The organism is Halomonas garicola (genome assembly GCF_031935715.1).
Lineage (GTDB): Bacteria > Pseudomonadota > Gammaproteobacteria > Pseudomonadales > Halomonadaceae > Vreelandella > Vreelandella garicola.
This window is the reverse complement of record NZ_JASSZF010000026.1, coordinates 1-44,859: the sequence shown is the minus strand read 5'-3', so window position 1 is coordinate 44,859 and position 44,859 is coordinate 1. Positions and strand designations below refer to the sequence as shown.

The following is a 44,859-nucleotide window of genomic DNA, read 5'->3' as shown; positions in this document are numbered from 1 at the left end:
ATAGAATCAACAGGGGTGGACACAGACAGCTCAATGCTGCCATCTATCGCGCGGCGATTGTGCGAATGCGAGGCCACGAGCCAACTAAGGTGTACGTTGCGCGAAGGACCGCAGAAGGCAAGACGAAACGTGACATTGTCAGGTGCCTCAAGCGTTACATCATTCGTGAGGTTTATCGTCTCCTACGGTATGGCCCCAAAGTAGCTGAATACGCGACTTGACAGATATAGGAGCATCAACGCGTCCTGCTTGCCGCTGACTCCGCCGGCCGGCGGGCAAACCAGGAAATTTGCCATGAAGAAACGCCCCTCTGATGACGCCAAGATCCGCGGCATCCACGAGCTTTATGCCGAAGACCCCGAAGCGGCCGACAAGCAGCTTTGGGATCGTGAGGTCGACCCCACCAGCCGCCGCGGCTTTTTGAAGCGTTCAAGCCTGCTGGCCATGGCCGCTGCGGTGGGCGGCTCGATCCCCTTTGCCGACCGCATGCCCGGCGGCCTGATTCCGGCAGCGCTGGCCCAGAGCGACGAGTCGTTCAACCTGGAAGGCAAGGACGGCCTGACCGTACTCAACGACCGGCCGATCAACGCCGAAACGCCGCCCCACCTGCTCGACGACGACGTTACCCCGGCCAAGCACATGTTCGTGCGCAACAACGGTATACCGCCGGCCGTTGAGGATATCGACGTCGACAGCTGGGAGCTCGAAATCGGCGGCGAGTCGTGCAAAAACCCGCAAAGCTTTACCATCGCCGAGCTCAAGGAGCGTTTCGAGCACCATACCTATCAGCTCACCGTCGAGTGCGGCGGCAACGGCCGCCACGAATACGTGCCCTCGGCCAGCGGCAACCAGTGGACCACCGGCGCAGTCGCCTGCCCGACCTTCACCGGGGTACGCCTGCGCGACGTGCTGGAAGCCTGCGGTATCGCCGACGACGCCGTTTACACCGGCTACTACGGCGCTGACGCCCACGCCAGCGGCGATCCGGATCGGGACCCCATTTCCCGGGGCGTGCCCATCGACAAGGCGCTGGAAGACGAGTCGCTGATTGCCTGGGCGATGAACGGCGAGGATATTCCCTACCTCAACGGCCACCCGCTGCGCGTGGTCTGCGGCGGCTGGCCGGGGTCGGTATCCGGCAAGTGGCTTGAGCGCATCGTGATTCGCAACCAGAAGCACGACGGCACCAAGATGGCCCCGCCTTCCTACAGCGTTCCCAAGCATCCGGTAGCGCCGGGAAGCGAAGTACCGGAGGAGGACTTCGTTACCATCCACTCGATGCCGGTGAAATCGCTGGTGACCTACCCCGAGTCCGGTACCGAGCAGTCGCGCGACGAGCCCATGACGGTGCGCGGCCACGCCTGGGCCGGCGATCTGAGCGTCAAGGAGGTGCATATCTCCATCGACTTCGGCGCCACTTGGCAGAAAGCCGACCTGAAAGATGCGCCCAACCGACTGGCCTGGCAGCGCTGGACCACCTCGGTGGAGTTCCCCGAGCAGGGCTATTTCGAAATCTGGGCAAGGGCCACCGACGAGGACGGACGCTCCCAGCCGATGGTCGTCCCCGGCTGGAACCCCAAGGGCTATCTCAACAACGCCTGCCATCGCATCGCGGTCCAGGTGGCCTAGGAGGCTTTTATGCGTGTCTTATCTTGTTGGGGCAAGGCGGCCCTGCTGGCCGGGCTGGCCAGCCTTCCGCTCGGCGCCCAGGCCCAGGAAACCGATGCCGACACCGGCCTGATCAAGGCCGAAGGCTGGGAGATGGTCAAGGGCAATTGCACCATTTGCCATTCGTCCCGGCTGGTCACCCAGAACAGCGGCTCGCGCGGCCACTGGGAGTCGCTTATTCGCTGGATGCAGGACACCCAGGGGCTGTGGGAATTCCAGCCTGACGTCGAAGCTACCATTCTCGACTATCTGGCCGACAACTACGGCCCCAAGGAAAGCGCCCGCCGCCTACCGCTGTCGCGCACCGACCGGCCCGATAACCCCTACCCCACGGTGTCCGACTCCGGATAGTAACCGCGGGCCTAGTGGTGAAAACGCTCGGCGGCCTCCCGGGCCAGCTGCTCAATGCTGGCCCAGTCTTCGGCGTCGATCAGCGCTTTGGGCGTAAGCCAGGAACCGCCTACGCACATGACGTTGTCCAGCGCCAGATAGTCGCCGGCGTTATCCACGCTGATGCCGCCGGTGGGGCAAAAGCGCGCCTCGGCAAGCGGCGCGCTGAACGCCCTGAGCGCAGCCACTCCGCCGCTGGTCTCGGCCGGAAAGAACTTGAAGCGGCGGTAGCCATACTGCCAGCCGGCCATCACCTCGGACACGCTGGCAATACCCGGCAGCATGGGCACCGGGCTTTCTATCCCGTAGCGGTAAAGCGCATCGGTGGTGCCCGGCGTCGCCACAAAGTCCGCCCCGACCTGCTCGGCCTGACGGTACTGGGCCGGGGTGAGCACCGTGCCCACGCCGACGCTCGCGCCGGGCAGCGCCTCGCGAATGCGCGTGACGGCGTCAAGCGCGCAGCCGCTTCGCAGCGCTACTTCCAGTACGTGCAAGCCGCCGGCGAACAGCGCCCGGGCCACGGGCACGGCGTCTTCCAGCCGTTCGACGGTGATCACCGGGAGCACTTCGGCTTTCAAGCAGATGCTGTCAAGCTCGGCAGTACGGGTTGAGGGCAGTTGTTTATCCATCATGGAACGTCTCCGGAATCGCGGCGGGGCTTCTTTACCGACAGCCCAGCGTTACCCTTAGATAGCGTTACCCTCAGCATAGCGTTACCTGTGACACCGTGCCGGCTCGTCTCATCCCGCCAGGATCGCGCGCACCTGATAGCCGCTGTATTTGCGCAGGTTGATCACCCCGGTATCGAGTATCAAGTACTGGCCCTTGATGCCCTCAAGCACGCCCTCCACCTGGGGCGTTTTGTCCAGATTGTGCGAGGCCACCTTGTGAGGAAACGCCCTGACCGGATAAGAAAACGTCTGCACCTCGGCATCCAGCCGGCGAATGGCGTCAGCGCCGTGGGTCTTGCGCAGCGCGTCAAGCCCCGAGGCAAACGAATCAAGCAGCCGGTCGCGCTCGGCGTAAAGGTCGAGGGTATCCACCTCGCCCTTGAGCATGGCGCGCCAGTTGGTGCGATCGGAGACTGCCTCCTTGAGCAGCACCTCGACAAACCCGGCCTGCTGGCGGCTGGCCACTTCCAGAATTGGCAGGCCCTGGATGGCGCCCTGATCCAGCCAGCGGGTGGGCAGCTGGGTCCTGCGGGTGATGCCCACCTTGAGCCCGGACGAATTGGCCAGATACACCACGTGGGGCGTAAAGCAGTGCGCCTCGCCCCACTCGGGCTCGCGGCAGGTGCCCTGAAAATAGTGGCACAGCTCGGGCTTGACGATGCACATGTCGCACCGCGCCAGGCGCTTGAAGCACGGGTAGCAGTGCCCCTGGCCGTAGCTTTTGCGGGTGTGGCGCCCGCAGTGAACGCAGTGGATAGCGCCCTGCCACTCAAGGCGCAGCGGCGTGCCGAGGCGCGCATTAAGCCCGGCTTCTCCGTCGCCCACACGCAGACGGTACGCCACTCGCCCCTGAGCGTCGGGGGCGGCGGCCATTTTGCCAAGCCCCCCGGCAAGCGCTTCGGCCGTGTCGTTAGCGGCCACGGGTGGCGTCCTCGCCAAGGCCAGCCATGGCCGGAGAGACGCCGCTGCCGTCGGTGCCGGCGCCGCAGGTGCGGCGGCTAAGATAGCCGACGCGCTGATCTTCAGGGACCTCGCTCTCCACTTCGTAGCGCATCACCGCTTCCAGGCAAAGCTCGGTCTGTTCGGCCGTCAGGCGCTTGCCGTCCGGCCATTTGCCCAGCGCCACCGCCTCCTTGAGGTTTGCGTAGATGGTCGGCGTCATCTGACGGATCATTGTTTCAAAGGTCATTTCACTCATGGCAGGCTCCGAACGGGTCATGGCTTCCGCCGGCGCTCGCCAAGACGGCGAACCCGACAGCGGCCTCAGGATATCATTGCCCCCGGCAGAAAACTTCCGGTGCCAGGTTCAAACCGAGGTTATCGCAGCTGGTTATGTCCAGAGGAGCCGGGGACAGGTCGAAGAGGGGTTCTACGCCATGGATGGCGCAGGTAGCGTCCAGGGAGGGATTCATAGCGCCCATCGTAGACCTGTGACCGGCTCAACTTGAGTGCTGCGATAGCCCTAAAGCTCAGCGCCGCGACGAGGCGAACCAGCCGGTGGCCAGCCCCACCAGCAGCCCGCCCAGGTGGGCTTCGTTAGCGACGTTGCCAAACCCTACCTGCCCGGCCATGGAGGTCATGGTGAAGACCATCCAGCCAAGCATGAAGACCACCAGCATGGATGGCACGAAAAAACCGCTGTTTGGCACCCGCCGCGACATGAGCCAAACGTGGCCCAGCAGCGCATAGACCACGCCGGACATACCGCCGAACAGCGCCGTGCCCGTGGCGTACTGGGCCAGATTGGCGCCGACGCCTGCCACCAGCACCAGCGCCAGCATCCAGCGGCTGCCCTGCAGCACTTCTACCTGACGGCCGAAAAACCACACCCACATCAGGTTGAAAATCAGGTGCATCCAGCCAAAGTGCAAAAAAGCAGGGGAAATCAGCCGCCACAGCTGGCCGCCGGCAAGCCCCTGACCCAGCGTGCCGTACACCAGGTCTTCGCCGGCGATACCGATCGGCACGATGGTCAGCTGGACAATCAGCCAGTCGCCCAAAAACCCGATCAGGGCAAAGACGACCAGGCACAGGCCGAGCGTTGCCGCCGTGACCGGAACGCGCCTGAGCAGCGGCATCAGGCCCGCCACGCGGCCCGGCTGGCGACGCTCGGGAGCTGCCGTCAGCGAGTCGCCGCGCTGCCAGCGACCGACCATCTCCTGCAGCGCATCGTGATGCGCCGGATCGGCCAGCCACAGAAGCTGTCCTTCGTCTTCCCGGGTAATGCGGTGGCCGATGCGGTGCTGCCAGAGGGCCTGGCGAAGCGGCCGGGTATCAGCATCGAGGGGCAATAGCATGACGGGCTGCATGAAACATCTCTTGTGGCATGTCTACGGATCATTTTGACACATCCGCCGGAGCGGCTCATGCCGCAGATCAGCAAAAGCGATCGCCCAGACGAAAAAATCCGGCGGTGGAGGCCGCCGGAGAAAGCAAGGGATCATTCAAGGGAACACCCAATCAGATGGCCACCGGCGGATAAAGTTCACCCGGTTTCAGGAAAATATGTAACTGAAAGTAAAGTCGGCGATCAGCCCGACAGCAGACTCTCTTCCCGGGGGACCCGCACCCATACGAAACGGTCGGCGTTGAGCGTCTGCTCGCCGCTCCAGCGGTACGCCACCAGGCGGCCGTACTTCACCGCGCTGTAGTCCAGGCAGGCAATATTGTGGGTCGGCAGCGACGGCACGCCTTCGCACCAGTAGTGGCCGATAAACAGCGGCGGCTGATCGCTGCCGTAGTAGCTCAGGCGGCGGCGCTCGCCGGGCTCCAGCAGCCGCGACTCCAGATCGCCGGGCAGATTATCCGGCTGAAATACCACGTCGCCCCACACCACGGGATCTTCGCTCCAGAAGTGGGCGCGAAAGCTTTGGCGGGTAAAGCCGTCGCCGGAGTGGATCTGGATGCCCCGGGGCAGCGGTATATTGGCGCCGCGCGTCAGCCGGTCGAGAATGGCGAAAGCGTCGGTGGAGGCATCGGTGGACTCTTCCAGAAAGGCGTCGTCCATGCAGGCATCCGGGTGGCGCTTTGTCAGCCGCTTGATCAGGGCATGGTCCCAGCAGGCGTGCACCACGCGGATGCCGTCGATTTCCAGGCACAGCGGGATGGTCTTGAACCAGGCCAGGGTATCTTCCCACTCGTTGGTGTAGTCGTAGTACTGCTCGAGAGTTTCGCGGATCAGGCGGTTGTTGCGCGGAGTATGCTCGCGCAGCCAGCGCTTGCCGCTCCCGGGCGGTGCCGGGTAGCTATACGCCAGGGCGTTATATTCGTGGTTGCCCATGACGATATGGGCTTCGCCCTCTTCGACCATCCGCCGGGCCACGGTCACCGCCAGGCGGATGCGCGGACCGCGGTCGATCAAATCGCCGAGAAAGATCACCTTGCGCCGGGGGTGGCGATACACGCCGCCGCGCCGCTCATAGCCGAGCTTTTCCAACAGCGTCACCAGGGTGGCACCGCAGCCGTGAACATCGCCGATCAAGTCATAGCCTTCCAGCCGCGGCTTGCCCTGCGGGGTCATGCCCATGTCTAATCTCCCAGCCGGTGGCTCCAGCCCAGTTTGCTGCGCAGCACTTCGTAAAAATTGTGGCCCAGCGGATGCGCCAGCTGTACCCGCTCGGGCTTGCGCCTGATGACCAGCACGTCGTCGGGCTTGGCCACGGCACGGGTCTGCCCGTCGCAGCTGACGTGGGGGTAGACCAGGTTGGTGTCGCCGATGTGAATGCGGATTTCGCTGGCGGCGTCAAGCACCACCGGCCGGCTCGACAGCGTGTGTGGAAACATCGGCACCAGGGTGACCGCTTCCAGGCGCGGATGCATGATCGGCCCGCCGCCGGCCAGCGCATAGGCCGTGGAGCCCGTGGGCGTGGCGACAATCAGCCCGTCGCTGCGCTGGCTGTAGACAAACTGGCCGTCCACGAACAGCTCAAACTCGATCATGCGCACGGCCTTGCCCGAGTGCACCACGATCTCGTTGAGCGCCTCGCCGTGACCCACCGCCACGCCGCTGCGGTAAAGCTCGGCTTCCAGCAGAAAGCGCTCTTCGCGCTCGAAGTGGCCGGCCAGCACCTCGCCCACCCGCTCTTCCAGCTCGGCGGGGGAGATATCGGTCAGAAACCCGAGCCGGCCGCGATTGACGCCCAGCAGCAGCGTGCCGGTTTCGCACAGCGTGCGCGCCGCCCCCAGCAGGCTGCCGTCACCGCCGATAACGATGACCAGGTCACACAGCTCGCCCAGCGCCCGGCGGCTGGTCTCTGGCATACCGTGGTCCGGTATCACCGTGGCCGTGCGGTCCTCGATCACCACGCGGTAGTCGCGCTCGCCAAGGTAGCGAATCAGGCGCTTTAAAGAGTCGACGACCTTGTCGCTGCCCAGCCGGCCAATCAGGCCGATGGTGGTAAAAGGCCGGGCGCCGCCGGGAGAGCCCGGGGCGCCGGTAGCAGTGGCTGTGTCAGTCATTGAGGCAACTCGTTAACATCGGCCTGCATTATGTCGACCCCGGCCTCGGCGGGCAAATCGTTCAGGCGCGGCCGGCGCCCTGCCCGGCCGGCCGGCGCCGATTGCGGTGATAATACCGCTGGTTCAGCCACAGCGAGGCGGCGATGATCGCCCCGCCCAGCGCCAGCCGGTCAAGCTCGGCCTCACGGTTCCACAGCAGCAGATTGACCACTAGCCCGGCCGGCACCAGGGCGTTGTTCATGATCGCCAGCACCCCGGCGTTGACCCTGACGGCCCCGCGGTTCCAGAGAAAGTAACCGCCGCCCGAAGCGGCAAGCCCCAGCCACAAAAGCACCAGCCACTGGGTCGAGGTTTGCGGCAGCGCCGAGGCATCCCCCAGCAGCCAGAAGGCCGGTAGCGCCACCGCCAGCGCGCCGAGAAAGAACCAGCCAAACACGCTGTGCCAGGCAAGCGACGCCGGCAGCGTGGCGGCCAGCCGCCGATAGCCCACCTGGCCCAGGGCAAAGCACAGGTTGGCGCCCTGAACCACGCCAAAGCCCAGCCAGAAGTCACCGCTTACGCCGTCATAGCGAATCACCGCCGCGCCGGCCACGGCCAGCAGCGCGGTCAGCAGATAAAGCGGCGTGAAGCGGCCGAAAAGCGCGTCGTCGAGCAGCGCGATATAAAGCGGCGTCAGCACGGTAAACAGCAGCACTTCGGGCACCGACAGCAGCAAAAACGACGAGTAGAAAAACAGATACATCACGCCCAGCTGCAGCGCCCCCACCGCCATCAGCGCCAGACGTTTTTTGCCCTGCAGCAGGCGGGGTCGCAAGAGCGGCAGGAACACCAGCGCGGCAAGCGAAACCCGCACCAGCACGGCAAAATAGCTGTCGACCTGGCCGGCCAGATAGGCACCGATCAACGAAAAGGAAAACGCCCACAGCCCGGTAACGCCGACAAGATAACCCAAGGTAAACCTCTTTTAATAAAAATATTTACCCCGAGTATAACGGCCCGAGCCCCACGTCCCAATGTTTTCAAGGGCGGCCCTCAGGGGCGGCGCAGCCAGGCAATGGCGTAGATAACGCCGGGGATCCACAGCAGCAGCGTCAGCGCCGCGCTGATCGCCACGCGCCGGCCGTTGCCGCCGCTAAGCCCCACGGCCAGCGGCGGCAGCAGCACCGCAAGGGCAGCATAGGCGGCGTTCAGCACGGCAGGCTCCCGGTCTTCGGGCACGTCGGGCATCTCAAGCTCGGCGGGCTGCTCGGGCGCGGGCGGCGTAAAGTGCCCAACCGCGGCGCTGGCCGGCTTTGCTTCGGCGCCGGCTGTCTCGCTGGCGCCCGCCTTGGGGCTCTTGTCTACCGGCGGCGGCTCGGCCGGGGCCTGCTCCTGTTCGCGGTGCGCTTCGCGGTCGATTTTCTGCTCCAGGGAAGAGGCGTCATCGGCCAGCTCGCCGTGATAGCGCTCCCAGTCTTCCCAGTCGTGGGGCGTCCCCGTTTTGGGGCGATGCTGACCGGCTTGGCGAGCGCGCTCCCAGGCTTTTTCTTCCAGGGTGTTGGTACGATCCGGATCACTGTCCAGCGCCACGCCTTTACGGCTTAAATACTCGCGTGCGTCCATGGGCGTACTCCTGCCGAGTCAACGGCTGCGAAATGGGCTACTGTCTAAGATGGCGGTCGTGAGCACGTTATTCAACTACGCTGCAACCGACGGACGCCCTCTGACACCAGAATAGGAGAAGGTCATGCTAACGGCCTCTGCGGAAACGGTTCTCAGCATCATGTCCCGAGACTGCTTCCGGGTGACATTGGACACCCCCATCACCACGCTTGCCCGAGGGCTCACGCTGCACCGCCTGCCCGGCGCTCCGGTGGTCGACGAGGCCGACCGCCTGGTGGGCTTCATTTCCGAGCAGGACGTGCTCGGCCAGATACTCGACAGCGTGTACCACGACGACGAAGCGCCGCTGGTAAGCGAGCTGATGCGCAGCGACGTGCTGAGCGTATCGCCGGACAAGAGCATCATCGACCTGGCCCAGGAAATGCTCGGAGCCAAGCCCAAGGTCTATCCGGTCGTTGAGCAGGAACGGCTGGTGGGCATGGTGACCCGGCGCGATGTCCTCATGGCCTTGCTCACCATGCACGGCCGTTAAGCCTGGCGCCGCCGTGCGGCGCCCTGCAAAGCCCGTCCATAAAAAAGCGCTGCCCGAAGGCAGCGCAAGCAAGGGATCAAAAAAAACAGTAAGCCAGTCCAGCAATGGTTACGGGGCAACAGTCTTGGCGACTGCTCTCGCTATGCTGTTGGTACCTACTCAGACAGCCCTTGGGATAAAAGTTCACCGACGGGCAAATTTTCTCCTCGGGCGCGTCTGCGTATAATGCGCAATCGCTTCATCCACTCACGCTGCGTACCCGCTACGCACAGGCCGGGAGCCGCTCAATGGCGCTTTACTTGCTGGTATTTGGCGTTTGCCTGCTGGTGATTGGCAGCACGGTCGTAATTTTGCTGACGACCCGCACGCCGCGCTACCGCACCGAATCCCACCACCTGCTTGAGCTTTTCGACAAGGCGCTGGAAAGTCGAGTCAGCGAAAGCGAGTGGCACACGCTTATCGGCTACCCGATCCGCCATAATGACTACCTGGAAAGCGTGCGCCGCCGGGCGTCTCGCCTGATGGAAGAGCACGGCCGTCACTGGCAGCTTGCCCAGGGCAAGCCGCTGCTCAACGCCACCGGCCAGGAGGAACTCCGGGCGCTGCGCGACCACCTCTCCGCCCGCATGGCGCTGCAGCACGCCTGACCGGCGCTTCCCTCAGCCGGCTGGCGGGGTCTCAGCGCCTCCACTAAAGTCTGAAGAGCCCTTCATCTCGGGACGCGTATCATGAAAGAATAGCGCTTTAACCGGCCAACCGGTGCCTGCGCCCTGCCACGGCATTCGCTACCGGCACCGTGCGTACTGCCTGATTCATTCCGTCTTTCCTCGGGGACTTCAATGCTCAATGCCAAGACACTGCGTGACTCAGCCACCTGGCAAACCGATCCCGATACGCTGATGGAGCGTATCAGCCAGCATTACATTGTTGATGAAGATCGTTTTGTTCGCGAGCTGGTCAAGCTGCTGGATACCGACCGTGACACCTTCACCCGCATTGAAGAGGATACGGCTTCGCTGGTGCGCGAAGTGCGCGACATGGATACCGCCGTCGATACCATCGACGAGCTGCTCCAGCAGTACAGCCTGGAAACCCACGAGGGGCTGATGCTGATGTGCCTCGCCGAGGCCATGCTGCGCATTCCCGACAAGGCCACGGCCGATGCCCTGATCGAGGACAAGCTCGGCCCCGCCGACTGGAACGCCCACGTCGGCAAGAGCGAGTCCTGGCTGGTCAACGCCTCGACCTGGGGGCTTTTAACCACAGGGCGAGTGCTCAAGCTCGATCACCCCCGAGACGGCCACCCCGCCGGCTTTGTCAACCGCATGGTCAACCGTCTGGGCGAGCCGGTGATTCGCCGCGCCATGGTCGAGGCGATGAAGATCATGGGCCGCCAGTTCGTGCTCGGCCGCGATATCGACGAAGCCCTCAAGCGCTCAAAGCCGCTGTTTGACAAGGGCTACACCTACTCCTACGACATGCTCGGCGAGGCCGCGCGCACCCGGGACGACGCCCGAGGCTACTTCAACGACTATCAGAACGCCATCCGCCACGTCGGCCAGGCGCGGCAAAAAATCGGCGATAAAGCGCCGGCGCCGTCGGTTTCGATCAAGCTGTCGGCGCTGCACCCGCGCTACGAATTCGGCCGCCGGGAGCAGATTCTCAGCGAGCTGGTAGAAACCGTTATCGCCCTTGTCACCACCGCCCGTGAGCTTGACGTCGAGCTCACCATCGACGCCGAAGAAGTCGACCGCCTGGAGCTTTCTCTGGAAGTCTTCCGCGCGGTCTACGAAAGCGACGCCGCGCGGGGCTGGGGCCGCTTCGGGCTGGTCGTGCAGGCCTACGCCAAGCGCGCGCTGCCCACGCTGCACTACGTTAACCGGCTGGCCGACCAGCAGGGCGACGAAATCCCGCTCAGGCTGGTGAAGGGCGCCTACTGGGATACCGAAGTCAAGGAGTCCCAGCAGCTGGGCGTCGAGGGCTATCCGGTGTTTACCCGCAAGGCCGGCACCGACGTGGCCTACCTCGCCTGCGTGGAGTTTTTACTGTCCCAGGATACCCAGGGGCGCATCTTCCCCCAGTTTGCCACCCACAACGCCCACACCGTCACCGCCATTCTCGACCACGCCAACCGCCACGGCCGGGCGTTCGAGTTCCAGCGTCTGCACGGCATGGGCGAAGCGCTTTACGACGCGGCCTTGAAGCGTGCCCCCCAGGGCACCTACTGCCGCATTTACGCCCCGGTCGGCGCGCACAAGGATTTGCTGCCCTACCTGGTGCGCCGGCTGCTGGAAAACGGCGCCAACTCCTCGTTCGTCCACCAGATCGTGGACCCGGACGTACCCGTGGAGTCCCTGTGCGAACACCCCGTTGACACCCTGGCCGCCCACGACGCCTACTCCAACCCGCGCATTCCGCTGCCCCAGCACCTCTACGGCCCCCGGCGGCCCAACGCCCGGGGCGTCAACCTCAATATCCGCAGCCATTACTATCCGCTCATGGAGCAGATGGCCGAGTTCATGGATAAAACCTACACCGCCCGGCCGCTGCTGGCCTTCGAGGTGGAAGACAACGCCTCAAGCACCCACGCCGTGACCTGCCCCTTCGACCGGCGCCAGCGCCTGGGCAGCATCCAGTGGGTCACCGGCGAGCAGACCGCCCAGGCGCTCGATGCCGCCTGGGCGGCGTTTGCCGACTGGGATGCCACGCCGGCCGCCGAGCGCGCCGCCATTCTGCGCCGCTTTGCCGACCTGCTGGAATCCCACATGCCCGAGCTCATGACGCTGTGCTCCCGGGAGGGCGGCAAGCTTCTCACCGACGGCGTGGATGAAATCAAGGAAGCGGTGGACTTCTGCCGCTACTACGCCATGCGCGCCGAGGATACTTTTGCCGAAGCGATCGAGCTGCCCGGCCCCACCGGCGAGTCCAACACCCTGCAGATGGGCGGCAAGGGCGTGTTCGCCGCCATCAGCCCGTGGAACTTCCCCGTGGCCATTTTCTGCGGCCAGATGGTCGCCGCGGCGGTGTCGGGCAATACGGTGCTGGCCAAGCCCGCCGAACAGACGTCGCTGATTGCCCACCGCGTGGTGGAGCTTCTCTACGCCGCCGGCATGCCGCGCAACGTGGTCCAGCTGCTGCCCGGCGACGGCGAAACCGTAGGCAGCGTCCTCACCGGTGATCCGCGCATTACCGGCGTGGCCTTTACCGGCGGCACCGATACGGCCCAGATCATCAACCGGGCGCTGGCTGCCCGGGAAAACGCGCCGCTGCCCACGCTGATCGCCGAGACCGGCGGGCTCAACGCCATGATCGTGGACTCTACCGCCCTGCCCGAGCAGGTGGTCGTCGACGTCATCCAGTCAGCGTTTCAAAGCGCCGGGCAGCGCTGCTCGGCGCTTCGCGTCCTCTACCTCCAGGAAGACGTGGCCGATCGCGTCATCAAGATCCTGATCGGTGCCATGCAGGAGCTGCGCGTGGGCGACCCGCGCGACCTGGGCACCGACGTCGGGCCGGTCATCGACGAGGATGCCCGGGAGCAGCTCCAGGCGCACATTGACAAGCTGACCGCCGAGAACCGCCTTATTGCCCAGACGCCGCTGGACGAGGACGTTATCCAGCACGGCACCTTCATCGCCCCGACAGCGTTTGCCATCGACGGCATCGACGCGCTGGCAAGCGAAAAATTCGGCCCCGTTCTGCACATCGTGCGCTACCGAGCCGACGAGCTGGATCAGGTCATCGATACCATCAACGCCCGCGGGTACGGGCTGACCTTTGGCGTTCACAGCCGCAACGCCACCTTTGCCGACGAGGTGGCGCGCAAGATCCGCGCCGGCAACGTCTATATCAACCGCAACATCATCGGCGCGGTGGTCGGCGTGCAGCCGTTTGGCGGTCAGGGGCTTTCGGGCACTGGCCCCAAGGCCGGCGGCCCCAACTATCTGCCGCGCTTTGCCTCGGAAAAGACCGTGACCAATAATACGGCGGCGCTTGGCGGCAACGCTTCCCTGCTGGCCATGGGAAACGACTAGAATAACAACACAACAAGCACAAACCCGGAGAGATGATTATGGCTATTGGCGTCTGGATCAGCCTGTTTACTTATTTCGCGCTCATGCTGGGCATCGGCTTTTATGCCATGCGCGCGTCAACGTCCACCTCAGAAGGCTACATACTCGGCGGCCGCTCCCTCAGCGCGCCGGTGGCGGCGCTCTCCGCCGGCGCATCCGACATGAGCGGCTGGCTGCTGCTGGGGCTGCCCGGGGCCATGTTTGTCTCGGGCTTCGCGTCCGCCTGGATCGGGATCGGCCTGTTCGTGGGGGCCTTCGCCAACTGGATTCTGGTCGCGCCGCGCCTTCGCGAACAGACGGTACACTACGGGAACGCCATCACCATCCCGCAGTTTCTGGCCAACCGCTTCCCTACTCGCGCCATACCGCTGCGGACCGTATCGGCCATTGTGATCGTGGTGTTTTTCGCGGTGTACACGGCCTCGGGCCTGGTGGCGGGCGGCAAGCTGTTTGAAAGCGCGTTTACCGACGTCATCAACATCGGCGGGATAAGCGACTACTCAGCCGGCATCATCCTCACGCTGGGCATCGTGCTGGCCTATTCCGTGATCGGCGGCTTTTTGGCGGTGAGCATGACGGACTTCGTGCAGGGCTGCATCATGATGCTGGCGGTGGTCATCATGCCGCTGGTCGTGCTCTACGGCGAAGGCGGCGGCGGGCTCTCCCAGGCATCAGACGTCCTGAATGAGACCGACCCCACCCTGCTCTCGTGGACGGACGGGCTGACCTTTATCGGCTGGCTCTCGGCGGTTACCTGGGGGCTTGGCTATTTCGGGCAGCCGCACATCATTGTGCGCTTCATGGCGATCCGCCACCTGAAAGACGTGCCCACGGCCCGCAATATCGGCATGAGCTGGATGTTCATCTCGCTGGTCGGGGCGGGCTCCATGGCCGTGCTCGGCCGTGCCTATGCCATCCGCAACGGCATGGACGTCGAGGATCCGGAAACTATCTTTATCATCCTCGCCGAGCTGCTGTTTCATCCGCTGATTACAGGCTTCCTCTATGCAGCGCTGCTGGCCGCCATCATGAGCACCATCTCCAGCCAGCTGTTGGTGGCCTCTTCATCGCTTACCGAAGATTTCTATCGCCTGTTTCTACGTAAAGAAGCTTCAGAAAAAGAAGCGGTGAATATCGGCCGGCTCAGCGTGGTGATCGTCGGCCTGGTGGCCGCCACCATAGCGTCGAACCCGGACTCCCAGGTGCTCGGGCTGGTGAGTAACGCCTGGGCCGGCTTTGGTGCCGCCTTCGGCCCGCTTATCATCCTCTCGCTGATGTGGTCGCGGACCAACGGCGCCGGCGCCATCGCCGGCATGATCGCCGGGGCGGTGACCGTCATGGCATGGATTGCGCTGGGCTGGAACGGAAGCTTCATGGGCGGCCCCGGGGTCTATGAAATCATTCCCGGCTTTATCGTCTCCTTCATCGCCATTCTGGCGGTGAGCAGCGCAACCGCCGATGCGGGCGAGTATCAGCACATCACGCGCTAAAAACTCGGGCTAACGCTCAGCGTGGCAAAAAGGCTCCTTCGGGAGCCTTTTTACTTTGTGGGTAGCCTTTTTCCCTACCATTGGAGGTAGAAGACGAGTACCTCTTGCGCTGGATCAATAATCAACGGGTTCCGGGCTTTTACACTGCTACCAGTGATCGACGGCACGCACTGCCTGCCTATAAAGCCACCCACTGGAGTGATGACACCATGCGCAAAACTGTCCTGCCTACCCTGCTTGCCGCCGGCGTTGCCGCTGCTGTCTTTACCGCCAGCGCCCAGGCGTTCGCCTACGGTGCCGGCGATTTTTATACCCGCGTTGGCGTCGCCAAGGTGTCGCCGAAAAGCGACAACGGCGATCTCGACACTCTGGGGATGACAAATCTCGGCGTCGATGTCGACGACGAGTCCGGCTTTGCCTTCACTTTGGGCTACCGCTTTCACGACAAGATCGGCCTGGAGCTGCTGGCCGCTCAGCCTTTCAAGCACGACATCAGCATTGCCGACGGCGCGGTCAGCGGCAAGACCAAGCACCTGCCGCCCACGCTAACCCTGCAATACTATCCGCTGGGCGGCACGCCAGCCCGGGTTCAACCCTACATCGGCGCGGGGGTCAACTACACCCACTTCTCCGACGAGAAGGTCGATGTTCCCGGCGCTTCGCTGGACCTGGATGACTCCTGGGGCGCAGCCGGGCAGCTGGGCATCGACGTGCTGATCGACGAACACTGGGCGATGAACGCCGCTGCCTGGTACATCGATATCGACACCGACGCAAAAGTTGCCGGCGCCGATGCCGGCACCGTGGAAATCGACCCGGTGGTGGTCATGGGCGGCATCAGCTACCGTTTCTAGGAGTTGATGACGTCGTCGACCCGCTCGACGCTCTGTACCACCAGCAGCTGGTCGCTGGCGCGAACGCTTTCCTGCTGAAGGTAGGCCTTTACCGCAGGCGCCACCTCGCACTTTTCCGGCAGCGCGGCCCCCTCTTCAAGGAGGCCGCGCAGGCGCGCGATAAACACAAAGCGCAGCCACTGCGGTAGGGACATGGTGTCGACGCAGAACGGCTGGCGGCTGGCAAACGCCGCCGGCGACGGCGTGTCCACGCGCCACAGCCCGGCGGTTTTCAGCGTGGCTTCCAGCGCGTCAAGCGCCTGTTCAAGCTCTTGGCGTGTCGTCATGAGAGAGACTCTGCAGATAGGTGAAGGACGGTAGCGGAAAATACACAGGGAAAGTCGCGTATTGTCCCAGCGCAGGCAGGCGCTGCCAAGCGCCGGCAGCCGGTGCAGCGCTGTGCACAGCCCGCTTGCGCTGTGGATAGAGGCCCCAAAGCGCCCCGGGATGGCTCGCCGATTCACAGAAAACCTGAAAGACGCTGTGGATAAACTCTGGAAAGGTCGCGCAAAGCGCCATTTCTCGGGCGTGAGGGGTGTTTGATCATTTTTTAACCGACCGCGCCTTCCCGAGCGTTTTAGCGCTAACGGCTGACACCCGCCGGGCGGCAAGGTAGAGTGCAGGCTTGCAATGCGGAAGGATGCCATGCAGCCGATTCACACCCTAGACGACTTTTTTACCCGCAGCGGGGCCACCCTCGCGCTCTATCACATGGGGCGCCGAGTGACGCCCTGCTCCCGGGATACCCTGGCCGCCTTTGAAAACGGCAGCGCGCCCTGGCCCGAGCCCTGGCAGGGGCAGGCGCGCCTGGCGGCGGTGTTTCGCCTGGGCGATATGCCCGATCCCGCCATCTGGTTTTTAAGCCTGCCGCTGGATGAGCAAGGCTATCTGTCGCCGGCACAGCGCGACGCTTTCCTGCAGCGCCTGCTGGAGACCCTGGGCCGCGATGCCCAGCAGAGCGCCGGGGAAAAAGGCGACGCCGTCGACCACCTGATGCACGATAACCCGCTGGCGTTTACGCCCGATACGACCTTCCAGGCAGTGCTCAACGCCTGCGCTACTCGGGATGCCGACCGGCCGCCAAGCCAGTACCTGGCCGGCGTGGAGACCTTTATCGAGGGCCGCCACGACGACTGGGAATCCCTTGGCCTCCAGGGCCTTGCCGATTACGCCATGCGCCTGAACGAGGCGCACCAGCACACCCTGGCGCCAGCGCTTGAGACGCTGCCCGTACCGGTGCTGCGCACGCTATGCCACTGCCTGGAACACCGGCCGCTGGCGCAGGTCCTGGTAGCCGCGCTTTGCCAGCGGGGCGAAGCCGCGGCAAGCCAGGGGGACGTGGAAACCTTCTGCGCCTGCATCCGCGCCGTCGGCAGCAGCCGAAACACCCAGGCCGGCGCCTGGTATGCCACGCTGCTGGCCGATACCGCCGCCTGCGGCCCGGATACTCTGGCTGCCATGGCCGGCCGCGGCTGGCCGCTGCTGGAAGACGGCGAGCGCCTGCCGGCCTTCTTGGCGCGCCTCGCCGAGAGTCCGCGCGTCGATTTTGGCGCCGTCGTGCGCGACCTGGCCCTGATTCCACGCCTACGGCTGCCGGTCATTACGCTGCTGCGCGATGCGCCGGAAGGCTCCCGCCTTCATGCCCGGCTGCTTGAGCTTACAGGCAACGCCTGAGCGCCGCTGCCGGCCAGGCAGGCCGTGCGGCAAAACAGGCATGGCGGCACGGCAACAACTTGTGGAGGGAGGATTCGATGGTGAAGGAGACTGCGCTGTGAGAGAACTGCCCTATCAGGCCAAGGCCATTATCGGCCGGCGTGAAATGGTTACGCTGCCGGAACTCGACCTATACTTGTGTTGCAAGGCCGACACCGGTGCGCGCACCTCGGCACTGCACGCCGAAGACATCGAGGTCTTCGATGACGACGACGGGCTTCCCTGGGTGCGCTTTGTGACTCGCAGCGGCGGGCAGGACACGCCGGCCCGCCACCTGACGCTGCCGCTGCACGATCGGCGCCGGATCACCAGCTCCAACGGCCAGACCGAGTACCGCTACGTGATCCGCACCATGCTTGAGCTGGGCGAGCTGGCGTTTCCGGTGGAGCTGACGCTGACCGATCGCCGCCCGATGCGCCACCCCATGCTGCTTGGCCGCCGGGCCATGCGCCGGCTGCTGGTTGCCCCCGGCGCCTCTTTTTTACACGGCGAGCCCTAGCGCCGCAGCGGCTTGCCCCTCACCGGCCTGGAGTATCGTATGCATATTGCCCTGCTGTCGCGCAATCGCCACCTGTACTCTACCCGGCGCCTGGTGGAAGCCGCCGAAGCACGCGGTCACAAACCTCGGGTACTGGACACCCTGCGCTGCTACATGAGCATTGCCTCGCACCGCCCCACCATCCATTACCGGGGGGAAAACATTAAGCCCTTCGACGCCGTGATTCCGCGCATCGGCTCATCGGTGACCTTTTACGGCTGCGCGGTGCTGCGCCAGTTCGAGATGATGGGCACCTATGTGCTCAACGATTCCGTGGCCATTGCCCGCTCCCGGGACAAGCTGCGCTCGCTGCAGCTGCTTTCGCGCAAGGGGCTTGGGCTGCCGATCACCGGTTTTGCCCACTCGCCCGACGATATTCCCGACCTCATTACCATGGTCAGGGGCGCACCTTTGGTGATCAAGCTGCTAGAAGGCACTCAGGGGATCGGCGTAGTGCTGGCAGAAACTAACCAGGCAGCAGAGTCCGTCATCCAGGCCTTCATGGGCATGAAAGCCAACATCATGGTGCAGGAATACATTCAAGAGGCCAAAGGCGCCGACATCCGCTGCTTCGTGATTGGCGACAAGGTCGTCGCCGCCATGAAGCGTCAGGCGGCCGAAGGCGAGTTCCGCTCCAACCTGCATCGTGGCGGCAGCGCCAGCGTGATCCGCATTACTCCTGAAGAGCGCTCCACGGCCATTCGTGCCGCCAGGGCCATGGGGCTGCGCGTGGCCGGCGTAGACCTTTTGCGCGCCCATCACGGGCCTGTCATCATGGAGGTCAACTCTTCCCCGGGGCTGCGCGGCATCGAGAGCGCCACCGGCCAGGATATCGCCGGGCTGATCATCGAACACATCGAAAAGAATGCCGCCCCGCGGCGCAAGGCACCGCCCCGGCCAAAGGGCTGATATGGCAGGTGAAAAATAAATCGGCAGAGGGGTGGCAAAACCGCGCTGCCGCCGCCACAATCTGCGTCACCGAAGGAGGTAGACGCTCATGTTTCTCGATAATCGCCAGGTGGCGATGGACAGCGCACTGGAGGCGCTGGCCGACAGCATCGACTATTTTCAGGATAATATCGAACGCCTGCGGCCCTCGCTGCGCGAAAGTCTGAAACCGCTGTACGAAGCGCGCCTGAAGCAGATGCACAGCCTGCAAGGCCTGGCGCGCAAGCACCTTAAAATGCTGCCTCGGGATGCCGACGTCGAGCGCGATGACTTCCTGTGGCTGTGGAGTCGGCTGAAAAGCTTTGTCGGCAACGATAGCCAGGTCTTGATCAACGAGCTGCTGGAGCAGGAACGGGTGCTGATGCAGTCGCTGTCGACGCTGTTCACCCATCCGCTGCCCGATCCGGTAGAGCCGATCATCGAAGAGTGCATGAAAGGCTGCCGTCAGCTGATCCGCGAGCTTTACGCGATGCAAAAACGCAAGACCTGGCGTTAAAGGCGCGCCTGCCGGGCTCACTCTCCGGGAGCGGGCAGTATGTCGGCGGGTTCCGGATCCTGCGGCAGAATGGCGTCCAGCGCCCGCTCCCCGGGCAAGGCCTCGTCTAGCCGGGCCTTGTCAGCGCCGGGTGGAATGCCGGTCGCGGGCGCCGGCAAAATCGGCTCGGCGGGCCCCAGAAAATACGGCTCGCGCGCCCAGAGATACAGATCCCCAAGCGTCGCCACCCGGGCCACCCCCTCGCGCAGCCTGAGCCGCCACTCCCCTTCTACCGCGCCGTCGTTGGCCACGCAGCCGGTCACGTCCATGCCTCGGGCGCGGGCAATGTATATCGCCCTTGGCAGATGCCAGCGCTGGGTAATCAGCGCTGCCCGCTCAAGCTGGAAGACGTCCTGGGCCCGGGCCAGAGTGTCGAAGGTGCTGAAACCGGCGAAGTCCATGGTCAACCGCTGAGAGGCGACGCCTCGGGCGCTGAGGTCCCGCCACATGGCTCGGGGTTCGTTGTACGAGCGGGTGCGGTTATCCCCGGACAGCAGCAGATGATCGACCCGGCCGTTTTTCACCAGCCGGGCCGCGGTATGCATGCGGGCGATAAAGTGCGGGTTGCGTACGCCGGTGCGCGTCCAGCTCGACGTGCCAAACACCACGCCCACCGGCTGGGCCCGGCAGCTGTCCAGCCGGGAGTCGATATAGGGGGCGGTGCGCGTCAGCACCCAGATATTGCCTGCCACCAACAGCAGCACCGCCAAGAGCAGCAGAGCCCCCAACACCATCAGCAGCTGCCTGATCCCGCCGAGCAGCCGCTGCATCATCTGACACGCCCCGTTTGCCGGCCGCTTCGCCGGTTAAAACATGCCCAGTTCAAGCTTGGCCTCGTCACTCATCATGTCCCGGCTCCAGGGCGGGTTGAAGACGATCTCGGTATGCACTTTCTGAATCTGCGGCGCCCCCAGAATCTTGTTGCGCGCGTCAGCGGCAATCACCTCACCCATGCCGCACCCCGGCGCGGTCAGCGTCATGCGGATGGTGACCATGAGCTCACCGCTGATCAGACGCTCAAAGCGGCAGCCGTAGACCAGCCCCAGCTCAACGATGTTGACCGGAATTTCGGGGTCAAAGCAGGTACGCAGCTGATCCCAGACGAACTGCTCAATGGCCTCGTCGTCGGCGTCCTCGGCAAGGGTCGGGCGCGGCAGCGCCTCGAGCCCCAGGGCATCGAGGTTGCTGCCTTCGATCAGGTACATCCGCCCTTCAAAGCCGACGCTCACCGTGCTGCCCTTGGCCTGCATGACGCTAACCACGCTGTCTTCCTCCAGGGTCACGATGTTGCCGAAAGGAATGACGATGCCGTCAACGTCGCGCTGCAGGGGCAGCATCTGGCCGTTTTCCAGCCCGGCAATCTGCTCGGTATCCATAGCGCTCCTTAGCGTAGCATGCCAATGACGCGGTTAAGCGCGGCAATAAAGGTATCCACTTCTTCCAGGGTATTATACGCCGCAAACGAGGCCCGGCAGGTCGCCTCCACGCCAAAGTGGTGAAGCAGCGGCTGGGCACAGTGGTGGCCGGTGCGGATCGCTACCCCCAGCTGATCGATGAGCAGGCCAATATCCTGGGAGTGCGCGCCGTCCACCACAAACGACAGCACGCCGGCCTTTCCCGGCGCCGTGCCCAGAATGCGCAGGCCCTCAACGCTGTTGAGGCCCTGAGTCGCGCGTCCCAGCAGCCGTTGCTCCCACTCGCCAATGGCCCAAAGCCCGACGCTTTGCAGCCATTCGAGCGCGCGCCCCATGGCGATGACTTCGGCGATGGCTGGCGTTCCGGCCTCGAACTTGTGGGGAATGTCGGCAAAGGTCGAGCCGTCAAACGACACCGTGGCGATCATTTCGCCGCCGCCCTGCCAGGGCGGCATGGCCTTGAGCAGCTCGCGCTTGCCGTAAAGCGCGCCGACGCCCGTGGGGCCGTAGGCCTTGTGCCCGGAAAACGCGTAGAAATCCGCGTCGATCGCCTGCACGTCCACCGGCTGGTGGGGCACGGCCTGAGCGCCATCCACCAGGATCAGCGCGCCGGCCTGGTGCGCCGCCGCGGCCATGTCGGCCACCGGATTCACGGTGCCGAAGGCGTTGGACACATGGTTGACGGCCACCAGCCGAGTGCGCTCGCTCAGCAGCTCGCGGTAGGCGGCAAGATCCAGCGCGCCGTCATTATCGACCGGGATGACCTTGAGCGTAAAGCCGATCTCTCGGGCCAGAAGCTGCCAGGGAACGATGTTGGAGTGGTGCTCAAGCATCGACACCAGCACTTCGTCGCCGGGGGCGAGGTTGGCGCGCCCCCAGCTGTTGACCACCAGGTTGATGGCCTCGGTGGTTCCCCGGGTGAAGATGATCTGGCGGGCATCCGGAGCATTTAAAAAGCCGCGCACGGTCTCCCGGGTTCCTTCGAAGGCGGCCGTCGCCTCGTCGGCCAGGGTGTGCAGGCCACGGTGAATATTGGCGTTGTAGCGACCGTAATAGTCGTTGAACACGTCAATTACCGGCTGCGGCGTCTGACTGGTGGCTGCGTTATCCAGGTACACAAGCGCCTTGCCGTGCACCTGACGTTCCAGCACGGGAAACTCCTCGCGCAGCCGCGCCACGTCAAACGGCGCTGCGGCTGTGGCCGGCGCGGTATCAACGATACTCTGAGACATGCGGCACTCCTTTTGTGTGGCCCGGCAGCAGCCGGTTAATCGTTCAGCGCCGTGGACGCCTCGACAAGGCCTACCAGGTTAAAGCGGTCGGGCAGCTTGCCGGCCACCGTCAGCTCGACCCGCTGGGCGATAGCGTCCAGCGCAACCTCTTCAAGCACCTCGCCGGCAAAGGCCAGGGTCAAAAGCCCCCGGGCCGTCTGCTCGTCCAGCCCCCGGGTGCGCAGCGCAAAGATGGCGTCTTCGTCCAGCTGGCCGGTGGTGGTGCCGTGAGAGCACTTGACGTCGTCGGCGTAGATCTCAAGCTCGGGCTTGGCGTCGATGTGCGCGCGGTCAGAGAGCAGCAGGTTCTGGTTGCTCTGAAAGCCCTCGATCTGCTGGCTGTCGCGATGGACGTAGACCCGGCCGTTGAAGACGCCGTGAGCGCGGTCGTCGAGCACGCCCTTGTAGTTCTCGTTGGAAAACGTCAGCGGCGCATAGTGGTTGACCTTGGTGTGGTTATCCACGTGCTGGCGACCCTGGCCGAAGAACAGCCCGTTGAAGGTCGCCTCGGCGCCCTTGCCGTTAAGATCGCTGATCAGGTCGTTGCGCACCAGCGCCCCGCCGAGGTCCATGTTGTGCGACACGTAGCGGCTGTCGCGCGCCTGCTCCACGTGGATGCTGGCGACGTGGTAATCTCCAAGCGGCGCTTCCTGAAGCTTGTAGTGGGTGAAAATCGCCCCCCGGCCCAGGAACAGCTCGGCGACCAGGTTGGTGAAGTTTTTCGCCCCGGCGTCACCGGTATGATGTTCGATGACGGTGGCTTCGCTGCGCCCGCCCGCCTCGACCAGCACCCGCGGGTGGCACATGGTGGGCGCTTCGTTTTCCCGGGATAAAAACTGCAGCAGGATGGGCTTTTCCACCACGCAGCCGTCGGCCAGGCGAATCACCGCGCCCTCTTCCATAAAGGCGGTGTTGAGCGCGGTAAAGGCGGAAAACTCGACGCCGGTCAGCCGGCCCAGCGGGCCGCCCACGGCTTCGTGGTTGTCCTCAAGCGCCTGGGAAAGCGGCAGTACCTGAACGCCGTCCGGCAGGCCCTGAAGGTCGGACAGCGCCGGCGCATAGACGCCGTCGACAAACGTCAGCCGATGGGCCTCAACGGGCAGCGTCAGCGCGGCCGCACTAGCGGGGGAAAACTCGCTGCTGTCGGTCAGGGAAAAGTTTCCCCGGGCGATGTCGCGCACGTTGGTGTATTTCCACTCTTCGTCGCGGCGGGTGGGGAAACCCACGGCCTCAAAGCGCGCCGCGCCGGCCTGGCGGCGGGCGGCAATCCAGGAGGGCTCCGGGCCGCGCTGGCTGTCCCTGGCTTTCAGCGTTTCCAGAAACGTTAGCGTATCGCTCATGCCGCTGACTCCTCGATTCCTTCATAGCCGTTGGCTTCAAGCTCGCGGGCGAGCTCGGCGTCGCCGCTTTTGACGATGCGGCCGTCGATCAGCACGTGGACATAGTCGGGCACCACGTAGTCCAGCAGGCGCTGATAGTGGGTGACCAGCAGGATCGCCCGCTCTTCGTTGCGCAGGCTGTTAACGCCGCTTGCCACCACGCGCATGGCGTCGATATCCAGGCCGGAGTCGATTTCGTCGAGCATGGCAAGCTTGGGCTGAAGCACCAGCATCTGCAGGATCTCGTTACGCTTCTTTTCCCCGCCGGAGAAACCCTCGTTGACGGCGCGCTGCAAAAAGCTGGCATCCATCTGCATGGAGGCGATCTTTTCCTTGATCAGCTTCATGAACTCCGGCGCCGGGATTTCGCCCAGCCCCTGAGCCTCGCGCTGGGCGTTAAGCGCTGCCTTGAGCAGATAAATGTTTTTGACCCCGGGGATTTCCACCGGATACTGAAAGCCCAGCAGCAGGCCTGCCCGGGCGCGCTCCTCGATATCCATTTCCAGCACGTCGCGCCCTTCGTAGGTAACCGTGCCCTGGGTGACCTCGTACTCTTCCTTGCCGGCGATGACCGCCGACAGGGTCGATTTTCCCGAGCCGTTGGGGCCCATGATGGCGTGGACTTCGCCGGCGTTGATGGTCAGGGAGAGGCCCTTGAGGATCTCGTTGCCTTCAACCGTGACGTGCAAATCGTTGACTTCAAGCATGCTGATACCTTGTAAAAAAGTTGACCTTGGAACCAGGCGTGTCGCCGCCCGGCAGCGCGTCGCGCCAAAGCGTTAGCCCACTGCGCCTTCCAGCGTGACGTTGAGCAGCGCCTCGGCTTCCACGGCAAACTCCATGGGCAGCTCCTGGAAGACGTCCTTGCAGAAGCCGTTGACGATCATGCTCACGGCGTCTTCTTCGGTAATGCCCCGGCTCTGGCAGTAGAACAGCTGGTCTTCGCCGATCTTCGACGTCGTGGCTTCGTGCTCGACGGTGGCCGTGCTGTTGTTGATTTCCTGATAGGGGTAAGTGTGCGCGCCGCAGGTGTCGCCGATGAGCAGGGAGTCGCACTCGGTAAAGTTGCGCGCGCCCTTGGCCCGGGGCCCGATCTTCACCAGCCCGCGATAGGACTGGTTGCTGCGGCCGGCAGAAATGCCCTTGGAAATGATCGTCGAGCGCGTACCCTCGCCGATATGCACCATCTTGGTGCCGGTATCGGCCTGCTGGCGGCCGTTGGTGACCGCTACGGAGTAGAACTCGCCGATGCTGTCCTTGCCGCGCAGCATGCAGGACGGGTACTTCCAGGTAATGGCGGAGCCGGTTTCGACCTGGGTCCAGCTGATGCGCGAGCGCTCGCCGCGGCAGTCGCCACGCTTGGTGACGAAGTTATAGATACCGCCCACGCCGTCTTCGTCGCCGGGGTACCAGTTCTGCACCGTGGAGTACTTGATATAGGCGTCGTCCAGCGCCACCAGCTCGACCACGGCGGCGTGCAGCTGGTTTTCGTCGCGCTGGGGCGCGGTGCAGCCTTCCAGGTAGGAAACGTCGGCGCCGCTTTCGCAGACGATCAGCGTGCGCTCAAACTGGCCGGTGTTTTCGGCGTTGATGCGGAAATAGGTGGACAGCTCCATGGGGCACGAGACGCCCTCGGGCACAAACACAAAGGAGCCGTCGGTGAATACCGCCGAGTTGAGCGCGGCAAAGTAGTTATCGTTCTGGGGGACGACCGTGCCCAGGTACTGCTTGACCAGCTCGGGATATTCCTGTATTGCCTCGGAAATGGAGCAGAAGATCACGCCGGCTTCGGCGAGCTCTTCCTTGAAGGTGGTGATGACCGACTCCGAGTCAAAGACCGCATCCACGGCAACGTTAGCGCCAGCAACGCCGGCAAGGGCTGCCCGCTCGTGCAGCGGAATGCCCAGCTTTTCGTAGGTTTCCAGAAGCTTGGGATCGACTTCGTCCAGGCTCTGGGGGCGGTCTTCGGGGCGCTTGGGCGCGCTGAAGTAGGAGATTTCCTGGTAGTCGATGGGCGGATAGTTCAGGTGCGCCCAGGACGGCTCTTTCATCTTGAGCCACTGGCGGTACGCCTCCAGGCGCCATTCGAGCATCCACTCGGGTTCGCCTTTCTTGTTGGAAATAAACGCGATGGTGTTCTCGTCCAACCCTGGCGGAAGCGTGTCGCTTTCAATGTCGGTGACAAACCCTTCCTTGTACTCGCGACGAACCAACTGTTCCATTTCTTCAGTTGCCATTGGTGAAACCCTCCGGGCAGTTGGGCGGCGAGGCCAGCTCGCCTGTGCGTAAATAAAGACGGCTCAGGCCATGGCCGCCGGTAAACTGATACTTTGAATAGGCAGGCGTACCGGCAGCTTGAGCGGCGCGGTGTCCGCCAGGTGCGCAAGCGTCACGCTTTCCAGCAGCGTACGAATCGCAAGCGACACCCGCTGCCAGTTGTCCGCCACGCCGCAGGTGTCGAGGAGCTCGCAGTCGCCTTCGTCGTGGCTGCATTCGGTCATTGCCACCGGCCCTTCAATGGCGGCAATGATATCGGCCGCGGTGATCCTGGATGCCGGGCGCGCCAGCCGATAGCCTCCCTGGGCGCCGCGTACCGAAGTCAAAAGCCCCGCCCGCACCAGCATCTTGAGCGTTTTTCTGACCGTTGGCGCCGGCAGCGTCACCGCCTCGGCGAGATCAGCGGCCGGGTGAGGCTTGTCCGGGTGGCGCGCAATCCAGGCCATAACCACGGCGGCGTAGTCAGTCAGCCGCGAAAGCTTGAGCATAGCGTCTCCCCTCTTCACCGGCGGCGGCTCGTGCGGCCCCGGCATTCGATTGGGGACCATTTTAGTCCTGTATCCAAGCGTTGTGAAGCCTTAAGGCAAAATACCCGGTAATCCATTGACTTTTTAGCCACGTTCGACGCATTTATCAACAAGAATACAAACTATTTCTATTTGCAAAAGAGAACCGCCCGCGATTTTTACGTATAAAAAACCCGCCGGCACAGCGCGTGCGGCGGGTGGGCAGCAGTCCGCCGGCATAACACCGGCCCGGCGGGGTAGGTTAGCTGCGCTTATAGGTGCCGATCAGCCGCTCCATGCCCAGCAGGTGCGGCTCGACCTCTTGCAGCAGCTCGACCATGCTCAGCCCCTCGGGCAGCGATGTCTGGGCATCAAGCGCCAGCACCCAGAAGTAGTAGTGGTGCTTGCCGTGGCCTTCCGGCGGCATCGGCCCCTTGTAGCCGGTGCCGCCGGCGTCGTTTTGCCCCGCCGTGCCAACCTGGGTATTTTCTTCAAGCGTCAGAGTCTCGGCCGGCAGGTTGTAAAGCGTCCAGTGGACGAAGCCGTAGGTACCGTGCTGCACCAGCGGCGCATCGGGGTCATGGCAGATGACAGCAAACCCCTTGGTGCCTTCCGGCGGGTTTTCCCAGGCAAGCGCCGGCGAGACGTCGTCGCCTTCACCCGAGTGCTTTTCCGGAATCGTACGGTGATGCTCAAACGCCGAGCTTGTTACTTCAAGCGCTGACGGAACAAATGCCATATCCATCTCCTTGCAATCGCATGTGTTCCGGCCTTGCCGGAACGAGTGTTTCTTACCCTAACCACCAGGCCCGCCGGCCGCAAGCCGCACCGGCGGGGCTCGCCGGCTACCTGAGCCGCTCGAACACCGTCGCCACGCCCTGGCCCATGCCGATGCACATAGTGGCAAGCCCGTGGGTGGTATCGCGACTTTGCATCACATTCAGAAGCGTGGTGGCGATCCGCGCCCCCGAGCAGCCCAGCGGGTGACCCAGCGCAATCGCCCCGCCGTGCAGGTTGACCTTGTCATCCAGAGCGTCGAGAAAGCCCAGGTCCTTGAGTACCGGCAGGCTCTGGGCGGCGAAGGCTTCGTTGAGCTCGACGGTCTGGATGTCGTCGGCGGTAAGCCCGGCTGCCTTCAGCGCCTTCTGGCTGGCGGGCACCGGGCCATAGCCCATGATCGAGGCGTCGCAGCCGGCAACGCCGGTGGAGACCACCCGCGCCAGGGGCTCAAGCCCCAGCGCTTGGGCGCGCTCGTAGCTCATGACCGCCATGGCGGAGGCGCCCACGGAAAGCGCCGACGACGTACCCGCGGTGATCGTGCCGCCCTTGGGGTCGAACACGGGCTTCAGCTTGGCCATGTCGTCAAGGTTGGCGCCGGCGCGAATCACCTCGTCAGCCTGGATCAGTGCCTTGACGCCGTCGGCATCGTGGCCCTCGACACCGATGATTTCGTTGTCAAATAGCCCCTGCTCCGTCGCCGCCTGGGCGAGCTGCTGGGAGCGCACGCCGAATCTGTCCTGCTCTTCCCGGGTGACGCCGTGCATCTTGCCTAAAAGCTCGGCGGTCAGCCCCATCATCATCGCCGCCTTGGCGGCGTATTTGCTCGCCGCCGGGTTGATGTCGACGCCGTGGGTCATGGGCACGTGCTCCATGTGCTCGACCCCGCCGATGATGTACATATCGCCCATCCCCGCGCTGATGTTGGCGCTGGCGATGTGCAGGGCGGTCATCGACGAGCCGCACAGGCGGTTGACGGTCTGCGCCGGTACGCTGCGCGGAATACCGGTCATGATCGCTGCGTTGCGGGCGATATTCATGGCCTGTTCCTGGGTCTGGTTGACGCAGCCCCAGATGACGTCGTCCACCGCGGCCGGATCCAGCCCGGCGTTGCGGTCAAACAGCGCCTGCATGGTGGCCGCCGACAGGTTCTCGGCACGCACGTGACGAAACGCGCCGTTTTTGGCGCGAGCCATCGGCGTGCGCACGGCATCGACCACCACGATATCTCTCGGATTCAAACTCATCTTTGCTCTCCTCTGCGCGGCGGCTTATTCGGCGGCGTCGTAAAAGCGGGCGTTGTTGTCGGCCATCTGGCGCAGCTTATCCGTCGGCGCGTAGAGCGGCCCCAGCTCGCCGGCGAGGCTGTCCGCCAGTTTGACGAACTCGGCCGCGCCCATCGCATCGATGTAGCGCAGCGCGCCGCCGCGGAAAGGCGGGAAGCCGATGCCGTAAATCAGCGCCATGTCGGCTTCCGCCGGCGTGGCAACGATGCCGTCTTCCAGGCAGCGCACGGTCTCCAGACACAGCGGCACCATCATCCGCGCAACGATGTCGTCGTCGACGAGCTCCGCCTGCCCCCGGGTAACCTCCTCGAGCAGCGTGTAGGCGGTATCGTCGCTGACCTTTTTCGGCTTGCCCTTTTTGTCTTCCTCGTAGGCGTAAAAGCCCTTGGCGTTTTTCTGCCCCAGGCGGTCGTTGTCGTACATGACGTCAATGGCGGTTTTGCTGTCTCGCGCCATGCGCTCGGGGAAGCCTTCGGCCATGACCTCGTTGGCGTGAACGGCGGTATCCATGCCCACGACGTCGAGCAGGTACGCCGGCCCCATGGGCCAGCCGAAGGTTTCCATGACCTTGTCGATGCGCTGAAAGTCCACGCCCTGCTCCACCAGCAGGCTGAAGCCGCCGAAATACGGAAACAGCACGCGATTGACCAGAAACCCGGGGCAGTCGTTGACCACAATCGGCGTCTTGCCCATGGCGCGAGCGTAGGCCACTGTGGCCGCCACGGCGGCGTCGGCGGTTTTCTCCCCGCGGATGACTTCCACCAGCGGCATGCGGTGCACCGGGTTGAAAAAGTGCATGCCGCAGAACTGCTCGGGCCGCTTGAGGTTCTGCGCCAGACGGTTGATGGAAATCGTCGAGGTGTTGGAAGCCAAGATGGTGTCGTCGCCTACCTGCTCTTCCACCTCGGCAAGCACCGACCCCTTGACCTTGGGGTTTTCCACCACGGCTTCGACGACCAGATCCACGCCGTCAAAATCGCCGTAGGAAAGCGTCGGGCGGATGTTGCTGAGCCGTTCGGCCATTTCCTCGACGGTCAGCTTGTTGCGTTCGATCTGCTTGCCGAACAGCTTGCGGGCTTCTTTCAGCCCCAGCTCCACGGCGTCCGCCTGGATGTCCTTCATCAGTATGGGCGTGCCCTTGGAGGCGCTCTGGTAGGCAATGCCGCCGCCCATGATGCCGGCCCCCAGCACCGCGGCCTGCTCGATCTTTGCGGCCTGCTTGGCGTAGACACCGGCCTTTTTCTTCACCGCCTGATCGCTCATGAACAGGCCAACCAGATTGAACGCGACGTCGCTCAGCGCCAGCCTGGCGAAGGTCTCCGCCTCGATGCGCTGTGCCCGGGCGCGCTCCTCGCCGGCGCCTTTCTGGATCACGCGAATAGCCTCTACCGGCGCGGGGTAGTGCGGCCCGGCCTTGCCCGCCACGTAGCCCTTGGCGGTCTCGAACGCGAGCATCTGCTCGCTGGCGTTAAGCTTGAGGGGGCCGGTCTTTTCCGCCCGCCGGGCAGCAGTATCAAGCTCGCCGGCATTGGCCCGCGCGAGCAGCGTGCGCGCCGCGGCCGAAAGCGCATCGGCGGGCACGACCGAGTCCACCGCGCCCATGGCCAGCGCGGCGTCGGCATGGTTCTGGGTACCGCCGGCGATCCATTCGATGGCGTTGTCGGCGCCGATCAGGCGCGGCAGGCGCACACAGCCGCCCCAGCCGGGAACGATTCCCAGCTGGGTTTCGGGCAGGCCGATTTTGGCGCCGACAGCCATCACGCGAAAATCCGCAGCCAGCGTCACCTCAAAGCCGCCGCCCAGCGCCAGGCCGTTGATGGCCGCCACCGTGGGAAACGGCAGATCTTCGATGGCGTTGAAGATATCGTGGACCCTGAGGTTCATGTCGACCAGATAGTCTTCGCCCTTGTCAAAGAGGCCGTGGAACTCGGTGATATCCGCGCCGACAATAAAGGCGTCCTTGGCGCTGGCCAGAATCAGCCCTTGCAGGCCGCTTTCTTTCTGCAGCGCGGCCACCGCGTCGCCCAGCTCTTGTATCGTCGTGCTGGAGAGCGTGTTGACCGACGCCTCCCCCGCATCAAACAAAAGGGTCGCGATACCGTCTTCGTCGCGCGACACCGTAATGGCACTACCTTGATAGATCATCCGCGCTGCTCCACAAAGGTTATATTCATACGATCGTTTTATCACCTAAGCTTGGGTCACACCCAAGGCCTCGTCAAGCCTCGCTCATTCCTCCCACGCCAACAAGCCGCGCGGCGGCGTCTGTGTTATTAATAGGCGGTTTTTTCACTTGCCGGATCACCCTGCTATGCCCACCTACCTGACTTCTCAGCGCCTTGCCCGCCTCCAGGCGCTGGTCGAAACCCTGATAGCGCGCCTAAAACCCTGGAGCTGGCTATGGCCGCCCGTGGCCTTCGGCGCGGGGCTGGGCAGCTTTTTTCTGGTGGATCGCCAGCAGTGGCTGGGGGCGGCACTGGCGCTGGGGTTGCTGATGGCCTGGCTGCTGCTGCTCTCGGAAAGCCTGATCGGGCGCTTTCTGGCCAGGCGCGGCTACCCGACTCTGCCCCGGGGCATCAGCACCTTTATCGCCCAGATGATCCACCAGGAGACGCTGTTTTTCGCCCTGCCGTTCGTGCTTGCCACCACCGTATGGAACAGCGGGCAAAGCCTTTATGCCCTGCTGGTCATGGCCATGGCGGTACTGTCGATTGTCGACCCGCTGTATTACGGCGTCGCCGGGCGCTATCGCAGCCTGTATTTCATGTTCCACGCCCACTGCGTATTTCTGGTGATGCTGGTCACGCTGCCAATCATGCTTCATTTGACCACCGGCGAAAGCCTCAAGCTTTCGCTGGCGGCCACCCTGGTAGTAGCGCTACCCAGCTTTATGCACCTGCTGAAGCGCCGATCGCCAAAGCGCTGGCTGGCTTTTATCAGTATCGCCCTGCTGCTGGCGCTGGGAGGCTTTGCCGGGCGTATCTGGGTGCCGCCGGCCAGCCTGTGGCTAACCGGCAGCGCCATTTCGCCGGCGCTCGACATCCAAAAGCGCAAGCCCCAGGGAGCCACGGCCCTGACGCCCAAGGCCCTGCAGGCCGAGGGACTTTACGTGTATAGCGCCATTCGCGCGCCCCGCGGCCTGAGCGAAACCATTACCCACGTGTGGTACCAAAACGGCGAGCGCCTTGACACCATCGCGCTGGAAATAGCCGGCGGGCGCGAAAAAGGTTATCGGGCCTGGAGCCACAAGCAGAACTTTCCCGATGATCCTCGCGGGGACTGGCGGGTCGATATTATGACCGCCGGCGGCCAGCGGCTGGGGCTATTGCGCTTTCACGTAGCCGACGACCCGGCGCTTGCTACCCGGGCAGACAGCGATATCCAGCCGGCCGGTATCAGCCTGCTACACCTGCGCCGGCTCGTTCCCGGTCAGCTGGAAGACGCCACGTAGCGGCGCCCGGCCCGCGCGACATCTTGCATTCCGCCAGTGCCGGGTTGACAATTCTCGTAACGGCTTTTTACGCCTTGACCGGCATATTTTCTCTTTGATCGATAGTAGGGCACCTATGGCTACGTCTCTCGGTTTTCGCATTGCCCGCCTACCCCACCTCTGGCGCTCCATTCTCGACCGTCGCCTGGCGCCGCTGGGGCTGACCCAGACGCGCTGGGTCACGCTTTACCACCTGTGGCGCATGGGCGACGGCCAGCCTCAGTGCGATCTGGCCCGCGCCATCGGCGTCGAGGCGCCCTCGCTGGTGCGCACTCTGGGTCAGCTGGAAGAGCAGGGCCTGATTGAGCGGCGCGCCTGCGAAAGCGACCGGCGCACCAAGCGCCTCTACCTCACCGCCGAGGCCATGCCGCTGCTGGACAAGATCGGCCGCGTGGCCGATGAGGCCCGCCAGGAAATGCTCGCCGGGCTGAGCGAAGACAACATCGAGCAGCTGGATAGCTGGCTGGCCGTGATTGAGGACAACGGGCTGACGCTTCAGGAGCGCGACCAAAACCTGGAAACGGTTTAGCGCGCCTTGCCGGGTCCGGCTTGGTGAGACTGGCTTGTATTAGCGCGGCCGCGCGCCGGGTACGGCAAGCGGCCGGGCATCGGGGCGATCGGCGTAGCCGCTCAGGTCATCGCGCAGCGCAGCCGCGTCTTTAATGCAGGGGGCAAAGCCGTCGGCGGTGGCGGACTCCCACCACCAAAGCGTTAGCGCCGCCGCGCTGGACTGAACCACCAGCACGTCGTCGGGCAGCGTTGACACCAGTGCCTCAAGCGTCTGCTGAGCGCTCGCCGGCAGCGGCCTAAGCGGCGCGATACGAAAGCGCCACCCATGGCAGTAGCGGTCAAGCGCGGCGCTGGCAACGCGATCGCGCACCAGCACGAAGTCCGGCCCCGGGTGCTCGTCGGGGTAGCGCAGCCGATAGGCCGGCATCTTTTCTCTGACCAAGTGCAGCGGCGCTTCCCGGCGGGCGATTTCTACGCCGCGCTGCCGCGCCATCTCGCGCAGGCGGCTTTGCCGACGCTGGCGCGGGCTGGGCTTTAGCCACATCACCGGTGAAATCACCATCAGTACCGCCGCCACCATGATCAGCCACCCCATGCTCAAGCTCCTGTTTTAGCACGCCATCCGTTGTTAATTCGGCCGTACCGGCCTAAAGTAAAGGCAGGTTCGCTGCCGTTTCCGGTACGGCTTGACCTGGCCTGTAGGCAAGCTCTATTTACAAGCTTTAGTTACAAGCCCTGTTTATAAGCCCTGCTTTCATGCAGCGCTGCTTTTCTTCAGGCCAAATCATCAATCACCTTAGCCGGCAAGCATCGTTAGTATGAAGTTTTACCACCGCGGAGGGATAACATGAGCTATCACCACATTCTGGTAGCGGTCGACCTGACCAAGGACTCGCACAAGGTGCTGGAGCGCGCCATGGCAATCGCCGAACGTAACGATCAAGCCAAAATCTCCATCATGCATACCCTTGAGCCGCTGGGGTTTGCCTACGGTGGCGATATCCCCATGGACCTGACCAGCATTCAGGATCAGCTGGATGACCACGCCAAGAAGCGACTGGGCGAAATTGCCTCCGCCGACGTGGACGACATCAACCAGCACGTGGTGGTGGGCATGCCGGATACCGAGATTCACCGCTTTGCCGGCGACAACGACGTCGACCTGATCGTGGTCGGCTCCCACGGTCGCCACGGCTTTGCCCTGCTGCTGGGCTCGACCTCGACCGGCGTACTCCACGGCGCCCCGTGCGACGTGCTGGCCGTGCGCGTGGGGAAGAAAGGCGAAGCAAGCGACGAATAATCGGCCGGTAACATAGCCAGTGCAAAGGCGCCGTCGGGCGCCTTTTTTGTCTATCTACCGCCGCTTTTCTGCACGCCGGGGCTACTCGCCCTCGGCCATGGCCTCAAGCTCCATCCAGCGCTCCATCACCGCGTCCAGCGCCTGCTGGGTGTCGCTCAGCTCCTTGAGCCGGGCCTCTACTTCATCGGCCGGCTGCTGATAAAAGGCCGGATCGGCGACGCCCTGCTCAAGCGTTTCCACCTTTGCTTCCAGCCGCTCGATCTCGGCCGGCAGGCCGTCAAGCTCGCGCTTAAGCTTGTAGGAAAGCTTGACGCCTTTTTTCGCCGGCGCCGCCGCGGTTTTTTTCACTGCCGCGGCGCTCTTTTGCTCGGCAACCGGTTCGGTTTGCTGGCGCGCCGCCCCTTCCCAGGGCGCCGGGGGAAGCGTGCCGCCCTGGCGTATCCAGTCCGTGTAGCCGCCGACGTATTCGCGCACCTGACCTTCGCCTTCAAACGCCAGCACGCTGGTGACCACGTTATCCATGAAGGTCCGGTCGTGGGACACCAGCAGCAGCGTGCCGTCGAAGTCCAGCAGCAGCTCTTCAAGAAGCTCCAGGGTTTCCATGTCGAGATCGTTGGTCGGCTCGTCGAGCACCAGGACGTTGGCCGGCTGAGTAAACAGCTTGGCCAGCAGCAGGCGGTTGGACTCGCCGCCGGATAGCGCGCTGACCGGCTGGCGAACCCGCTCCGGGGTAAACAGAAAATCCTGCAGGTAGCTCATCACGTGGCGATCCTTGCCGCCGACCGACACCCGGTCGCTGCCCTGAGCCACGTTGTTGAACACGGTTTCCTCGGGCTCGAGCCCGGCGCGCAGCTGGTCAAAGTAAGCCACGTTAATATTGGTCCCCAGCCGCACGCTGCCTCCGGTGGGCTCGAGTTCGCCGAGCATGATCTTCAAAAGCGTTGTCTTGCCGGCGCCGTTGCGGCCCAAAAATCCGATGCGGTCGCCGCGCTGTACTTCGAGGCTGACATCATCGATGAGCGTGTTATCGCCGTAGGAATGGGTCACGTGCTTAAGCTCGATCACCCGCTTGCCGGTGCGCTCGCCGCGGTCAACGCTCAGGTTGGCGGTCCCCTGACGCTCGCGGCGCTGGCTGCGCTCGGCGCGCATTTTTTCCAGCGCACGCACGCGGCCTTCGTTACGCGTGCGCCGCGCCTTGATGCCCTGGCGTATCCAGGCTTCTTCCTGAGCGAGCTTTTTATCAAACTCGGCGTTCTCCCGGGCTTCCACCTCCAGCTCGTGCTCCTTGCGCTCCTGGTAGGCCGCGTAGTTGCCGGGATAGCGCCCCAGCTTGCCGCGATCGAGCTCGAGCACGTGGGTGGCCAGCCGGGAGAGGAAGGCGCGGTCGTGGGTAATCAGCAGCACCGCGCCGTCAAAGGCCAGCAGCTGCTCTTCGAGCCAGGCAATGGTGTCCAGATCCAGATGGTTGGTGGGCTCGTCCAGCAACAGCAGGTCGGGCTCGGCCACCAGCGCCCGGGCCAGCGCCACGCGCCGGCGCCAGCCGCCGGAGAGCGTGCTCATGGCAATATCGGGAGGTAGCCCCAGCCGGGTGAGGATGACGTCGATACGCTGATGAAACGACCAGCCGTCAATGGCTTCGATGCGCGTTTGTAGCGTGGCCATGCGGTCCATGTCGGGCTCGGCGGCATGGATCAGGTGGTGATATTCCGACAAAAGCGCTCCGGCCTCGGGCAGCCCCTGGGCCACCATGTCGAAGATCGTCATGCCCGACGAGTTCGGCAGCTCCTGGGCCAGCACGCCGATTTTCAACCCCGGCGCGCGCCAGATCGTGCCGTCGTCGGGCTGAATATCGCCGGCGACCAGCTTCAAAAGCGTCGATTTACCCGTGCCGTTGCGCCCGACCAGCGCCAGGCGCTCGCCTCTTTCAATGGTCAGGTCGGCGCGGTCCAGCAGAACCTGAGTGCCGTAAGCCAGCTGTAGCTGTTCCAGTCGTAACAAGGTCACGCCGTCTCCTCCTCGTGTTGCGGAGCGGTAGTGTAACGTATGCAGCCGCGCAGGTGGTGGTATCGCCGCCGTGCCTGTCAGGCGTTACACTAGGCCGCGCCCGGCAGCTGCCACGCTCAGCGCCCCGCGCCGCATGGTACCGGTATTCTTCATTGACGCTTTACAGGAGCCCTTTGTGGCCAACGCCTTCCCTGACGACGTCCTCCCCGAGGCGCTGCAGTTTCGTTCGCCGTCGCCGCTGGTGGATATCGGCGCCAACCTGACCCACCAGAGCTTTGCCGGCGACCTTGACGCCGTGCTCGCCCGGGCCCGGGCGGCCAACGTCGCGGCCCTGGTCCTTACCGGTACCGATCTTGCGCACGCCAGGCAGGCGGCCGAACTGAGCGAACGTCATCCGGGGCTTTACGCCACCGCCGGGGTCCACCCGCACGATGCCAGCGGCTGGAACCCGACCCTTGCCGAGCACATGGCCGCGCTTTATGCCCACCCGGGCGTGGTTGCCGTGGGCGAGTGCGGGCTGGACTTCAACCGCAACTTTTCCACGCCCGCCGAGCAGGAGCACGCGTTCGAGGCGCAGCTGGCGCTCGCTGCCCGACACGACTTGCCGCTGTTCATCCACGAGCGCGACGCCGGGCGGCGCATGCGCGAGATGCTCAAAAGCTGGCGCGACGATATCGGCCAAGCCGTGGTGCACTGCTTCACCGCGGACAAGGACACGCTTTACGGCTATCTTGACCTGGACCTGCATATCGGCCTGACCGGCTGGCTCTGCGACGAGCGTCGGGGGCACCATCTGCGCCCGCTGGTGGGCGAGATTCCGCTCGAGCGGCTGATGGTGGAAACCGACTGCCCCTATCTGCTGCCGCGCAATCTGCCGGCAAAGCTCAAAGGGCGGCGCCACGAACCGGCGCTGCTGCCGTGGATCGTGCGCGAAATCGCCTGCCGGCGCGACATGGACGAGGCCGCGCTGGCCGCGGGCACCACCCGGACGGCCGCGGCCTTTTTCCGCCTGCCCGACTCGGCAGTGCGTGCCACCTGTGAAGAGACAACTGCTGAATGAACGAGATGCCGGGATTTATCGCGCTGGAAACCACCGACGACGACGGCCTGCCGCTGGCCATTGCCTGGTCGCTGCCCGACGGGCGCATCAAGCATACGCTGATCCAGCCCGACGACAGCTGGCTGGACGAGGAGTCCAGCATCACCGGGGAATACAGCATGGAAGAGCTGGAGAGCCTTGGCGTCAGCCCCCTCGACGTGATCCGCGAGCTGGAGAACGATCACTTCAACGCCACGCTCTACACCAACGGCAGCGGCGAGGAGGACCAAGCGCTGGCGCGCCTTTTCGACACCTACGGGCTCGACCCCTTTGTCGAACTGGCCCCGGCCGAGGTGCTCTACGACGCCGCCGGCCCGGGCGAGTGGCAGCGCCAGCGCGGCGAAACCTTCAACGAGCTGGGGCTTGAGCCCATGCGCCCCGAGCACGAAGTCGAGGCGATGCTGCACCTGCACCAGCGCCTTATCGCGCGCTAGCGGCGAGCACCTCGCGCCCGGCCTTGCAGGCCTCATCCCGCGTGGCCGAGGCCTGATAGTAGCGGTAAAGCGCTTCGCGAAACGCCGCCGCCCGGGCAGGCAGGCCGTCTTTCAGGTATCGCTGCGCCCTTGCGCGCACTTTGGCGGCAAAGGCGTGGCGGTCGACCTCGGCATCGCCGTCGAGATTATCCACGCTGACGTTGAACTCGCGCCCGCAGGCCTCGGCAAAAAGCGACTCCAGCGCCTGAGGGGCGACTTCCGCCCGCTCAAACGCCCGCTGCTGCTGTTCGTTGCGCCCGTCGGGCAGATACCAGTAGCCGTAGTCTTCACGCCTGCGCCGCTCGGCGCCGGCGATGCACCAGTGGCTGATTTCGTGCAGGGCGCTGGCATAAAAGCCCCGGGCGAAGATGATCCGGTGATACGGCGTCTCGGCGTCGGCCGGGGCATAAAGCGGCTCATCCTCGCCACGAACCAGGCGCGTCTGAAAGGTCGGGGCAAACACGCCGTCAAACAGGGCGATAATATCGTCAAGCGTCCAGCGTTGTTTGTCGGCTGCGCAGGCTTTGGATACCACGTCAACTCCTTGGCGGATAATGCTCATGCGGGCAGTATAACGTCGATCAACCGCCAGGCTAAGCAGGCCGCTTTTTATAATGACCCATGATAGACAGGAGGCCGCCTTGAGCCGCATCGCCTCTCGGCTAAAAACGCTTTACTGGCCGGAAACCCGCCTGCTGGCAAGTCTGGCGCTGCCCATTTGCGGGGCCCAGCTGGCCCAGGGCGGTATGAGCGTGGTCGACGTCATGATGACCGGGCGCCTGAACGCCACGGCGCTGGCGGCGGTCTCCGTGGGCTCAAGCTTGTGGCTGCCGCTGATGCTGTTCATGACCGGCACGCTGATGGGTGTCACCCCCATTGTCGCCCAGCTGCTCGGCGGGCAGCGCCACGCCGAGATTCGCCCGGCAGTCCATCAGGCGCTGTGGGTGGCGCTACTGCTCGGCGTGATGTCGGCCGGCCTGTTATGGCTGGCAGTAGCGCCGATATTCGCCCTGATGAGCGTGCCGCCTGACGTCGCCGCCGCCTCTTCGGCCTATTTGTCGGCGCTGGCCTTCGGCATGCCGGGGGTCGCGCTCTTTCAGGCGCTTAGGGCGTTTTCCGACGGCATGAACCATACCCGCCCGTCGCTTTGGATCAGCCTGATCGGGCTCGGCGTGAATATTCCCAGCAACTACCTGCTGATTTACGGCGGCGACGGCCTGGTCGATGTATTCGGCCCCTGGATCCCCGGCGTTCTCCAGCAGCTACCCGCCCTTGGCGCGTTTGGCTGCGGCATCGCCACCGCGCTTTCCATGTGGACCATGGCGCTGGCCATGGCGTTCTACACCCGCCGGGGCCGCGCCTACGACCCGGTTAATTTGTGGCAGCGCCTTACCTGGCCTCAGGCAAGCGGGCTGCGCGAGCTGACCGTGGTCGGCCTGCCCATCGGCATTGCCATCTTTGTCGAGGTAACGCTGTTCACGCTTATCGCTCTTTTTATCGCAAGTCTCGGCGAAATCACCGTGGCCGCGCACCAGATCGCCTTTAGCTATACCGGCATTCTGTTCATGCTGCCGCTTTCCCTGAGCATGGCGCTGACGGTGCGCGTGGGTAATACCCTGGGCCAGAACCGCCCCGCCATGGCGCGACTGGTGGCAGGCAACGGCGTTGCCATCAGCCTGGCCGCGGCGGCGATCAACAGCACCCTGCTGTGGGTTACCGGCGCCTGGGTGATTGCCCTCTACACGCCCAACCCCGACGTGCAGCAGCTGGCCGTTTCGCTACTCTCTCTGGCGGCGCTTTATCAGGTGTCGGATTCGCTTCAGGCCAACCTGGCCGGCGCTCTGCGCGGCTACAAGGACACCCGCATCGTCATGCTGATCACCGTGCTCTCGTACTGGTGCGTCGGGCTGGGCGGCGGGCACTGGCTGGGCACCCGCGGCGCCGGCTCGCTCAGCGGGCCGCTGGGCGTACACGGCTACTGGCTGGGGCTGATTGCCGGGCTCAGCACGGCCGCCGTACTGCTGGGCTGGCGGCTGCAGAAGATCAGCCGCCAAACCCGCGCTCAGGGCGTACCCGCCGCGTGACGTTCCGGCGCCTGATCCGTCGTCTCGCGGTCGCCCCGGCCATCGCCCTGCTGCTTGCCGGCTGCGGCGACGGCGGCGTGGAGCAGCGCTGGGTCGATTATCACCGCGCGCTCGAGCAGGCGCTCGGCATTGCCCCCATTGCCCGCTCGGCGCCGTCAAATATCGGCAAGCTGCCCGGGCGCCGTAACCGCCTTTTCAACATTGAAGAAACTCGCGAGGGGATGCTCAACGTCTACGCGCTGCGGGAGTGCCGGATTGTTTCGCTGGTAGCCGGACGCAATAACCAGCTCGGGCGCGTCGCCCCGCCCAGCCAGCAGTGGCTGTACGAGCGCGAGCTGTGGCAACGCCTGAGCGGCTGCTGGAATACCCAGGTACCCCGGGGGCTTGCCGATAATGATCGCCAACGCCTTCGCCGGCTGACGCTGACCAAGACCCGGCAGCTGCCCTACGTCAGCTGGAATGCGCTGTTCGATTCCGACGAGTGGGAAAAAAGCTTTGCCCGGGCAAGCCATGCCATCGACTTCAGCCGGGCCGATATTCGCTCCGACCTCGAAGCGCTCGACTACCTAACGGCCATGGTGCGCCACCAGTTCAGCCGCGAATGGGAGCAGGACTCCGGCCGCCTTGAGGAAAACCTCAAGACCCTGCGCGCCCGCCCGCTCACCGCTCAAACGCTGCGCACGCTGATGCTTGCCACCCGGCGCCTTCACGAAGCCACCGCTGCTCTGCACAAGGCCCCGCCCGGGCGCTGTCTGCCGCCCGGGCCGACCCTGGCGATCGACGCTACCCGCCATAAGGCCGGGCAGTGGCTAAACGCCGTCAAGGCGCTGTTCGACAGCCTGCCGGTAACGCCTCCCGGGGCAATGAAGGCCTACCGCCAGCGCTGGCTATCGCTGGATAACCCCCGGGCGCCCCGGGCATCGTTTCAGGCTGCTCTGATCGAGCATCACGCCGTACGCATGCGCTTATCACCCTGCTCTGACGAATAAAGCAGCAAAACAACAGGCCACGCTTAACCTTCGTCTCAAGCTGTGCTATTGGTGAGGGACAAGGCAAGGTGAGATCTTGCCGCTATCGAGGCCATGCAGCATCAGGAGGGACATCATGGGCGCATCCTTGTCATCCCGCTCTGCCCGGGTCATCGATCTGGAGACGGTACGCCGGCGTCACCAGGCACAAAAGCAGCTGGTACGCCTGGCGCCGGAGCTTGACGGGCTGGAAATGCTCTACCAGCTCGATACCGATACGGAAACCGGCTATAGCATTCCGGTACTTGCATGGGGGCTGCATCAGGACGGCAGCGTCGACGGCCTTGTGCCCTGGATGGCCACCCTCACGCCCTGCCCCCATATCAACAGCGAGGAAGACGGCCGCTTCATCGGCTACCGCGACCCGGAAACCGAAGAAATATTCACCGCCCCGCCGGAGCACAAATACGACGAGCTGCAGGCAGCAGCCACCTACTTTGAATATGAAACGTCCCGCGACGTCACCCTGCTTCAGCAGCTACCCGACACCCAGGGCACCCACGCCCTGTGCATGGATACCCACGAGACACCCTGGCAGATGAAGCCCGTCCACGGCTGGTCGCTTTACAGCGACGGCAGTATCGATGCGCTGCTTGCCGATGATGACCAGATAGTCATGACGCCGGTGCGGCTGGGTGACGACTGCCTGTATAACGCTCGCTCACGCCATCCGCGACTGTACTTCTTTCAGCGCCACATCGCCAACCGCATCATCGAGGAAGACCCGGCAACTCTGGATGCCCTGGCGCTCATCGTCGTGCCTCAAGGCGATAGCTAAGCCTCCTGGCGGCGCCTGACTGCCGGGCACCTTCATGGCACAACCGAATGGTTCAGCCCGCCAGGCGGATAAAGTACCGGTAAACCTCGCCGGCCGTATGCTGCTCCACGAGCTCATGGCCGAGAAACTGGCAGAACTTTGGCACGTCGCGGGTAGTGGCCGGATCGGTGGCCACTACCTGCAGTATCTCCCCCGGTGTCATGTCCCTCACCTTGTTATGCATCAGCATAACGGGCTCGGGGCAGTACAGGCCGCTGGTGTCCAGCAGCGCATCGTGTTCCGGCAGGTTGGCAGTCGTGTCAGACATGATTATCTCGCTCAGTCGTCAAACGCTTTCGGCATCAGGCACGTTGGCTGGCGGGAGCCAGCAGCCGCACATGCACAGTCACCTCTTCGCGGTCATGGTACAGATGGCGGCACGCCACGGTAGCGTCAATTCCAGTCTGCCCCAGAGAGCACTCAAGAGCACTCAGGCTTCGCTGAACCTCTTCCCAGCGCTTTTTCATCGGCAGCTTCAGGTTGAACACCGCCTCGCGGCACCAGCGCCTTATCAACCAACGCTCAACCATGGCCAGGACCCGGGCCGGCTTATCCACGATATCGCAGACCAGCCAGTCAAGGCGTTCCGGTGGCTCCCAGGTAAAGCCGTCCTCGCCCAGGTGCTCCACCTGCCCGCTCGCCATCAGGGCCTTGTCCATGGGGCCGTTATCAATGGCGTACACGTGCATGCCACGCTGCACCAGCTGCCAGGTCCAGCCGCCGGGCGCGGCCCCCAGATCGGCTGCCTGCATGCCTTCTGCCAGACGCGCGTCCCACTCATCGCGCGGCACAAACTCGTGCCAGGCCTCTTCCAGCTTCAGCGTCGAGCGGCTGGGAGCGCGCGAGGGAAACCGCAGCCGCCGGATACCGCCGGCAAGTTCGCTGCGATTGCCGGGAAAGCTCATGCCGACTAACACCTGCTCTCCTGACAGCCACAGCAGATGCAGGCGCCGACCGCCGGCATTACGCCGCAAGGCGCCACGCTTTTTCAACAGGCTTTGCAAAGGGCGCGTCAGCGCCTTTGTCAGCCGCGCTAACGATTTGCCGTCGTTGGTATCGGGGGTTTCATGCCAGATACTATCAAAGCTCCACCCGGCCCCGCTGACCTGGCCGGCAATAGCGCTCAGGCGATCGTCCCGCGAAAGGCTTAGCGCCGGCAGCGCAATCAGACTCTGCCGGGCAAACACCAGCCGCGAAAACGCCACTTCGCGCTGTAGCGCATTGGCCATTCCGCCGTCCGTTCGCGTAACGCCGGCCCAGCCGGCGCCGGCCGTCCCCTTGACATCGGCATCGTGCTGCGCTGCATGATACAAGAGCTCCGCCTGGGCGTCCCGCTCAAAGCCTTCCCGGCAGTAAACCAGCCACGTTGCCGGCACCGTCTGATTCACCTTGCCCCCTTGCGTCTCATGGAAAACGGGACTACATGCTAACACGGCTGCCATCGCCCCCTGTATCAAAGACGCCTGCCCCGTTATCCAGCCACCCCTGGGCAACCACTAACCGTATAAGGTATGCATGGAACGCATAATCGGGTTTAATAAGCTAGCTTTGTCATCTGCACACACATCATCGAACAAGGTAAAGACACCATGGCCGAGACACAGGATCCCCAACAGCATCTTGAAACCTACGTCCCCGATACGCTGGCCAGCCTGAAAAAAAGCAGCCCGGCCCAAACCGAGTTCTATCAGGCCGCTGAAGAAGTGCTGGAGTGCTTACGTCCGCTGTTCAAGCGCTGCCCACACTACCTGGAACACAATATCATCGAGCGCATCGTGGAGCCCGAGCGCCAGATCATGTTCCGCATCTGCTGGGCAGACGATAACGGCAAGGCGCAGGTCAACAAGGGCTATCGCATACAGTTCAACTCGGCGCTAGGACCCTATAAGGGCGGCCTGCGCTTCCACCCCAGCGTCACGTCCGGCACTATCAAGTTTCTGGGCTTTGAGCAGATTTTCAAAAACGCGCTCACCGGCCTGCCCATCGGCGGCGGCAAGGGCGGCTCCAACTTTGACCCCAAGGGCAAGTCGGATGCCGAGATCATGCGCTTCTGTCAGGCCTTCATGACCGAGCTTTATCGCCATATCGGCCCCACGACTGACGTCCCCGCTGGCGATATCGGAGTGGGCGCCCGCGAAATTGGCTACCTCTACGGCCAGTACAAGCGCATGACCGGCCGACATGAAGGCATTCTGACCGGCAAGGGGCTTGACTGGGGCGGATCCATCGGCCGCAAGGAAGCCACCGGCTACGGCGCTGTCTACTTCGCCCAAAACATGCTAAAAGCGCGCAAAGACAGCATCGAGGGCAAAACCTGTCTGGTATCCGGGGCGGGTAACGTCGCCATTTATACCATTGAAAAACTGCTCGAGCTCGGCGCCAAGCCGATCACCTGCTCGGATTCCGGCGGCACCCTCCATGACCCTGACGGCATCGACCTGGCGCTGCTCAAGGAACTCAAGGAAGTCGACAGTCTCTCCCTTGAGACGTATCTGGAAACGCGCCAGGAAGCCCGCTTTATCAAGGTGGCCGACTACCCCGAAGATGGCCACGCCGTCTGGCATCTCGAGGCGGACGCCGCCTTTCCCTGCGCCACGCAAAACGAACTGACCGCCACCGACGCCAAGGCGCTGCTGAAAAACGGCATCGATTGCGTTAGCGAAGGCGCCAATATGCCCTCCACCGCGGATGCCGTTGACTGCTTTATCGATGCCGGCATTGCCTACGGGCCGGGCAAGGCGGCCAACGCCGGTGGGGTGGCGACCAGCCAGCTGGAAATGGCCCAGAACAGCAGCATGGAACAGTGGCCGCTGGAAAAGGTCGATGACAAGCTCAAGGCCATCATGGCTGATATTCACCAGCAGTGCGCCGATACGGCCGCAGAGTTTGACGCCCCCGCCAACCTGGTGCTCGGCGCCAATATCGCCGGTTTCAGGCGGGTCGCTGATGCCATGATCGATCAGGGCATTGTCTGATCGTCTTGTCGGCGCAAATAGCGTATAGTAATAACTGACACAGTCCTTCCCCATTTTTTCGGGGAAGGACTGTTTTTATTGGCTATTGCGCGTTTGCGTTTTCTATTCCAAGGAGAGCACCATGGGATACCGTCCGCCTATCCTGATTAATCGACTCGACGCCGAGCGCCTGCAGCGACTGATTGACGATGCTTCCGACAAGGATCTGGACGTTGCTGAGCTGCTCGAAGCGGAGCTTACGCGAGGCGAAGTAGTGGATCCGGCCGATGTTCCCGATGATATTGTCAGCATGAACAGCCAGATCCAGTTTACCGATCTGGAACGTGATCGCCAGATAACCCGTACCCTGGTCTACCCGCACGCCATGAGCAGCGTTGAAGATGCCATTTCCGTCATGGCACCTATCGGTGCCGGCCTGATTGGCCTCAGAGTCGGCGACGTTGCCGACTGGCCGCTCCCTAATAACGGCAAGGCCCGCCTGCGCATCGATGCCATTTTATGGCAACCCGAACGCGAAAAGCAGTATCACCGTTAATACGCCATGCCGCGGTGGGCGCGTGCGCCTTTCCCCGCTACGGTCATCGCGATGACCCAGGGGTCGCTATGACGTGGCGGGTGCGGTGCTCACAGCCCGCTACGGTCGTCGCGAGGAGCGCAAGC

At 63.9% G+C, this 44,859-nt stretch carries 45 protein-coding genes and 1 pseudogene; 22 read left to right on the top strand and 24 right to left on the bottom strand.

The window, feature by feature from the left end; genetic code table 11:
• From RS027_RS10195 to RS027_RS10185, 3 genes and pseudogenes are all read left to right on the top strand, one after another.
• Window positions 1–221, top strand: a pseudogene (locus RS027_RS10195) (IS110 family transposase); the annotation flags it as partial.
• A 73-nt stretch (window positions 222–294) separates the two neighbouring features.
• Complete coding sequence (locus RS027_RS10190; RefSeq protein WP_311956548.1) at window positions 295–1,629, top strand: sulfite oxidase; 1,335 nt, start codon at window positions 295–297, stop codon at window positions 1,627–1,629.
• A 9-nt stretch (window positions 1,630–1,638) separates the two neighbouring features.
• Window positions 1,639–2,019, top strand: a complete 381-nt coding sequence (locus RS027_RS10185; protein ID WP_311956547.1) for a hypothetical protein — start codon at window positions 1,639–1,641, stop codon at window positions 2,017–2,019.
• An 11-nt stretch (window positions 2,020–2,030) separates the two neighbouring features.
• On the opposite strand, the gene RS027_RS10180 is transcribed toward RS027_RS10185, so the two are convergent.
• The 8 genes from RS027_RS10180 to RS027_RS10145 form a co-directional block, all read right to left on the bottom strand.
• A complete protein-coding gene (locus RS027_RS10180) occupies window positions 2,031–2,690 on the bottom strand; it encodes a bifunctional 4-hydroxy-2-oxoglutarate aldolase/2-dehydro-3-deoxy-phosphogluconate aldolase (RefSeq protein ID WP_311956546.1) in 660 nt (219 codons plus the stop codon).
• A gap of 108 nt (window positions 2,691–2,798) precedes the next feature.
• Window positions 2,799–3,602, bottom strand: coding sequence for a DUF2797 domain-containing protein (locus RS027_RS10175; RefSeq protein WP_311956549.1), 804 nt, complete (start codon window positions 3,600–3,602; stop codon window positions 2,799–2,801).
• Between the two features lie 37 nt (window positions 3,603–3,639).
• On the bottom strand, window positions 3,640–3,927 hold the full coding sequence (locus tag RS027_RS10170; RefSeq protein WP_311956545.1) for a YeaC family protein: 288 nt from the start codon (window positions 3,925–3,927) through the stop codon (window positions 3,640–3,642).
• A gap of 271 nt (window positions 3,928–4,198) precedes the next feature.
• Entirely contained in the window at window positions 4,199–5,038 is an 840-nt protein-coding gene (locus tag RS027_RS10165) for a rhomboid family intramembrane serine protease (RefSeq protein ID WP_311956544.1), read from the bottom strand.
• 221 nt (window positions 5,039–5,259) lie between these two features.
• A complete protein-coding gene (locus RS027_RS10160; RefSeq protein ID WP_311956543.1) occupies window positions 5,260–6,255 on the bottom strand; it encodes a metallophosphoesterase in 996 nt (331 codons plus the stop codon).
• A 2-nt stretch (window positions 6,256–6,257) separates the two neighbouring features.
• Complete coding sequence (locus tag RS027_RS10155) at window positions 6,258–7,187, bottom strand: NAD(+) kinase (protein WP_311956542.1); 930 nt, start codon at window positions 7,185–7,187, stop codon at window positions 6,258–6,260.
• Between the two features lie 61 nt (window positions 7,188–7,248).
• Window positions 7,249–8,139 (bottom strand): EamA family transporter, encoded by an 891-nt coding sequence (locus RS027_RS10150; RefSeq protein ID WP_311956541.1) that lies wholly within the window; start codon window positions 8,137–8,139, stop codon window positions 7,249–7,251.
• A gap of 80 nt (window positions 8,140–8,219) precedes the next feature.
• Entirely contained in the window at window positions 8,220–8,789 is a 570-nt protein-coding gene (locus RS027_RS10145; RefSeq protein WP_311956540.1) for a YqaE/Pmp3 family membrane protein, read from the bottom strand.
• A 124-nt stretch (window positions 8,790–8,913) separates the two neighbouring features.
• On the opposite strand from RS027_RS10145, the gene RS027_RS10140 reads away from it, so the two are divergent.
• From RS027_RS10140 to RS027_RS10120, 5 genes are all read left to right on the top strand, one after another.
• A complete protein-coding gene (locus RS027_RS10140) occupies window positions 8,914–9,321 on the top strand; it encodes a CBS domain-containing protein (RefSeq protein ID WP_311956539.1) in 408 nt (135 codons plus the stop codon).
• Between the two features lie 287 nt (window positions 9,322–9,608).
• Window positions 9,609–9,968: a hypothetical protein gene (locus RS027_RS10135; RefSeq protein WP_311956538.1), complete on the top strand. Its 360-nt coding sequence runs from the start codon at window positions 9,609–9,611 to the stop codon at window positions 9,966–9,968.
• A gap of 192 nt (window positions 9,969–10,160) precedes the next feature.
• Window positions 10,161–13,352, top strand: a complete 3,192-nt coding sequence (gene putA, locus RS027_RS10130) for a bifunctional proline dehydrogenase/L-glutamate gamma-semialdehyde dehydrogenase PutA (RefSeq protein WP_311956537.1) — start codon at window positions 10,161–10,163, stop codon at window positions 13,350–13,352.
• Window positions 13,353–13,390: 38 nt separating this feature from the next.
• Window positions 13,391–14,881: a sodium/proline symporter PutP gene (gene putP, locus RS027_RS10125; protein WP_311956536.1), complete on the top strand. Its 1,491-nt coding sequence runs from the start codon at window positions 13,391–13,393 to the stop codon at window positions 14,879–14,881.
• A gap of 209 nt (window positions 14,882–15,090) precedes the next feature.
• Complete coding sequence (locus RS027_RS10120; protein WP_311956535.1) at window positions 15,091–15,735, top strand: OmpW/AlkL family protein; 645 nt, start codon at window positions 15,091–15,093, stop codon at window positions 15,733–15,735.
• Here the strand turns inward: RS027_RS10120 and RS027_RS10115 are convergent.
• Complete coding sequence (locus RS027_RS10115; RefSeq protein ID WP_311956534.1) at window positions 15,732–16,061, bottom strand: YqcC family protein; 330 nt, start codon at window positions 16,059–16,061, stop codon at window positions 15,732–15,734. The two genes, RS027_RS10120 and RS027_RS10115, sit on opposite strands and share 4 nt — an antisense overlap.
• 358 nt (window positions 16,062–16,419) lie before the next feature.
• Between RS027_RS10115 and RS027_RS10110 the strand changes: the two genes are divergently transcribed.
• The 4 genes from RS027_RS10110 (at window position 16,420) to RS027_RS10095 (ending at window position 19,469) form a co-directional block, all read left to right on the top strand.
• The gene (locus RS027_RS10110; RefSeq protein ID WP_311956533.1) at window positions 16,420–17,448 is read left to right on the top strand and encodes a DUF3549 family protein; all 1,029 of its coding nucleotides are present in this window, start codon (window positions 16,420–16,422) and stop codon (window positions 17,446–17,448) included.
• A gap of 97 nt (window positions 17,449–17,545) precedes the next feature.
• Window positions 17,546–17,986 (top strand): ATP-dependent zinc protease family protein, encoded by a 441-nt coding sequence (locus RS027_RS10105; RefSeq protein WP_311956532.1) that lies wholly within the window; start codon window positions 17,546–17,548, stop codon window positions 17,984–17,986.
• A gap of 39 nt (window positions 17,987–18,025) precedes the next feature.
• Window positions 18,026–18,934, top strand: coding sequence for a 30S ribosomal protein S6--L-glutamate ligase (rimK, locus tag RS027_RS10100; protein WP_311956531.1), 909 nt, complete (start codon window positions 18,026–18,028; stop codon window positions 18,932–18,934).
• A gap of 88 nt (window positions 18,935–19,022) precedes the next feature.
• A complete protein-coding gene (locus RS027_RS10095; RefSeq protein WP_311956530.1) occupies window positions 19,023–19,469 on the top strand; it encodes a hypothetical protein in 447 nt (148 codons plus the stop codon).
• Window positions 19,470–19,486: 17 nt separating this feature from the next.
• On the opposite strand, the gene RS027_RS10090 is transcribed toward RS027_RS10095, so the two are convergent.
• The 10 genes from RS027_RS10090 to fadB all read right to left on the bottom strand — a co-directional run bounded on the left by RS027_RS10090 (window position 19,487) and on the right by fadB (window position 30,564).
• Window positions 19,487–20,281, bottom strand: coding sequence for a SanA/YdcF family protein (locus RS027_RS10090; RefSeq protein ID WP_311956529.1), 795 nt, complete (start codon window positions 20,279–20,281; stop codon window positions 19,487–19,489).
• A 33-nt stretch (window positions 20,282–20,314) separates the two neighbouring features.
• Entirely contained in the window at window positions 20,315–20,884 is a 570-nt protein-coding gene (gene sufT, locus RS027_RS10085; protein WP_311956528.1) for a putative Fe-S cluster assembly protein SufT, read from the bottom strand.
• Between the two features lie 8 nt (window positions 20,885–20,892).
• Window positions 20,893–22,155: an aminotransferase class V-fold PLP-dependent enzyme gene (locus RS027_RS10080; protein WP_311956527.1), complete on the bottom strand. Its 1,263-nt coding sequence runs from the start codon at window positions 22,153–22,155 to the stop codon at window positions 20,893–20,895.
• Window positions 22,156–22,190: 35 nt separating this feature from the next.
• Entirely contained in the window at window positions 22,191–23,534 is a 1,344-nt protein-coding gene (sufD, locus tag RS027_RS10075) for a Fe-S cluster assembly protein SufD (RefSeq protein WP_311956526.1), read from the bottom strand.
• Window positions 23,531–24,280 (bottom strand): Fe-S cluster assembly ATPase SufC, encoded by a 750-nt coding sequence (gene sufC, locus RS027_RS10070; protein ID WP_311956525.1) that lies wholly within the window; start codon window positions 24,278–24,280, stop codon window positions 23,531–23,533. Before sufC ends, sufD begins: the two co-directional genes overlap by 4 nt.
• A gap of 72 nt (window positions 24,281–24,352) precedes the next feature.
• Complete coding sequence (gene sufB, locus RS027_RS10065; protein WP_311956524.1) at window positions 24,353–25,810, bottom strand: Fe-S cluster assembly protein SufB; 1,458 nt, start codon at window positions 25,808–25,810, stop codon at window positions 24,353–24,355.
• A gap of 63 nt (window positions 25,811–25,873) precedes the next feature.
• Window positions 25,874–26,338, bottom strand: coding sequence for an SUF system Fe-S cluster assembly regulator (locus RS027_RS10060; RefSeq protein WP_311956523.1), 465 nt, complete (start codon window positions 26,336–26,338; stop codon window positions 25,874–25,876).
• 280 nt (window positions 26,339–26,618) lie between these two features.
• Entirely contained in the window at window positions 26,619–27,095 is a 477-nt protein-coding gene (locus RS027_RS10055) for a YbhB/YbcL family Raf kinase inhibitor-like protein (protein ID WP_311956522.1), read from the bottom strand.
• A 106-nt stretch (window positions 27,096–27,201) separates the two neighbouring features.
• Window positions 27,202–28,380 carry an acetyl-CoA C-acyltransferase FadA gene (gene fadA, locus RS027_RS10050; RefSeq protein WP_311956521.1) on the bottom strand — a complete coding sequence of 393 codons (1,179 nt, stop codon included), beginning with the start codon at window positions 28,378–28,380 and terminating at the stop codon, window positions 27,202–27,204.
• 24 nt (window positions 28,381–28,404) lie between these two features.
• Complete coding sequence (fadB, locus tag RS027_RS10045; RefSeq protein ID WP_311956520.1) at window positions 28,405–30,564, bottom strand: fatty acid oxidation complex subunit alpha FadB; 2,160 nt, start codon at window positions 30,562–30,564, stop codon at window positions 28,405–28,407.
• Between the two features lie 166 nt (window positions 30,565–30,730).
• Here fadB and RS027_RS10040 point away from each other — a divergent pair, with 166 nt between their 5' ends.
• Entirely contained in the window at window positions 30,731–31,870 is a 1,140-nt protein-coding gene (locus RS027_RS10040) for a DUF5924 family protein (protein ID WP_311956519.1), read from the top strand.
• Window positions 31,871–31,985: 115 nt separating this feature from the next.
• Entirely contained in the window at window positions 31,986–32,438 is a 453-nt protein-coding gene (gene slyA, locus RS027_RS10035) for a transcriptional regulator SlyA (protein ID WP_311956518.1), read from the top strand.
• Window positions 32,439–32,477: 39 nt separating this feature from the next.
• On the opposite strand, the gene RS027_RS10030 is transcribed toward slyA, so the two are convergent.
• Complete coding sequence (locus tag RS027_RS10030; RefSeq protein WP_311956517.1) at window positions 32,478–33,014, bottom strand: preprotein translocase subunit YajC; 537 nt, start codon at window positions 33,012–33,014, stop codon at window positions 32,478–32,480.
• Window positions 33,015–33,266: 252 nt separating this feature from the next.
• Here RS027_RS10030 and RS027_RS10025 point away from each other — a divergent pair, with 252 nt between their 5' ends.
• Window positions 33,267–33,719, top strand: a complete 453-nt coding sequence (locus tag RS027_RS10025) for a universal stress protein (RefSeq protein ID WP_311956516.1) — start codon at window positions 33,267–33,269, stop codon at window positions 33,717–33,719.
• 81 nt (window positions 33,720–33,800) lie between these two features.
• Here RS027_RS10025 and RS027_RS10020 read toward each other — a convergent pair whose 3' ends face one another.
• Entirely contained in the window at window positions 33,801–35,723 is a 1,923-nt protein-coding gene (locus tag RS027_RS10020; protein WP_311956515.1) for an ATP-binding cassette domain-containing protein, read from the bottom strand.
• A gap of 175 nt (window positions 35,724–35,898) precedes the next feature.
• On the opposite strand from RS027_RS10020, the gene RS027_RS10015 reads away from it, so the two are divergent.
• Both RS027_RS10015 and RS027_RS10010 read left to right on the top strand, forming a co-directional pair.
• Window positions 35,899–36,783, top strand: coding sequence for a TatD family hydrolase (locus RS027_RS10015; RefSeq protein ID WP_311956514.1), 885 nt, complete (start codon window positions 35,899–35,901; stop codon window positions 36,781–36,783).
• Window positions 36,780–37,256: a hypothetical protein gene (locus tag RS027_RS10010; protein WP_311956513.1), complete on the top strand. Its 477-nt coding sequence runs from the start codon at window positions 36,780–36,782 to the stop codon at window positions 37,254–37,256. The genes RS027_RS10015 and RS027_RS10010 overlap by 4 nt, the downstream gene beginning before the upstream one ends.
• On the opposite strand, the gene RS027_RS10005 is transcribed toward RS027_RS10010, so the two are convergent.
• Complete coding sequence (locus RS027_RS10005; protein ID WP_376717593.1) at window positions 37,243–37,857, bottom strand: elongation factor P hydroxylase; 615 nt, start codon at window positions 37,855–37,857, stop codon at window positions 37,243–37,245. The two genes, RS027_RS10010 and RS027_RS10005, sit on opposite strands and share 14 nt — an antisense overlap.
• A gap of 79 nt (window positions 37,858–37,936) precedes the next feature.
• Between RS027_RS10005 and RS027_RS10000 the strand changes: the two genes are divergently transcribed.
• The 3 genes from RS027_RS10000 to RS027_RS09990 all read left to right on the top strand — a co-directional run bounded on the left by RS027_RS10000 (window position 37,937) and on the right by RS027_RS09990 (window position 41,185).
• Window positions 37,937–39,379, top strand: coding sequence for an MATE family efflux transporter (locus tag RS027_RS10000; RefSeq protein WP_311956511.1), 1,443 nt, complete (start codon window positions 37,937–37,939; stop codon window positions 39,377–39,379).
• Window positions 39,376–40,368: a DUF3080 family protein gene (locus RS027_RS09995; protein ID WP_311956510.1), complete on the top strand. Its 993-nt coding sequence runs from the start codon at window positions 39,376–39,378 to the stop codon at window positions 40,366–40,368. The genes RS027_RS10000 and RS027_RS09995 overlap by 4 nt, the downstream gene beginning before the upstream one ends.
• Before the next feature lie 115 nt (window positions 40,369–40,483).
• Complete coding sequence (locus tag RS027_RS09990; protein ID WP_311956509.1) at window positions 40,484–41,185, top strand: hypothetical protein; 702 nt, start codon at window positions 40,484–40,486, stop codon at window positions 41,183–41,185.
• A 52-nt stretch (window positions 41,186–41,237) separates the two neighbouring features.
• Here the strand turns inward: RS027_RS09990 and tusA are convergent, their stop codons facing one another.
• Entirely contained in the window at window positions 41,238–41,492 is a 255-nt protein-coding gene (gene tusA, locus RS027_RS09985; protein WP_311956508.1) for a sulfurtransferase TusA, read from the bottom strand.
• A gap of 34 nt (window positions 41,493–41,526) precedes the next feature.
• Window positions 41,527–42,612 (bottom strand): 23S rRNA (cytidine(2498)-2'-O)-methyltransferase RlmM, encoded by a 1,086-nt coding sequence (gene rlmM / locus RS027_RS09980; protein WP_311956507.1) that lies wholly within the window; start codon window positions 42,610–42,612, stop codon window positions 41,527–41,529.
• A gap of 201 nt (window positions 42,613–42,813) precedes the next feature.
• Between rlmM and gdhA the strand changes: the two genes are divergently transcribed.
• Window positions 42,814–44,199 (top strand): NADP-specific glutamate dehydrogenase, encoded by a 1,386-nt coding sequence (gene gdhA, locus RS027_RS09975; protein ID WP_311956506.1) that lies wholly within the window; start codon window positions 42,814–42,816, stop codon window positions 44,197–44,199.
• A 121-nt stretch (window positions 44,200–44,320) separates the two neighbouring features.
• Window positions 44,321–44,734 carry a nucleoside diphosphate kinase regulator gene (gene rnk / locus RS027_RS09970; RefSeq protein WP_311956505.1) on the top strand — a complete coding sequence of 138 codons (414 nt, stop codon included), beginning with the start codon at window positions 44,321–44,323 and terminating at the stop codon, window positions 44,732–44,734.
• Window positions 44,735–44,859: the final 125 nt, after the last annotated feature.

Bases quoted from the DNA above. Each gene is read 5' to 3' on its own strand.
- sufB (WP_311956524.1), bottom strand. From the start codon at position 25,810: ATGGCAACTGAAGAAATGGAACAGTTGGTTCGTCGCGAGTACAAGGAA.
- gdhA (WP_311956506.1), top strand. From the start codon at position 42,814: ATGGCCGAGACACAGGATCCCCAACAGCATCTTGAAACCTACGTCCCC.
- RS027_RS10060 (WP_311956523.1), bottom strand. From the start codon at position 26,338: ATGCTCAAGCTTTCGCGGCTGACTGACTACGCCGCCGTGGTTATGGCC.
- rimK (WP_311956531.1), top strand. From the start codon at position 18,026: ATGCATATTGCCCTGCTGTCGCGCAATCGCCACCTGTACTCTACCCGG.
- RS027_RS10095 (WP_311956530.1), top strand. From the start codon at position 19,023: ATGTTTCTCGATAATCGCCAGGTGGCGATGGACAGCGCACTGGAGGCG.
- RS027_RS10010 (WP_311956513.1), top strand. From the start codon at position 36,780: ATGAACGAGATGCCGGGATTTATCGCGCTGGAAACCACCGACGACGAC.
- sufT (WP_311956528.1), bottom strand. From the start codon at position 20,884: ATGGATACCGAGCAGATTGCCGGGCTGGAAAACGGCCAGATGCTGCCC.
- rnk (WP_311956505.1), top strand. From the start codon at position 44,321: ATGGGATACCGTCCGCCTATCCTGATTAATCGACTCGACGCCGAGCGC.
- RS027_RS10135 (WP_311956538.1), top strand. From the start codon at position 9,609: ATGGCGCTTTACTTGCTGGTATTTGGCGTTTGCCTGCTGGTGATTGGC.
- fadB (WP_311956520.1), bottom strand. From the start codon at position 30,564: ATGATCTATCAAGGTAGTGCCATTACGGTGTCGCGCGACGAAGACGGT.
- RS027_RS10080 (WP_311956527.1), bottom strand. From the start codon at position 22,155: ATGTCTCAGAGTATCGTTGATACCGCGCCGGCCACAGCCGCAGCGCCG.
- RS027_RS10140 (WP_311956539.1), top strand. From the start codon at position 8,914: ATGCTAACGGCCTCTGCGGAAACGGTTCTCAGCATCATGTCCCGAGAC.
- putA (WP_311956537.1), top strand. From the start codon at position 10,161: ATGCTCAATGCCAAGACACTGCGTGACTCAGCCACCTGGCAAACCGAT.
- RS027_RS10115 (WP_311956534.1), bottom strand. From the start codon at position 16,061: ATGACGACACGCCAAGAGCTTGAACAGGCGCTTGACGCGCTGGAAGCC.
- tusA (WP_311956508.1), bottom strand. From the start codon at position 41,492: ATGTCTGACACGACTGCCAACCTGCCGGAACACGATGCGCTGCTGGAC.
- RS027_RS10190 (WP_311956548.1), top strand. From the start codon at position 295: ATGAAGAAACGCCCCTCTGATGACGCCAAGATCCGCGGCATCCACGAG.
- sufC (WP_311956525.1), bottom strand. From the start codon at position 24,280: ATGCTTGAAGTCAACGATTTGCACGTCACGGTTGAAGGCAACGAGATC.
- putP (WP_311956536.1), top strand. From the start codon at position 13,391: ATGGCTATTGGCGTCTGGATCAGCCTGTTTACTTATTTCGCGCTCATG.
- RS027_RS10185 (WP_311956547.1), top strand. From the start codon at position 1,639: ATGCGTGTCTTATCTTGTTGGGGCAAGGCGGCCCTGCTGGCCGGGCTG.
- RS027_RS10155 (WP_311956542.1), bottom strand. From the start codon at position 7,187: ATGACTGACACAGCCACTGCTACCGGCGCCCCGGGCTCTCCCGGCGGC.
- RS027_RS10175 (WP_311956549.1), bottom strand. From the start codon at position 3,602: ATGGCCGCCGCCCCCGACGCTCAGGGGCGAGTGGCGTACCGTCTGCGT.
- sufD (WP_311956526.1), bottom strand. From the start codon at position 23,534: ATGAGCGATACGCTAACGTTTCTGGAAACGCTGAAAGCCAGGGACAGC.
- RS027_RS10030 (WP_311956517.1), bottom strand. From the start codon at position 33,014: ATGGGGTGGCTGATCATGGTGGCGGCGGTACTGATGGTGATTTCACCG.
- RS027_RS10025 (WP_311956516.1), top strand. From the start codon at position 33,267: ATGAGCTATCACCACATTCTGGTAGCGGTCGACCTGACCAAGGACTCG.
- RS027_RS10090 (WP_311956529.1), bottom strand. From the start codon at position 20,281: ATGATGCAGCGGCTGCTCGGCGGGATCAGGCAGCTGCTGATGGTGTTG.
- RS027_RS10160 (WP_311956543.1), bottom strand. From the start codon at position 6,255: ATGGGCATGACCCCGCAGGGCAAGCCGCGGCTGGAAGGCTATGACTTG.
- RS027_RS10120 (WP_311956535.1), top strand. From the start codon at position 15,091: ATGCGCAAAACTGTCCTGCCTACCCTGCTTGCCGCCGGCGTTGCCGCT.
- RS027_RS10165 (WP_311956544.1), bottom strand. From the start codon at position 5,038: ATGCAGCCCGTCATGCTATTGCCCCTCGATGCTGATACCCGGCCGCTT.
- RS027_RS09990 (WP_311956509.1), top strand. From the start codon at position 40,484: ATGGGCGCATCCTTGTCATCCCGCTCTGCCCGGGTCATCGATCTGGAG.
- RS027_RS10040 (WP_311956519.1), top strand. From the start codon at position 30,731: ATGCCCACCTACCTGACTTCTCAGCGCCTTGCCCGCCTCCAGGCGCTG.
- fadA (WP_311956521.1), bottom strand. From the start codon at position 28,380: ATGAGTTTGAATCCGAGAGATATCGTGGTGGTCGATGCCGTGCGCACG.
- RS027_RS10005 (WP_376717593.1), bottom strand. From the start codon at position 37,857: ATGAGCATTATCCGCCAAGGAGTTGACGTGGTATCCAAAGCCTGCGCA.
- RS027_RS10180 (WP_311956546.1), bottom strand. From the start codon at position 2,690: ATGATGGATAAACAACTGCCCTCAACCCGTACTGCCGAGCTTGACAGC.
- slyA (WP_311956518.1), top strand. From the start codon at position 31,986: ATGGCTACGTCTCTCGGTTTTCGCATTGCCCGCCTACCCCACCTCTGG.
- RS027_RS10055 (WP_311956522.1), bottom strand. From the start codon at position 27,095: ATGGCATTTGTTCCGTCAGCGCTTGAAGTAACAAGCTCGGCGTTTGAG.
- RS027_RS10110 (WP_311956533.1), top strand. From the start codon at position 16,420: ATGCAGCCGATTCACACCCTAGACGACTTTTTTACCCGCAGCGGGGCC.
- RS027_RS10145 (WP_311956540.1), bottom strand. From the start codon at position 8,789: ATGGACGCACGCGAGTATTTAAGCCGTAAAGGCGTGGCGCTGGACAGT.
- RS027_RS10170 (WP_311956545.1), bottom strand. From the start codon at position 3,927: ATGAGTGAAATGACCTTTGAAACAATGATCCGTCAGATGACGCCGACC.